53 protein-coding genes and 1 pseudogene (1 of these 54 cut by a window edge) are annotated in these 56,638 nt (G+C 68.7%); 20 read left to right on the top strand and 34 right to left on the bottom strand.

The annotated features are described in order from the left end of the window. Together ACIHFD_RS34125 and ACIHFD_RS34120 are read right to left on the bottom strand one after the other, a co-directional pair. Positions 1–325: the 5' end (the start) of a TIGR04282 family arsenosugar biosynthesis glycosyltransferase gene (locus ACIHFD_RS34125; RefSeq protein WP_355199716.1), read on the bottom strand. 326 nt of this gene lie to the left of the window's left edge; the window shows 325 of its 651 coding nt (coding positions 1–325); its start codon is at positions 323–325; its stop codon lies beyond the left edge, outside the window. 1 nt (position 326) lies between these two features. Next, on the bottom strand, positions 327–986 hold the full coding sequence (locus tag ACIHFD_RS34120; protein ID WP_397370424.1) for a glycosyltransferase family 2 protein: 660 nt from the start codon (positions 984–986) through the stop codon (positions 327–329). 355 nt (positions 987–1,341) lie between these two features. Here ACIHFD_RS34120 and ACIHFD_RS34115 point away from each other — a divergent pair, with 355 nt between their 5' ends. Together ACIHFD_RS34115 and ACIHFD_RS34110 are read left to right on the top strand one after the other, a co-directional pair. Beyond that, positions 1,342–1,980 (top strand): methyltransferase domain-containing protein, encoded by a 639-nt coding sequence (locus tag ACIHFD_RS34115; RefSeq protein ID WP_397370423.1) that lies wholly within the window; start codon positions 1,342–1,344, stop codon positions 1,978–1,980. Positions 1,981–2,687: 707 nt separating this feature from the next. Next, positions 2,688–3,158 carry a signal peptidase II gene (locus ACIHFD_RS34110; RefSeq protein ID WP_397370422.1) on the top strand — a complete coding sequence of 157 codons (471 nt, stop codon included), beginning with the start codon at positions 2,688–2,690 and terminating at the stop codon, positions 3,156–3,158. Positions 3,159–3,306: 148 nt separating this feature from the next. Here the strand turns inward: ACIHFD_RS34110 and ACIHFD_RS34105 are convergent, their stop codons facing one another. Together ACIHFD_RS34105 and ACIHFD_RS34100 are read right to left on the bottom strand one after the other, a co-directional pair. Next, on the bottom strand, positions 3,307–3,519 hold the full coding sequence (locus ACIHFD_RS34105; RefSeq protein WP_397370420.1) for a hypothetical protein: 213 nt from the start codon (positions 3,517–3,519) through the stop codon (positions 3,307–3,309). Between the two features lie 383 nt (positions 3,520–3,902). Continuing rightward, complete coding sequence (locus ACIHFD_RS34100; protein WP_397370419.1) at positions 3,903–5,033, bottom strand: mandelate racemase/muconate lactonizing enzyme family protein; 1,131 nt, start codon at positions 5,031–5,033, stop codon at positions 3,903–3,905. A 123-nt stretch (positions 5,034–5,156) separates the two neighbouring features. On the opposite strand from ACIHFD_RS34100, the gene ACIHFD_RS34095 reads away from it, so the two are divergent. The 7 genes from ACIHFD_RS34095 to ACIHFD_RS34065 all read left to right on the top strand — a co-directional run bounded on the left by ACIHFD_RS34095 (position 5,157) and on the right by ACIHFD_RS34065 (position 13,420). Next, positions 5,157–6,173, top strand: coding sequence for a LacI family DNA-binding transcriptional regulator (locus ACIHFD_RS34095; RefSeq protein ID WP_355199722.1), 1,017 nt, complete (start codon positions 5,157–5,159; stop codon positions 6,171–6,173). A 99-nt stretch (positions 6,174–6,272) separates the two neighbouring features. After that, on the top strand, positions 6,273–7,940 hold the full coding sequence (locus ACIHFD_RS34090) for a hypothetical protein (RefSeq protein WP_397370417.1): 1,668 nt from the start codon (positions 6,273–6,275) through the stop codon (positions 7,938–7,940). Next, positions 7,937–9,220 (top strand): ABC transporter substrate-binding protein, encoded by a 1,284-nt coding sequence (locus ACIHFD_RS34085; RefSeq protein ID WP_397370416.1) that lies wholly within the window; start codon positions 7,937–7,939, stop codon positions 9,218–9,220. The genes ACIHFD_RS34090 and ACIHFD_RS34085 overlap by 4 nt, the downstream gene beginning before the upstream one ends. Positions 9,221–9,460: 240 nt before the next feature. Continuing rightward, a complete protein-coding gene (locus ACIHFD_RS34080) occupies positions 9,461–10,429 on the top strand; it encodes a carbohydrate ABC transporter permease (RefSeq protein ID WP_397370415.1) in 969 nt (322 codons plus the stop codon). A 31-nt stretch (positions 10,430–10,460) separates the two neighbouring features. Next, on the top strand, positions 10,461–11,282 hold the full coding sequence (locus tag ACIHFD_RS34075) for a carbohydrate ABC transporter permease (protein ID WP_397370414.1): 822 nt from the start codon (positions 10,461–10,463) through the stop codon (positions 11,280–11,282). After that, positions 11,279–11,956 carry a PIG-L deacetylase family protein gene (locus ACIHFD_RS34070; RefSeq protein WP_397370413.1) on the top strand — a complete coding sequence of 226 codons (678 nt, stop codon included), beginning with the start codon at positions 11,279–11,281 and terminating at the stop codon, positions 11,954–11,956. Before ACIHFD_RS34075 ends, ACIHFD_RS34070 begins: the two co-directional genes overlap by 4 nt. A 126-nt stretch (positions 11,957–12,082) precedes the next feature. Next, positions 12,083–13,420 (top strand): serine/threonine-protein kinase, encoded by a 1,338-nt coding sequence (locus ACIHFD_RS34065; RefSeq protein ID WP_397370412.1) that lies wholly within the window; start codon positions 12,083–12,085, stop codon positions 13,418–13,420. 27 nt (positions 13,421–13,447) lie between these two features. Here ACIHFD_RS34065 and ACIHFD_RS34060 read toward each other — a convergent pair whose 3' ends face one another. Together ACIHFD_RS34060 and ACIHFD_RS34055 are read right to left on the bottom strand one after the other, a co-directional pair. After that, the gene (locus tag ACIHFD_RS34060) at positions 13,448–13,765 is read right to left on the bottom strand and encodes a hypothetical protein (protein WP_397370411.1); all 318 of its coding nucleotides are present in this window, start codon (positions 13,763–13,765) and stop codon (positions 13,448–13,450) included. Further along, positions 13,762–14,103: a hypothetical protein gene (locus tag ACIHFD_RS34055; protein WP_397370410.1), complete on the bottom strand. Its 342-nt coding sequence runs from the start codon at positions 14,101–14,103 to the stop codon at positions 13,762–13,764. Before ACIHFD_RS34055 ends, ACIHFD_RS34060 begins: the two co-directional genes overlap by 4 nt. Positions 14,104–14,278: 175 nt before the next feature. Here ACIHFD_RS34055 and ACIHFD_RS34050 point away from each other — a divergent pair, with 175 nt between their 5' ends. Genes ACIHFD_RS34050 through ACIHFD_RS34040 form a run of 3 tightly spaced genes read left to right on the top strand, consistent with a single transcriptional unit; the run spans position 14,279 to position 16,343 of the window. Continuing rightward, complete coding sequence (locus ACIHFD_RS34050; RefSeq protein WP_397370409.1) at positions 14,279–14,977, top strand: NAD-dependent epimerase/dehydratase family protein; 699 nt, start codon at positions 14,279–14,281, stop codon at positions 14,975–14,977. Further along, entirely contained in the window at positions 14,974–15,489 is a 516-nt protein-coding gene (locus ACIHFD_RS34045) for a GNAT family N-acetyltransferase (RefSeq protein ID WP_397370408.1), read from the top strand. The genes ACIHFD_RS34050 and ACIHFD_RS34045 overlap by 4 nt, the downstream gene beginning before the upstream one ends. Continuing rightward, positions 15,486–16,343 carry an alpha-N-acetylglucosaminidase TIM-barrel domain-containing protein gene (locus tag ACIHFD_RS34040; RefSeq protein WP_397370407.1) on the top strand — a complete coding sequence of 286 codons (858 nt, stop codon included), beginning with the start codon at positions 15,486–15,488 and terminating at the stop codon, positions 16,341–16,343. Before ACIHFD_RS34045 ends, ACIHFD_RS34040 begins: the two co-directional genes overlap by 4 nt. Before the next feature lie 254 nt (positions 16,344–16,597). Here ACIHFD_RS34040 and ACIHFD_RS34035 read toward each other — a convergent pair whose 3' ends face one another. Continuing rightward, positions 16,598–17,611, bottom strand: a complete 1,014-nt coding sequence (locus tag ACIHFD_RS34035) for a MerR family transcriptional regulator (RefSeq protein WP_397370406.1) — start codon at positions 17,609–17,611, stop codon at positions 16,598–16,600. 458 nt (positions 17,612–18,069) lie between these two features. Between ACIHFD_RS34035 and ACIHFD_RS34030 the strand changes: the two genes are divergently transcribed. Then, complete coding sequence (locus ACIHFD_RS34030) at positions 18,070–19,563, top strand: alpha/beta hydrolase (RefSeq protein WP_397370405.1); 1,494 nt, start codon at positions 18,070–18,072, stop codon at positions 19,561–19,563. On the opposite strand, the gene ACIHFD_RS34025 is transcribed toward ACIHFD_RS34030, so the two are convergent. From ACIHFD_RS34025 to ACIHFD_RS33960, 14 genes and pseudogenes are all read right to left on the bottom strand, one after another. Beyond that, positions 19,521–20,048, bottom strand: a complete 528-nt coding sequence (locus ACIHFD_RS34025) for a hypothetical protein (RefSeq protein ID WP_397370404.1) — start codon at positions 20,046–20,048, stop codon at positions 19,521–19,523. The genes ACIHFD_RS34030 and ACIHFD_RS34025 overlap by 43 nt on opposite strands. A gap of 321 nt (positions 20,049–20,369) precedes the next feature. Then, positions 20,370–21,197 (bottom strand): PhzF family phenazine biosynthesis protein, encoded by an 828-nt coding sequence (locus ACIHFD_RS34020; protein WP_397370541.1) that lies wholly within the window; start codon positions 21,195–21,197, stop codon positions 20,370–20,372. Positions 21,198–21,301: 104 nt separating this feature from the next. Beyond that, a pseudogene (locus tag ACIHFD_RS34015) lies at positions 21,302–21,512 on the bottom strand (transposase family protein); the annotation flags it as partial. Between the two features lie 123 nt (positions 21,513–21,635). After that, positions 21,636–22,865: a hypothetical protein gene (locus tag ACIHFD_RS34010; protein WP_397370403.1), complete on the bottom strand. Its 1,230-nt coding sequence runs from the start codon at positions 22,863–22,865 to the stop codon at positions 21,636–21,638. Beyond that, positions 22,862–23,707, bottom strand: a complete 846-nt coding sequence (locus tag ACIHFD_RS34005; protein WP_397370402.1) for an acetylxylan esterase — start codon at positions 23,705–23,707, stop codon at positions 22,862–22,864. The genes ACIHFD_RS34010 and ACIHFD_RS34005 overlap by 4 nt, the downstream gene beginning before the upstream one ends. 4 nt (positions 23,708–23,711) lie before the next feature. Then, a complete protein-coding gene (locus ACIHFD_RS34000) occupies positions 23,712–24,638 on the bottom strand; it encodes an acetylxylan esterase (protein WP_397370401.1) in 927 nt (308 codons plus the stop codon). A gap of 27 nt (positions 24,639–24,665) precedes the next feature. After that, the gene (locus ACIHFD_RS33995; RefSeq protein ID WP_397370400.1) at positions 24,666–25,757 is read right to left on the bottom strand and encodes an ABC transporter ATP-binding protein; all 1,092 of its coding nucleotides are present in this window, start codon (positions 25,755–25,757) and stop codon (positions 24,666–24,668) included. A gap of 3 nt (positions 25,758–25,760) precedes the next feature. Continuing rightward, entirely contained in the window at positions 25,761–26,654 is an 894-nt protein-coding gene (locus ACIHFD_RS33990) for a carbohydrate ABC transporter permease (RefSeq protein ID WP_350736138.1), read from the bottom strand. Next, positions 26,651–27,556 (bottom strand): carbohydrate ABC transporter permease, encoded by a 906-nt coding sequence (locus ACIHFD_RS33985; RefSeq protein ID WP_397370540.1) that lies wholly within the window; start codon positions 27,554–27,556, stop codon positions 26,651–26,653. Before ACIHFD_RS33985 ends, ACIHFD_RS33990 begins: the two co-directional genes overlap by 4 nt. Positions 27,557–27,558: 2 nt before the next feature. Then, positions 27,559–28,887 carry an extracellular solute-binding protein gene (locus tag ACIHFD_RS33980; protein WP_397370398.1) on the bottom strand — a complete coding sequence of 443 codons (1,329 nt, stop codon included), beginning with the start codon at positions 28,885–28,887 and terminating at the stop codon, positions 27,559–27,561. A 10-nt stretch (positions 28,888–28,897) separates the two neighbouring features. Then, positions 28,898–30,202 carry a hypothetical protein gene (locus ACIHFD_RS33975; RefSeq protein ID WP_397370397.1) on the bottom strand — a complete coding sequence of 435 codons (1,305 nt, stop codon included), beginning with the start codon at positions 30,200–30,202 and terminating at the stop codon, positions 28,898–28,900. Positions 30,203–30,498: 296 nt separating this feature from the next. Next, positions 30,499–30,840, bottom strand: a complete 342-nt coding sequence (locus tag ACIHFD_RS33970) for a hypothetical protein (RefSeq protein ID WP_397370396.1) — start codon at positions 30,838–30,840, stop codon at positions 30,499–30,501. Positions 30,841–31,186: 346 nt separating this feature from the next. After that, positions 31,187–31,876, bottom strand: a complete 690-nt coding sequence (locus ACIHFD_RS33965) for an alpha/beta fold hydrolase (RefSeq protein ID WP_397370395.1) — start codon at positions 31,874–31,876, stop codon at positions 31,187–31,189. Positions 31,877–32,089: 213 nt separating this feature from the next. Continuing rightward, on the bottom strand, positions 32,090–32,713 hold the full coding sequence (locus tag ACIHFD_RS33960) for a LysE family translocator (RefSeq protein WP_397370394.1): 624 nt from the start codon (positions 32,711–32,713) through the stop codon (positions 32,090–32,092). Between the two features lie 110 nt (positions 32,714–32,823). Between ACIHFD_RS33960 and ACIHFD_RS33955 the strand changes: the two genes are divergently transcribed. Further along, positions 32,824–33,798 carry a LysR family transcriptional regulator gene (locus ACIHFD_RS33955; protein WP_397370393.1) on the top strand — a complete coding sequence of 325 codons (975 nt, stop codon included), beginning with the start codon at positions 32,824–32,826 and terminating at the stop codon, positions 33,796–33,798. An 88-nt stretch (positions 33,799–33,886) separates the two neighbouring features. On the opposite strand, the gene ACIHFD_RS33950 is transcribed toward ACIHFD_RS33955, so the two are convergent. The 3 genes from ACIHFD_RS33950 to ACIHFD_RS33940 all read right to left on the bottom strand — a co-directional run bounded on the left by ACIHFD_RS33950 (position 33,887) and on the right by ACIHFD_RS33940 (position 36,408). Further along, positions 33,887–34,882, bottom strand: a complete 996-nt coding sequence (locus tag ACIHFD_RS33950) for an RNA polymerase subunit sigma-70 (RefSeq protein WP_397370392.1) — start codon at positions 34,880–34,882, stop codon at positions 33,887–33,889. 125 nt (positions 34,883–35,007) lie between these two features. After that, positions 35,008–35,349, bottom strand: coding sequence for an EthD family reductase (locus tag ACIHFD_RS33945; protein ID WP_397370391.1), 342 nt, complete (start codon positions 35,347–35,349; stop codon positions 35,008–35,010). Positions 35,350–35,415: 66 nt separating this feature from the next. Next, complete coding sequence (locus ACIHFD_RS33940; RefSeq protein ID WP_397370390.1) at positions 35,416–36,408, bottom strand: NADPH:quinone oxidoreductase family protein; 993 nt, start codon at positions 36,406–36,408, stop codon at positions 35,416–35,418. 216 nt (positions 36,409–36,624) lie between these two features. Between ACIHFD_RS33940 and ACIHFD_RS33935 the strand changes: the two genes are divergently transcribed. Beyond that, complete coding sequence (locus ACIHFD_RS33935; RefSeq protein WP_397370389.1) at positions 36,625–39,021, top strand: hypothetical protein; 2,397 nt, start codon at positions 36,625–36,627, stop codon at positions 39,019–39,021. Positions 39,022–39,643: 622 nt separating this feature from the next. Here ACIHFD_RS33935 and ACIHFD_RS33930 read toward each other — a convergent pair. Continuing rightward, a complete protein-coding gene (locus ACIHFD_RS33930) occupies positions 39,644–40,621 on the bottom strand; it encodes a LysR family transcriptional regulator (protein ID WP_397370388.1) in 978 nt (325 codons plus the stop codon). An 84-nt stretch (positions 40,622–40,705) separates the two neighbouring features. On the opposite strand from ACIHFD_RS33930, the gene ACIHFD_RS33925 reads away from it, so the two are divergent. Beyond that, a complete protein-coding gene (locus tag ACIHFD_RS33925; RefSeq protein ID WP_397370387.1) occupies positions 40,706–44,032 on the top strand; it encodes a S8 family peptidase in 3,327 nt (1,108 codons plus the stop codon). Positions 44,033–44,074: 42 nt separating this feature from the next. On the opposite strand, the gene ACIHFD_RS33920 is transcribed toward ACIHFD_RS33925, so the two are convergent. The 5 genes from ACIHFD_RS33920 to ACIHFD_RS33900 form a co-directional block, all read right to left on the bottom strand. Next, complete coding sequence (locus ACIHFD_RS33920; RefSeq protein ID WP_397370386.1) at positions 44,075–45,097, bottom strand: hypothetical protein; 1,023 nt, start codon at positions 45,095–45,097, stop codon at positions 44,075–44,077. Then, complete coding sequence (locus ACIHFD_RS33915) at positions 45,094–45,585, bottom strand: hypothetical protein (protein ID WP_397370385.1); 492 nt, start codon at positions 45,583–45,585, stop codon at positions 45,094–45,096. The genes ACIHFD_RS33920 and ACIHFD_RS33915 overlap by 4 nt, the downstream gene beginning before the upstream one ends. A 3-nt stretch (positions 45,586–45,588) precedes the next feature. Further along, a complete protein-coding gene (locus ACIHFD_RS33910; protein ID WP_397370384.1) occupies positions 45,589–46,812 on the bottom strand; it encodes a macrolide family glycosyltransferase in 1,224 nt (407 codons plus the stop codon). Continuing rightward, positions 46,809–47,777 carry a patatin-like phospholipase family protein gene (locus tag ACIHFD_RS33905; RefSeq protein ID WP_397370383.1) on the bottom strand — a complete coding sequence of 323 codons (969 nt, stop codon included), beginning with the start codon at positions 47,775–47,777 and terminating at the stop codon, positions 46,809–46,811. Before ACIHFD_RS33905 ends, ACIHFD_RS33910 begins: the two co-directional genes overlap by 4 nt. A 236-nt stretch (positions 47,778–48,013) precedes the next feature. After that, positions 48,014–48,862, bottom strand: a complete 849-nt coding sequence (locus tag ACIHFD_RS33900; protein WP_397370382.1) for an oxidoreductase — start codon at positions 48,860–48,862, stop codon at positions 48,014–48,016. A gap of 263 nt (positions 48,863–49,125) precedes the next feature. Between ACIHFD_RS33900 and ACIHFD_RS33895 the strand changes: the two genes are divergently transcribed. Beyond that, positions 49,126–49,728 (top strand): hypothetical protein, encoded by a 603-nt coding sequence (locus tag ACIHFD_RS33895; protein WP_397370381.1) that lies wholly within the window; start codon positions 49,126–49,128, stop codon positions 49,726–49,728. A 214-nt stretch (positions 49,729–49,942) separates the two neighbouring features. Here the strand turns inward: ACIHFD_RS33895 and ACIHFD_RS33890 are convergent, their stop codons facing one another. After that, positions 49,943–50,662: a TetR/AcrR family transcriptional regulator gene (locus tag ACIHFD_RS33890; protein WP_397370380.1), complete on the bottom strand. Its 720-nt coding sequence runs from the start codon at positions 50,660–50,662 to the stop codon at positions 49,943–49,945. Positions 50,663–50,755: 93 nt separating this feature from the next. Then, positions 50,756–51,976: an FAD-dependent monooxygenase gene (locus ACIHFD_RS33885; RefSeq protein ID WP_397370379.1), complete on the bottom strand. Its 1,221-nt coding sequence runs from the start codon at positions 51,974–51,976 to the stop codon at positions 50,756–50,758. Positions 51,977–52,174: 198 nt separating this feature from the next. Here ACIHFD_RS33885 and ACIHFD_RS33880 point away from each other — a divergent pair, with 198 nt between their 5' ends. Next, positions 52,175–52,624, top strand: coding sequence for an alpha/beta fold hydrolase (locus ACIHFD_RS33880; protein ID WP_397370378.1), 450 nt, complete (start codon positions 52,175–52,177; stop codon positions 52,622–52,624). 667 nt (positions 52,625–53,291) lie between these two features. Here the strand turns inward: ACIHFD_RS33880 and ACIHFD_RS33875 are convergent. Then, entirely contained in the window at positions 53,292–53,942 is a 651-nt protein-coding gene (locus tag ACIHFD_RS33875; RefSeq protein WP_397370376.1) for a DUF3159 domain-containing protein, read from the bottom strand. Then, entirely contained in the window at positions 53,939–55,129 is a 1,191-nt protein-coding gene (locus ACIHFD_RS33870; RefSeq protein ID WP_397370375.1) for an FAD-dependent oxidoreductase, read from the bottom strand. The genes ACIHFD_RS33875 and ACIHFD_RS33870 overlap by 4 nt, the downstream gene beginning before the upstream one ends. A gap of 102 nt (positions 55,130–55,231) precedes the next feature. Here ACIHFD_RS33870 and ACIHFD_RS33865 point away from each other — a divergent pair, with 102 nt between their 5' ends. Continuing rightward, complete coding sequence (locus ACIHFD_RS33865; protein WP_397370374.1) at positions 55,232–55,867, top strand: TetR family transcriptional regulator; 636 nt, start codon at positions 55,232–55,234, stop codon at positions 55,865–55,867. Between the two features lie 174 nt (positions 55,868–56,041). Continuing rightward, complete coding sequence (locus tag ACIHFD_RS33860) at positions 56,042–56,371, top strand: transposase (RefSeq protein WP_397370373.1); 330 nt, start codon at positions 56,042–56,044, stop codon at positions 56,369–56,371. The last annotated feature ends 267 nt before the right edge of the window (positions 56,372–56,638 follow it).

Raw genomic sequence — 56,638 nt, 5'->3', positions numbered from 1 at the left:
TGCCGATGAGCACGATCGGGGCGGGCGACAGCCGGTGGGCGTCGTCGAAGGCGGCGGCGAGCCGTTCGTCCAGGCCGTCGCCGCGCTGCGGAACGACCGTGAACCCGGCGGGCAGCCACGCCCCGGGAGCCCCGTCGAGAGCGATCACGCGGCGGGCCACCGGAACCCGGGCGACCGTCCGCAACGTGTCCTCCAGCGCGGCGCCGGCCAATGCCGCGGCCTCGCGCGGAGTGCAGGGCGGGGTCAGGCGGGTCTTCACCTTCCCCGGTACGGGCTCCTTGGCGATCACGAGAAGTTGCGCGCCGTCGATATGGTGCGAACTCACGTCATACCGCCCTGTCGGCCATGACCCGGCGCATGTCACCGATTGTCCGGAGCGTGCCGCGTACCGTACCTGTTACCTTCGACCTCCCCGTACGGGCCAGATAGTCCACCTCGACCTCGGCGATCCGCCAGCCGGCCGCACCGGCGCGCAGCACCATCTCCAGGGGGTAGCCGAACCGCCGGTCCGCCAGCTCCAAGGCCAGCAGGGCGGCACGTCCGCACGCCCGCATCGGCCCCAGGTCGTGCAGGTCGGCACCGGTACGGCGGCGCAGCTCGCGAGCCAGCACGGCGTTGCCGAGCCGGGCGTGCACCGGCCAGGAGGCGCCCGGTCCAAGGACGCGGCGACCGAGGACCAGATCGGCCTCACCCGCCCGGACCGGCCCCGCGACGCGCGGCAACTGCCCGGGATCGAGGGACGCGTCAGCGTCCATGAAGCACACCACGTCCGCCGTCGCGGCCGTCAGCCCCGCGTGGCACGCGGCCCCGAATCCGGGCTGGGGCTCAGCCACCACCATCGCGCCGAACTCCGCCGCGACCCTCGCGGATCCGTCGGTCGACCCGTTGTCGACCACGATCGGGCGGAAGCCGGGCGGCATCCGCCCGAGCACCCAGGGCAGGGCCGCCTCCTCATTCAGGCAGGGCAGAACCACGTCGATCTCCATGGGCCGACGCTAACGCGGCAACAGCGCCCCTTCTCTTACGAAAGGATGACGTCGTTCCGAGAAATGACCAGTTCGAGTCCGCGGAAATACGGCTTCATGGCCGAACCCGTGGTTTGGGCCACTGGCCCCCGCGTCCCCGGCAGAGCATGCGACTTGCCCTGCTCTGCCGTATTTTGACACTCCGTCGAGGGCGTGATGGACGCGGTTTTGCCAGGCGGTCGCGGCTCCCCGTCCTTAACAGCTTCGTAAGGATCGTCGCCGACCTGCCGGGGTAATGTTCCTGCATGATCACAAGTAGTCGCGTGAATATTCCGGCAGTCCTCTTTCCCAGCTTCCACCACAATGGAAGAGTCGCGTGATCGGCGCTTTCAAAGAAGAAGGTCTCAAAGGCAGAAACGTATACGTTGAATATGCCGACGGCCGAATGCGGTCGCTCTCCACCGAGCGCTGGCTCCGGTACAACGAGGGCGACGAACACATTCTGGCCCGATGCTGCGGGCCCACTCTCGATGTCGGTTCGGGACCCGGAAGACTGACCGTGGCGCTTACCCGGATGGGGGTTCCCGCCCTGGGCATCGACATCACCCCCCTGGCCGTGGAGCTGACCCGCCGCGCTGGCGGGCTGGCGCTGCGCAGGTGTGTCTTCGAACCCCTTCCAGGAACCGGGCGGTGGGCCGAGGCACTCCTGGCCGACGGCAACATCGGCATCGGCGGCGACCCCGCAGCCCTCCTCCGGCGCCTGCGCGAACTGGTCAGGTCAGGAGGAACGGTGATCGCCGAACTCTCGCCGCCGGGTGTACAGAGCGGGGTCCACACCGTACGGCTGCGCCAGTCCGGGCGTACGGGCGACTGGTTCACCTGGGCGACCGTCTCGATCGACGATATCGCCCCTCTTGCCGGGCGATCCGGGTTCCCACCGACGAGCACTGGAACGCGGCGGGGCGATGGTTCGCATCCCTCTCATGACTCACCCGGCCGCGACTATAACCCGTAGGTTCGATCTGACGGGAAACTCGAGCCTCATCGCGCGCGGTACGGCGCAGCATCCACCATCACTTCCCGACACGACGGCGGGGAGAATGCCGCCCACGCGATAGAAAACAGCGCCCCGCGACGCTGAGCCACATCAATCGAACCAACTCATAATCAGACGGGACGCCTGACATTCTCAACTACGTACGGGAAAGGCTGCCGGCTCAGCACACATCGCGGATCGTGTTCGAGCACGTATATTTCGTCCCCCAAACAAAGGTGCCGCCGGCGGGCAGCTCGTGTCGCTCTCATGTGAACTGGGCACGTGCCGACTCCACCGCCCGCTCGGCCCAGGTCGAAAAACACCCACCGGGCCAGGGTGCGGTGGGACTCGCCGACGTTCAGCTGCGCGCCGATCATCCTGCCGTAGCACAGTCCCAGGCTGTTGAAGGCGCCCCAGCCGTTGGTGGCGCGCGTCCCGGTGGTCAGCCCACCTTCCAGATCGCTGTTTATATGGACCCTGTCCTGGGTTGTCGCCTGCTCACGCCGACCGATCGCCATCACTTCGGTGCCGTTCGGTCTCATTCGACCCGAGGCATGCCTCACCGCTCATGAAGCATTCGCATGGGTGCCTCATAGGGCGCCCTAGTAGTCTCAGGAAATATCGGTTGAACAGCACGGAGGCCATGAATGATGCGGTTAGAGCGGGGTTCGAGTCGGCTGTACGGCATGATGCTCATGCTGGCCGCAGTGGTCCTTGTCGTGGACCAGCTCACCAAGCTCTGGGCGGTCTCCACGCTGTCCGACAGCGAGCGCGTCGCAGTGATCCCCCCTCTGATTCACTTCCGGCTGCTTTACAACCCCGGCGCCGCGTTCTCCGTAGGCACCGGCGCGACGTGGGTGTTCGCCCTGGCAGCGGCAGCCGCAGTGGTCGGCATTCTCTACACCGCGCGTCGGCTGGCCTCCCCCGGCTGGGCGCTCGTGCTGGGCATGCTGCTCGGCGGGGCGGTGTCTCACCTGGGCGATCGGCTCTTCCGCGAGCCCGGCTTCGCCCGCGGGCACGTCGTGGACTTCATCGACTACGGCCCGTTCGTGGGTAACGTCGCCGACATCGCACTCACCTGCGGGTGCGTTGCGATGGTACTGATCAGCCTGCGTGGTGTGCCGCTCGCCAGGGTGCCGGGCGAAGAGTCCGCCTAGCTTCTGGCCCAGGGCCATCGGCAGTCAAGTTGAACGAGACAGGACAGGTGCCCGCCTGCCAGGCTGGGGCGATCGCCGCGCAACGCCCCCTTCGTCGGCGCTGCGCACCGAGCACGCGGTGGGTTGTGTGATGGATGTGAGGGGCCGCTCAGTCCGTCGACGTGCGCGAGCCCGGCGTGTGCCCGGTGAACGAGGCGAAGATCGAGACGAGCCCGATGAGCCCCGCGACGGAGCCGCCGATCAACGCCTTCACCTTGGCGTCACTGCCCACGTCGATCACCACGGGAGGCGGTGCGAAGGCGGAGGGCCGCTGCTGGTTGTCGGGGGTGTTGAACTGCGGCTGTTGAGGGCCGTACATCATGAAACGGCAGGTTAGCCGCGATCGCCGGAGATGCAACCATCTGTCCGGCCGGGCAACCAGGAGCAGATCAAGGCCTCGCCCAGCTCGCCCGATGGATGCGGGCACGACAGCTCGTCGAGCAGCACTGGCGGCGGCCCCGTCGCGAGCTTGCGCCGCGACGAACTCCTCGGCCCTTCTCCCCGGTGGACGACAGTCAGCCAACGACGGTGCGGGGCTCCTGGCGCGGGCACAGGAGGCGGCCGGCATCCAGCCGGTGAGCGAACCGCCGGAGTGGCCGGAAAGCGCCCGTGAGGGCGTCCGCGCCCGCTGGATCCAGCGCGTCACGCTGGTCGGGCAGGCCTCCACGGCCCGGACTCCGTTCTCCGCCGAACATACGGCTGACCTCACCAGTTCGTGAAGGCGCCGTCGAGCCTGTTCACTCGGGGGGTGCGTCCGGTGGCCGGCGCCTGCCCCGCCAGCAGCGTCGGATCGACGTCCAGGCCCAGTCCGGGCCGCTCGTCGGCGACGAGCACGCCGTCCACGGGTACGGGGGCGAAGCCGAAACCGGCCGGAACCGGCCCCGGCGGCATCTCCTGCACGCCGAAGTTCGGGCAGGTCAGGTTGAAGTGCAGGGCAGCGGCCGAGGAGACGGGCCCCAGCGGGTTGTGCGTGGCGATCTTGATGTGGTGCGTCTCGGCCAGCCCGGCGATCTTGCGTGCTTCCGTGATGCCGCCGACGATGCCCAGGTCGAGGCGGGCGTAGTCGATGAGCTCGTCCTCGATCAGCGCGCGGAACTCCCACTTGGAGCTGAGCTGCTCGCCAGCCGCGAGCGGCACTCCGGTGCGCAGCCGCAGCATGCGATAGGCGTCCAGGTTCTCGCAGCGCAGCGGATCTTCCACGAAGTACGGCCGGGCCGGCTCGATCTCCCGGCACAGGTTGACCGCCTCGGGCAGGTCGAGCCGGGTGTGGGCGTCGATGATGAGCTCGATGTCGTCGCCGACCGCCTGCCGTACGGCATGGAACTGGGCGATCGCCACCCGCATGGCCTCGCGCGGCTCCAGGACATCGCCCGAGGTCGGCACCACCAGCCGCAGGTAGCGCCAGCCCTCCTCGACCAGCCGGTGGCAGCTGTCGATCACCGCCTGCGTGTCGAACCCCTCCGGGTGCACATGGGTGTAACACGTCACGTGATCGCGCACCCGTCCGCCGATGAGCCGGTAGAGCGGAGCGTCGTGCGCCTTGCCCAGCAGGTCCCACAGCGCGATGTCGATCGCGGAGATCACGCACGTGGTCGACCGGTCAGCCGGGAAGAAGTCGCCGCGCGCCATCGTCTGCCACAGGTGCTCGATGCGGTCGGCGTCCTGGCCCACCAGCACCTCGCGCATGCGGTCGAGTACGGCCCCGCTGACCTCGGGAGAGACGCGCACTCCCACCTCGCCCACGCCGGAGATGCCCGCATCGGTGTCCACCACGACGAGGAGCATGTTCTGCCCGCGGTCGGGGACGGCGTACAGCGCAACGTCAACGATCTTCAAAAGGCCTCCTCCGGTTGAGGTGATTCTGTCGTGTTGCAGCAACTTTGCCAAGAGTTTCCGAGATGTATTGACTTGTCACCGTGGCGGGTGCAGTCTCTAGCGCAAAACGTTGTGGGAGGCAGCATGGCGGTGACCCTCGCGGACGTGGCGGCAGAGGCCGGCGTGTCCAAGGCGACCGTGTCGCGTGTGTTCGGCACCCCGGACCGGGTCAACGCGGTGACGCGGGCCCGTGTCCTCGAGGTGGCCGAGCGCCTCGGCTATGCGCCGGATCCGACGCCGCGCTCCAGCAGGACCGGCTCGATCGGCCTGATCGTGCCCGACATCGTCAACCCGTTCTTCCCGCCCATGATCAAGGCGGTGCAGCGACGGGCGAGATCTCGCAACTACGGCGTCTACCTGGCCGACAGCGACGCGCACCCCGGCGAGGAAGCCGAGGCCGTGGCGATGATGTCCAAACAGGTAGACGGGCTCATCTTCTGGTCATCGCGGCTGCCGGCCGAGACGCTGGCCGACGTGGCCACCCGCGTGCCGACCGTGCTGGTCAACCGGGGCGCGCCCGGCGTGCCGACGGTCGTCGCCTCGAGCGAGGACGGCATGCGGCAGGCCGTCGAGCACCTGTACGCCCTCGGGCACACCAGGTGCGCCTACGTCAACGCGCCACGTACGGTCTGGTCGAACCAGCACCGTCGCGCCGCGGTGCAGCGGGCCTGCAAGGCGCTCAGCATGGAGCTGGTCGAGCTGGGCCCGTTCGCGCAGTCCATCGAGGGCGGCGTGCAGGCCGCCGACATGGTCGTCGCGCACGGCGTCACCGCGGCCATCGCCAACAACGACATGACCGCGGTCGGGCTGCTGCTCCAGCTCGCCAACCGCGGGCTTTCCGTGCCCGGCGACATCAGCGTGGTCGGCGTGGACGACACCTACCTGGCCATGGTGGCCAGGCCGGCGCTGACCACCGTACGGATACCGGTCGAGGAGATCGGGTCGATCGCGGTCGACCTGCTCATCGGCATGCTCCACTCCGGCGACCAGGGCGAGGGCGGCCCTGTCGAGGTGGACACCCAGCTCATGGTCCGTGACTCGACGGGCCCCGCCACGGAAAGGATCACCTGGCCGACCAGGCCACTGCCCACCCTGGAGTAACCACCACCCAGATCTCCGGCATCCGCTCGTCTGCGACCTGCGGCCATGCCGGCGTGCAGAAAAACGCTCGGGGGCCTTGTAAGAGGAAGGAGCTGGCAGGTGCGAAAGAGAGCACTTCTGCCGATCGCGCTCACCGCAGCCGCCGTGCTTGGACAAGCCGTACCGGCCCAGGCAGTGGATTCACCGTACCGGAACAGAACCGGGGTCGGCGTGCCCGTGCCGGCCCGTGACCAGGCAGTTTCGCCGCAGCGGATGCGGGAGCTGGCCGTCGCTTTCGTCCAGCCCTCGGCGGACAACCTGGATGCCTCGCTCGACAAGATGGCCGAGGCCGGGGTGCGCCGGGCCCAGATCGTCGCGTCGTGGACCGGGATTTGCCAGAAGCGCGATGAATGCGACTGGTCGAAGCTGGACGCGTACTTCGCCAAGGCGGCCAAACGCGGCATCTCCACCGCTGTACACATCAACTCCACGCCCGACTGGGTGCACCCGGACCTGGTGGACACGGCGGAGAACTACGGAGAGCGGATCTGGTACCCGCCGACCAGGACGCCGGAGGAGTTAGCCGAGTTCGAGAAGTTCGTGACCACGCTGGCGAGTCGTTATCGCGGCAAGGTCGAGAGCTACGAGATCTGGAACGAGGAGAACTGGCGGGACTTCTACAAGCCCGTCGAGAACCCGGCGGACTACGCCAAGCTGCTGCGTTCCGGTTATCTGTCGGTCAAGGCCGCTGACCCGCGAGCCAAGGTGGTCTTCGGCGGGACCACGCGGACGGATCCCGGGTTCGTGCGCGAGGTGTACGCCGCGGTCCGGAAATATCCGGACGCGGTGAAGAGCCGCCACTTCTTCGACCTCATGGGCGCGCACCCGTACACCGACGACCGTCACCCCGACGACCACGACCCGGGCAAGGTGCGCGAGAACGCCGCCGGGGGCGAGTTCGACGACAACTTCCTCGGCATCGACCGGCTGTATTCGGAGATGGTACGGCAGGGCGACGCCGACAAGCAGATCTACCTGGGCGAGTTCTCCTACTCCTCGGTGCGGACGTGGATGGGCCTGGTGCCGGACGATCGGCGCGCGTTCTACCTGCGCCGGGTGATGGAGCTGGCGGCCCAGCGTCCCTACGTTTCGGGCCTGTCATGGTTCGTGTGGTCCGAGACGCGCCCGGAGGACGAATGGCGCGGCTGGACACTCCTGGAATATCCCGACAAACACACCCGCACCTACCTCGAGCTGGCCGAGCTCACCGGCGCCTCACTCACGGAGCGCGCACCGCGGCTGATGCTCGGCGACGGGACGGCTTCCGTGGACCGGCTTCCCTCGAATGTCGAGCGGGTCGAGCTCTACCTCGAAGGCGTCCGAGTCGCCTCCGGCACCTCTTTCCCACTGACCTTCACCCCGCCCGCGCGGGGGACGACCCAGCTCGCACAGGCCGTCCTCTACACCGGCGACGGGCGCACGATCCAGACCACGACCGCCTGGCTCAGCGCCGGCAGGCCGGCCGTCCAGGTTTCCCACCCCAAGGTCAAGGCCACGCGCAACGTGGACGTGACCGCCGGGCTCAAGGTCACGGGCCCGGTCCTGCTCCGCGTGATCGACACCTCAGGTGACGTGGTCATGACCATGCCGCTCGGCGTGGGCACCGGCAGGCAGACCCGTTTCGACGCCCTGGTCGCGCTCGACGACCCCGGCACCTACCAGCTCTCCGTTCACGATCCACGCGGCCGTCGGCTGGCCGATCCCGCCCTCCTGGAGGTAGTGCAATGAAACTCCGTTGCGCGGCGGTCCTTGCTGCCGCAACGATCATCGTAAGCGCCTGTGGTTCCGCTGATCCTTCACAGGCGGCCAAGCCTGCCGCCGACGAGGGCCGCGGCCCGATCACCTTCGCCAACGGCAAGGACTCCAGCGGCGTGCTGCAGGGTCTGATCGACAAGTGGAACGCCTCGCACCCCACCGAGAAGGCCAGGCTCGTCGAGCTTCCTCCGCAGGCCGACCAGCAGCGCCAGCAGCTCATCCAGAACGCCCAGACCAAGTCGGACGCCTTCACCGTCGTCTCCCTCGACGTCGTGTGGACCGCGGAGTTCGCCGCCAACGGCTGGGTCGACGAGCTGCCTCTCGGGGAGTTCCCGACCGACAAGATCATCCCGTCGCTGGTGGAAGGCGGCAAGTACTTCGGCAAGCTGTTCACAGCCCCGTGGGGCGGCGGCACCGGCCTGCTCTACTCGCGTACCGACCTGCTGAAGAAGGCGGGGCTCGAGCAGCCCAAGACCTGGGCCGAGCTCATGGCCGCCTGCGACAAGGTGCTGAAGATGCCCGAGGCCAAGGGCATGGACTGCTACGGCGGCCAGTTCAACAAGTACGAAGGGCTGACCGTCAACATCTCCGAGGCCGTCAACTCGGCAGGCGGCTCGGTCGTCGGCGCCGACGGCAAGCCGACCCTGACCACCCCGCAGGCCAAGCAGGGCCTGGACTTCCTCGTCGAGGGCTTCACGAAGGGCTACATGCCCAAGGAGTCCATCACCTGGGACGAGGAGGCGGGCCGCCGCGCCTTCCAGGCGGGCAAGCTGCTGTTCCACCGCAACTGGTCCTACCAGTACACGCTGGCCAACAAGGAGGACGGCTCCAGCAAGGTCGCCGGCAAGTTCGACGTCTCCCCCATCCCCGGACTCAACGGGCTCGGCAAGGGCACGATCGGCGCCAACAACCTGGCCATCAGCAAGTTCGCCAAGAACACGAAGTCCGCGCTGGACTTCATCAAGTTCATGACGAGCGAGGAGACCGCCAGACATCTGATGCTCGAGTCGTCGCAGTCGCCCGCTTACGCGGCGATGTACGACGACCCGGCACTGGTGGAGAAGTTCGGGTTCCTGCCGATGCTCAAGGAGGGGCTGCTCAACGCGGCGCCGCGACCGGCGGTCGTCCGGCACGGCGACGCCACGGCGGCCATCCAGGAGGAGATCACCGCCGCCCTCAGCGGCCAGAAGCCCTCCGACCAGGCGCTGACCGCCCTCCAGGACAGACTCGCCAAGATCATCGCTAACCAGTAGCGGCTCCGGCGGGGCCGGGTTCACCTGCCCGGCTCCGCCGGCGGCTCGCTCCCCACTCCCACCAAGCCGGAACGCGGACGGCTCCCCCGCTCGCGTCGTTCAAGGCTCTCCCGGGGTCGAACCCCCGCCGACACCTCGATCGACGCGACCCGCCCTACCCGATTGAGCAGATACGCCGGGACCCAGAACCGGAAAGTCTCCGAAGTTCCTCAGGCTTCGCCGCACGTGAAGGGACGAAACGTGACGATCAGCATTGCCGCCCCCGTCAAGCGGGCGGCGCGGCTCCGCCCCCGAGGCGGTGACTCATGGACGGCCGCGCTCATGCTCGGGCCGACGCTGCTCACGCTCGCCCTGGTCGCCGGGTATCCCGTGGTCGCGGCGCTGCGGCTGTCCTTCATCGAGGTCGCCAACCGCGTCAACCAGCAGACCGGCATGATCGAGGCGACCGAGTCGTTCGGGCTTGGCAACTATGCCGGTCTGTTCACGGGGGCGTCCGGCGAGGCGTTCCGCAACGCGTTCTGGAACACCACGTTGTTCACCATTGTCGGGGTGGCCGCCGAGGTCGTGCTGGGTGTGGCCATGGCGCTGGTGATGCAGCGGGCGTTCCGCGGGCGGGCGTTGGTGCGGGCGAGCGTGCTGGTGCCGTGGGCGATTCCGACAGCCATTTCGGGACTTCTGTGGAAATGGATCTTTGAAACGGACGGCGTGGCCAACGCGGTGCTCAACACGGACATCGTGTGGACCGCCGACCACGCCACCGTCTGGGGCTTCATGTCGGCGCCGTTCACCGCGGTGCTCATCGCCGACATCTGGAAGACCGCGCCGTTCATCGGTCTGCTCGTGCTGGCCGGGCTGCAGATCATCCCCAAGGACGTCTACGAGGCCGCGCGCGTCGACGGCGCCTCGGCCATGCGAACATTCTGGCAGATCAGCCTGCCGCTGGTGCGGCCGGCGCTGGTGGTCGCCGTGCTGTTCCGCATCCTGGACGCGCTCAAGATGTTCGACCTGCCGTTCGTGCTCGTCGGCGCACACAAGCACTCAGTCGAAACCCTGTCCACACTGGCGCAGTACGAGCTTTCGAACGTACGGTACGGCCCGGCCGCCGCCTACTCCAGCGTGCTCTTCATATACGTCGCGGTGATCGCCTTCATTTTCGTCAAGGTGCTCGGCGCCGACCTCATCGGGCGCGGCCTCAAGGGCCGCGGGTAATGGCCGTTCCAAGCTCGCTGAAGGGACCCGCATGATGTCCGGGCGCACGATCTACAACATCGGCATCGGGCTGATCGTCGTTTACTGCCTGGCACCGTTCTATTGGATGATCGCCACCGCGCTGCGCCGGCCGGCCGACTCCTTCGACCTGTCCCCCATTCCTTTTCCTTTGTCGTTCGACAATTTCACGGCCGCGTTCTCCGTGCAGAACGGCTTCGGCCGGGCGCTGGTCAACAGCCTCGTGGTGGCAGGAGCAACGACACTGCTCACGCTGATGATCGGCATCACCGCCGCCTACGCGATCGCGCGACTGGAATTCCCCTTCAAGAACGTCATCCTGGCCGTCATCATCGCCACCTCGATGTTCCCCGGTATCTCGCTGCTGATCCCGCTGCTGAAACTCTTCGTCGGCCTGGAGTGGATCAACACCTACCAGGCGTTGATCGTCCCGAGCATCAGCTTCGCGCTGCCGCTGACCGTGTTCAACCTGACCGCGTTCTTCAAGCAGATGCCGCACGAGCTGGAAGGCGCCGCCCAGGTGGACGGCTGCAGCCGCTGGCAGGCATTCCGCAAGGTGATTCTGCCGCTCGCCATGCCAGGCGTGTTCACCAATGCGATCATCACGTTCGTCGCGGCGTGGAACGAATTCATCATCGCGCTGTCGGTGACCAACGAGAAGGACATGCGCACCGCCCCCGTCATCACCGCGCTGTTCACCGGCCAGTACAAGTTCGACCAGCCGTTCGGCACCCAGATGGCCGCCGGCGTCGCCGTCACCGTTCCCCTCGTCATCGGCGCCCTCGTTTTCCAGCGTCGCATCGTCGAGGGCCTGACCGCAGGAGCACTCAAATGACCCGCGCACTCGCCGTATTCGCCCACCCGGACGACGTCGACTTCAACGCCGCAGGCACCGTCGCCCAATGGGTGGACTCCGGAACGGAGGTTTCCTACCTGGTCGTCACCCGCGGGGAGGCGGGCGACGGCGAACCACGCGAGCGCATCCAGCAATTGCGCATGGCAGAACAACGAGCGGCAGCCGAGGCGGTGGGCGCGCGGAAGGTGTACTTCCTTTCCGGGTACGCGGACGGCCGGGTCGAGGTCTCGCTCGACCTGCGGCGGGACATCGCCCGCGTCATCCGCCAGGTGCGGCCGCACCGCCTGCTGACCAGCTCGCCGACGCGAACCTGGGGCCTGCGCGACGCGGACCATCCCGACCACGCGGCCGTGGGCCAGGCGGCCTCTTGCGCGGTCTACCCCGATGCCATGAACCGCTACGTCCACCCCGACCTGTCGGACCTCGAGCCGTGGCAGGTGTCGGAGGTCTGGTTCAGCGAGAGCCCCACGCCGGACCTGTACGTCGACATCACCGACACCTTCGACCGCAAACTCGCGGCACTCGCCGCCCACAAGACCCAGCCGGGGACGGGCGAAGTCGAGAACCGCGAACGCTTCGCCGCCATCGCCGCCCGCGGCGGCCTCCCCGCGGGCCGTCTGGCGGAGGCCTTCACCGTCATCAAACGCCGCTAGTACGACTGTCTGCCGCACGCCGACACCGCAGGCCGGGCTGCTCCCGATCACGTTATGGGGTTACGGTGCTCCTGCCGGTGATCTACTCTGATCAACTGTCATACGGGGCAAGACGGGCGAGGTGGCATGACATCGGCGCAGCCTGGTTACATGGTCGGCGAGCGTTACCGGTTGATCGAGGTACTGGGGGCCGGCGGCTTCGGACGCGTCTGGCGTGCCCATGACGAGGTCCTGGACGCCGAAGTGGCGATCAAAGAGCTGCAGCTGCTGCCGGGGATGTCCGAGGCGGAGCAGGACAAGCGGCTGGAGCGCACCACGCGTGAGGCCCGCAACGCCGTCCGGTTGCGGGCGCACGAGAATGTCGTGGCCATCCACGACATCGTCTCGGACGGCCTGCCCTGGATCGTGATGGAGCTGATCGACGGCCAATCGCTGCACGAGCACCTCGAAACGCGCGGACCGCTGCCGGTGGATACGGCCGCACAGCTGGCCACGGCGCTGCTGAAGGCGCTCGGCGCGGCCCACCAGACGGGCATCGTGCACCGCGACATCAAGCCGGCCAACGTCATGCTCGCCGAGGACGGGAAGGTCCTGCTCACCGACTTCGGGATCGCCGTCCACACCACCGACACCACCCTGACGACCGCCGGAATGACCATCGGCTCGCCCGAGTACATGGCCCCCGAACGGTTGCGCGGGATCGACGGGCTCCCCGCCAGCGACCTGTTCTCCCTTGGCGTCACCCTCTACCAGGCCGTCGAGGGCGTCTCGCCGTTCCGCCGCAACACCCAACCGGCGGCACTGACCGCGGTCCTGCTGGAAGAGCCCCCGGCGCCGCGACGAGCAGGCCGGCTCGCGCCGCTCATCACGCGGCTGCTCGACAAGGACCCCGGCAACAGGCCGACCGTCGAGGGCGCGCTGGCCATGCTCGGCGAGCGGCAGCCGGGCCGGGACCACGGACGGGACGGCACCAGGATCCTGCCGCCCGGGCAGGTCCCCCAGCAGGGGTGGCAGCACAAAGGTGTCGCGGTGATGATGGCGATCATCTTCGCCCTCGCTCTCCTCGGCCTCACTCACCTCGGCATCACCTGGGACGAACTCGAGGATGAGTTCGACCGTGACGACATGATCCCCCTGGTGGTCGCCGTCCTCGCCGACATCGGTCTGGCCGGCTTACTGTGCGCGCAGATCGCCCGCTTCGTGCCGCCGATCGCCGGGAAGACCGTTGCCGTCGTCGTGGGTGTCGTCGGGTTCCTCGCCGGCAGCGGCGCCGCGTTTCTCGCCTTCGACGGCATGGGCCTGATTCTCCTGCGCCTCATCCCGTCTTTGGGCGACGATGAGGTCATAGTGATCGCGCCGCTCGTGATCACCGTCGTCATGCTCATCGCGGCGGGCTGGACCTGGGAGTCGAGGAAGCTCCGGCGCTCCAGGCCCGGCGGCAACAGCCCATCGGCGACACACTGACCGGCGACTTGGCCCGTGGCCTCCTGGTTACCTCTGCCAGACGCGGACGTAGTCGACGGCCTTCTGCGCCGAGACCGTGGCAGCCACCGGCTGGTAGCCGGAGCGGGAGTAGACGTACAGGTCCTCGATGAGGTTGGTGTTCTCCGAGGCGGTGCCCGCCACGCTGCAGAGCTGCCTGCCGTCGATGGAGAACTTCGTGCCCGACGCTGAGATGTCGGCGCCATAGGTGTGGAAGTCGAGGTCGACCTGGCAGCCGCCGACGGCGTTGGCGTGCGAGGTCAGGTAGAGCCTGCGCGGGTTGTCGCTGTGCTGCTCGTAGACGTCGCTCTCCTGCCACGAGTTCACGCCGTCGGCCTGCCAGGTCCAGAACGCGGCCAGAAGCCGCGCTTGTCGGCGACGGAGTTGCCGCCCGCGTCGACGACGTCGAAGTCGGCGTCGCCGGCGTCGCGGATGACGAAGACCAGCTCGTCCAAGTTCTTCGCCGAGTCGGCCACGAGCTTGGCGCCGAAGGGGATGGTCTGGTCGGCGGTCGGGGACTGGATGTCACGGCCTAATGCCTGAAGGGTCACCGCGTTCGTCACCGTGTAGTCGACCACGCCCGCGGGTGTCGCGGCCGCGGTCGCCTGGATGGCGAGCACCACGATTGCCGCGGGCGCGATGGCTGCTCGCAAGATCTGGCGCATGTACGGCCCTCCTTGTGAGGCGGATGATGTTGCCGCCCACATTGATCCGGGCTGCACCAAGCGTCAAGACATTTCCGGAAACTTCATGAAACTGGATGGAAACTCCTCTGCAACCGTTGCCGTATGAATCGGGCTATGCCAGCATGTGGGACGACCTTTCAGGAGGTAGAGGACGATGCGGGTACTTGTCACAGGTGCCAGTGGTTTGGTGGCCGGCCAGGTCATCCCCGCCCTGGAAAAGCGCCACGAGCTGCGTCTCACCGATCTCGCGGACGGCGATCTGGCCGACGCGGACTTCGCCCGCCAGGTGGCCGACGGCGTCGACGCGATCCTGCATCTGGCCGCCAACCCCAACCCCGACGCGTCCTGGGACGACCTCGCTGGGCCCAACGTGCGCGCCGTGACCAACGTCCTGGACGCGGCCGGTGCCAGGCGGGTGGTGCTGGCGAGCTCCGTCCACGTGATGGGGCAGTACCGGGCCGGCCTCGTCGAGCCCGACCGGCCGCCCAGCCCGTGCTGCAGGTACGGCGCGGCCAAGGCCTTCGCCGAGGCCGCGGGGCGCATGCACAGCCATCGGTACGGCGGAGCCGTCATCTGCCTGCGTCTCGGTGCGACCGTCCCCAAGCCGCCGGCCAAGCAAGCGCTGCCCGCCTGGCTCGCCCCCGACGACCTGCACCGGCTCGTGCTCCTGGCCCTGGAGGCCCCCGTCCGCTTCGAGGTCTGCCACGGCGTCTCGGCCAACACCAGCAGCGTCTGGTCGACGCGCAACAACCTCGGCTACACGCCGGCCTGCGACTCCGAGCCTTACCGCGACCAGACCCCCGACGTGGACGGATGGGGTCCGTGCCCCAGCTACGAGGAGGCCACCCGTTGATCGCTACCTTCGTCGCCGAGACCCACCTCACCGAGGAGCAGGACGCCGCGTTGCGGCCGCTGCTCGCCGCCGCGTTCCCCGACAGGGCCGGCCACTTCGCGCTCCAGTCCTGGTGGCTCGCCCGCCCGCAGTGGCGGCTGTGGTTGAGCGACGGCGATCGACCGATCGCCCATCTCGGTGTGGAACGCCGCCGCATCGGCGTCGGTGACCAGGATGTCTACGTCGCCGGGATCGGCCACGTCTGCACCGACCCGGCGATGCGCGGCAGAGGTCTCGGCGTCGCGCTGATGAACGAGCTGCGCGAGGTTCTCACCGAACGCTTCGGCTTCCTCACCTGCCTCCCACACGTGCAGGGCTTCTACGAGGCCGCCGGATGGGTCCAGGTGCACGCGCCGGTCGTGATGAGCAACGTCTACACGGGAGAGCGCATGACCTCCTCGATCCCCGCCATGGTGCTGGGCGAAGGTTTCCCCGAGGGCGGCCCGATCGACCTGCGCGGGCTGCCCTGGTGAGCGCCGTCGTGAGCGCCGTGGCGGGAGCCGTACGCCGCCTGCTTCCCGATCATCACGATCAGCTGACGCTCGTCGAGCAGCGGGGGGAGGGCGACCGGTTCCGCATCGAGGGTACGACCATCACCGGAACATCGGCGTCCGCCCTGCTCACAGGCGTGCACTGGTATCTGACGCGGGTCGCGGGCGTGAGCACCGGGTGGCCGGGAGACAGCCTGTCACGCCTTCCCGACAAGCTGCCCCAAGCGCCATATATCGTGAAAGAGGCGGTTGTTCAGCACCGGTTCGCGTTGAACGACACCGACGACGGCTATTCGGGGCCGTATCGGGACTGGGCCACCTGGGAGCGGCAGATCGACCTGATGGCCCTGCACGGCATCAACGAGGTGCTCGTCACGGTCGGCATGGAAGAGGTCTATCACCGGACATTCGCCGAATTCGGGTACACCGACGAGCAGCTCCGCGCCTGGATCCCCTCGCCGGGTCACCAGCCCTGGTGGCTGCTGCAGAACATGGCCGCCTTCACCGGGCCGGTCTCGGAGCAGCTCTTCGACCACCGGGTACGGCTGGCCCAGCAGATCGTCACCCGGCTGCGCGAGCTCGACCTCACCCCCGTCATGCCCGGATATTTCGGGACAGTGCCGCCCGGCTTCCCCGGGCGCGTGATCCCGCAGGGCGGCTGGGTCGGCTTCGAGCGTCCCGACTGGCTCGACCCGCGCGACCCGATGTTCGCCCAGGTCGCGGAGGCGTTCTATCGCCACCAGGCCGAGCTGTACGGCGAGACCTCCATGGTCAAGATGGATCTCCTGCACGAGGGCGGCACGCCCGGCGACGTCCCGGTCGCGGAAGCGGATTGAGTAGCGCCCCAGCACATGCTTGCGGCACGACAGGCTGTTCGGCATGCACGTGCAGCCCGCCTCCGAGGCAGACCCGCGAACACCACACCCGTAAGATCGGCGATCTTCAGCACGGCCCAGCCTGGCAGCTGATCACCCAGCGCCACCACCAACTACGGGCCAGAGCCGTTGCTGTTCTTACAGCCCCACCCCGCGGCCCGTTTCTGCCGTATTGGGGTGCCGTTGACCAACATGGCACCAGCCGCCATCGGTCGTTAGGGAGTCGGCGGGTCCACGGCGCGCATGGCGTCGGCGATCCAGGCATAGGGCATGGAGTCATGGTCCTCCTCGGTCGCAGTCCCGTTGATCAGCGCCACCAAGGACAGGTACCGGCCGTGAGCGTCGTCGTAGACAGGGCTCTCGGAGGTGGCTTCCTCTTCGGCGATCTGGCGCATGATGTCGGGTATCTGCCGGTATCCGTCGGCCAGCCGGTTTCGGACTTCGGGGGTGAGCGGCGTGCCGGACAGCGCGGTGGCCGCTTCCATGAAGCGTGTGACGGCCTGCTGAGCCCAGGGGGACCGGGGAGACTCTCCGGCACGGTACGCGGCGAGGAGTTCCTCTACGAGCCGGGCCCCACTCACGTGCATGAAGTCCTGAAACGGCTCGGTCGCCATGACTTGGGTCTCCGGTGTGGACCAGGTGTCTTGCAGGTAGGTGCGGACCGCGTCGCGGAACGCCGGGTTTGACACCAGGTCGGCCAGGTCGATCCACGCCTCGAGCTGGGCGGCCGTGGGGTCCGCAGGCAGGACCGGGCGCATCGTCCGCAACCGGTCGACGAAGCCCTCGGGGACGTCCAGGTCCTCGCCGACGTCGTTCCAGAAATCGTCGATGGTCTGTTCGCGTTCCTCGTCGGTCATCCAGACGAGCTTGTGCATCAGGTCGGCCTGAGCGGTGCCGCCCTGTTTGATCAGGGTCCTGAGCACCGCCCGCCTGGCCCGCAGGGTGCGCTCCTGGCGCTCGACGAACCCCAGGTGCGTGGTGAGCAGGTCGTGCAGGGTCGTGCCGCCTTCGAGCAGGCGGCGAATCTCCTCCAGATCGGTGTCCAGCTCGCGCAGGGTGCGGACGAGTTCCAACCGGGCGATAGCGTGGATGTCGTACATCCGGTGGCCGGCCTCGTTCAGGTCCGTGGGCTCGATCAGCCCGGTGTCGGCGTAGAACCGGACGGCGCTCACGCTCAGGCCGCTGCGGCGCGCGACGTCTCCGATGGGGTACAGCTCGTAGTCGTTCATGGGGCCACTGTGGTACCTCAAGCCGGTTGAGGCGCAAGCCGATTACCATCGATGCCCTGAGTGCCTAATCAGCTTCCCGCTTCTGGCATCTCGGCTCGCGCCGTTGGTTGTTCGACGGCAGGGCGGCCCGTCGCGAGTTCGGGAACCTACTTGTAGGACGCGACGGTGTTCTCCGGCCGGGTGAGCAGGTCCCGGGCTTGCCGGACCTGCTCAGAGGTCATGGCTGGCGGGGCTGCGCGCCGGGCCGCGCGTTCAACATCGAGAAGACCTGCGCCGGCCGGATCGCCTTGCACTTGTCGTAGTGCCTGCGCCACGGCGTGGACTGGTCGAGCCCGAGTCTGCCGCGGTTGATGGCGACGATGCGGTGGCCGGCGGACGAGCCGACGGTTATGGCGGGGTTATGTGGGTGATCGCATGATCTTGAAGTCACCTGCCCCGTCTCGACCGCGAAGGATCGTATGACGAATCACATCTTGCTCGCAGCCGTTTCCTCCCTGGTCATCAGCCTGCTTCCAGGAGGCGTCGCCAGTGCCGCCGCTTCCTCGCAGACGATCATCTGGGCACCGTGCCCCGAGGACACGACCGCCGAATGCGGCACGCTGAAGGTGCCCGTCGACTGGGACACCCCGGGCGGCGCCACTGTCGACATGGCGGTGGCCCGGCGCAAGGCCGCCATCCCGGACGCCCGGGTCGGCTCCTTGGTCGTCAACCCCGGCGGGCCGGGCGGCTCCGGTGTCGACTTCGTGGTGCACGGCAGCAGCTACTTCAGCGCCGAGCTTCGCGGCCGCTTCGACATTGTCGGGTTCGACCCGCGCGGGGTGGGACGCAGCCACCCGGTGATCTGCTCGGCGGCGCTGGTGCGTGAACGTCCACACCCGCCTATCAAGAACCAGACGGACATGGACGCCTGGGTGTCGTTCAACCAGCGACTGCGGGAGGACTGCCGGGCGCGCACCGGACCGCTGTACGACCGCGTGAGCTCGCTGGACGTCGCGCGTGATGTGGAGGCTCTTCGGGCGGCGCTGGGCGACGACAAGCTCACCTATTACGGCGTCTCGCACGGCACCCTGATCGGCCAGGCATACGCCGAGCGCTTCCCCGGCAAGGTCAGGGCGCTCGCGCTCGACTCGAACTTCGACCACAGCATGAACACCGCGAGCTACCTGAACACCACGGCCACCCAGACGGCAGGGGCGTTCGACCAGTTCGTCACCTGGTGTGAGGCAACGGCGTCGTGCGCGCTGAACGGCAAGGACATCCGGGCGTTCTGGAAGAGGCTTCTTGAGCGAGCCGACCGCGGGGAGCTTCACGAGCCGGGTACGCCAGACGTACCCATGGACGCCTTCACGCTGGTGGACACAGCGTTCGCCGGACTTTACAACCCCAACTGGGCGGAACTCGCCCAGATGCTGGCCGCCATCGACAGCGGCAGCCCGGCGATGAGCGCCGCGAAGGACGAGGAGGTGGAGGTCAGTACGCCGGTGTTCTGCCAGGATTTCCACCTGCCGGTCGCCGACTATACGGAGTACGCCTCGCTCCTGCGCCGGCAGGCGCCGCTGGCCAGGGATATGAGGTACAGCCCGCCCGCGCTGAGCCGGATCGCCGGTTGCCTGGGCCAGCCCACGCCCATTCCCAACCCGCAGCACCGCCTGCATGTGGACGCCACCCCGCCCATCCTGCTGGCCTCCTCGCTGAACGACCCCGCCACCGGCTACCTGTGGACGCTCAGCACGGCCAAGCAGATCGGTGCCGAGGCCCGCGTGCTCACGTACGAGGGCTCGGGGCACAGCGTGTACGGCCGGAGCGAGTGCACTATGGGCGCGATCGACCGCTACCTGATCTCGCAGTCGGTCCCGGCCAACGGGGTCCGCTGCCCGGAGGCGCGGCCCTCGATCATGCCCCGAATCCCCTACCGCCTTCTCGACGCGAGCACGCGCGCCGCCGGATGGTGAGCGGACGTGATCACTCGGCCTTGAGCCCGGCCATCGGCTGGTCGCCGCCGTAGGAGCGCAGGGCGAGCTTGTCGGGCTTGCCACCGGGTGTACGGGTCAACCATGAACACCGCGGCCTCCACGACGGCCGGGTGCTCGGTCAGCACGTGCTCGATCGGATGGGAGTACAGGCCAGTCGCCGGTTGGTCCTCGGCCCGGTCGAGCAGGTAGAGGTATCCGTCGAGGTCCAGGCGGCCGACGTCTCCGGTGCGCAGCCAGCCGTCACGCGGTATGACCACGCGATCCTCGTTGTCGAGACGCTCGCGCACCTGTTGCGCCGAGCGCGCCCACACTTCGCCGACGCCGTCGGTGGGCACCTCGCGGCCGTCGCCGTCACGGATGCTCAGCTCGACCCCGGGGGCGGCCGACCCTGTTCGAGGCCAGCCGTGCGGGTGGAACTCGAAGATTCCGGGTTGCGCCGCCCCAGATGTCCATCCAGCGGGCACGTCCGCTCACGGAGGCGGATTTGCGCCGGTTGCTCGCTCCGTCTCCCGCGCCGCGGGACTGAGTGCGCCGGCTCGACCTGCAGCACCGCCACTTCGGAGAGAAGATGCGATTGGGGCATGCCTTCGGCGACTGTGAGGACGACTGCTGGAACGAGCTCACCACTCGCGGTATCAAGACCGAGCGCCGAGCTCGACGCCGACAAGATCCGGTGCCCGGCGCGCGGTCCGGCAGCGTGTAGCGAGGGCGGCGGAAGCCGGTGCCGGTCCGACGCTCCGCCCACGCGTCCGCGTCGCCGGGCCCGTCGTCGGTCCGGACTGCTGTTACTGGATGGGCACCGCGGTGCCCGAGACCTTGACACGAGAGTCGTCGGAAATGGTCGTACACGTCAAAAGGCTGGGCCGTCCCATGTCGACGCCCTGGTGAATGGTGAGAATGGCATCATCTTTGAGGCGTCCCAGCGTACGTAGGTACCCGGTGAAGGCGGCGGCCGCAGCGCCGGTGGCCGGGTCCTCGACGACGCCGCCAGGAGGGAACGGGTTGCGGGCGTGGAAGACGGTGGGGGATTCGGGCCAGAAGAGGTGGACGGTGGTCCATCCCATGTCGGTCATGTGCTTGCCGAGGGCATCGAAGTCGTAGTCGAGATCAGCCAGGCGACGCCGGCTGGCCGCGGCCAGGACGAGATGGTGGTTGCCGGCGTAGGCGACGTGCGGCGGGTATTCGGGGTCCAGGTCGTCTGCCGGCCAGCCCAGCGCGTCCAGCGCGGCCCGTACCTCTTGCTCGGAGGCTTGGCGGGTGGAGGTGGGCGGACTGGTCAAGGTAGCGGTGAACCCACCGGTCGAATCTGCGGCGATTTCCACCGGGACGGGGCCTGCCTGGGTGGCGAGGTCCACGGTTCCTGGACCGATGTGTTCGCCGAGCGCGACCGAGGCGGCGATCGTCGCGTGGCCGCAGAAGGCGACCTCGGCCAGCGGGCTGAAGTACTGAATCCGGTACTGGCGCTCGTCCGTGGGGTGCAGAAAGGCCGTTTCGGAGTAGCCGAGTTCGGCGGCGATGGCGAGCATCTCCGCGTCTGACAACTCTCGGGCATCCCGGACCACTCCGGCGGGGTTACCGCCCGTGGGAGTGGTGGTGAAAGCGGCATACCTCATTACGTCGGTCATACGGTCATCATTACGTATGCGAGCCCGAATCGAATCGGCGGCTGCACCTCGGCGATGCACTGGTCGAGTCGATCAATGAACCCTTTTCATCCTCACGCGCCCTGCCCGAGGCGGTGGTTTTGAAAGACGGTAATGGCCTTGCACAGGTGGCCGGCTTTGGAAGGGCTACAACGTAGCTTACGGAGGATCTTCCAGCTCTTCAGCTGGGCGTTCGCACGTTCGCCGGGTCCGCGATGGCGAGCGTGAGCGATTGGCCCGCTTCTGCGACTCGGGCTTGTCCTTGCCCTTGTACGGGGTGACGACCGGGCCTTCGGCTCCCTGATGCGCACCCTCCTTGTCCGGCACCGGCGGCTCAACAAGAAGAAGTGAACAGAACCGCCGTCCGCGGGACGCCCTCCAGTTCCACAGGTTGGTCAGCGCTACCCGTCACGCGTTTCGTCCGGCTCTTTCGCCATCTCCAGAGCTCAGGTGCCGAACCAGTGCATCGAGAACCACCAGGTCCTCCCCCGGCTCGATCGTCTGCGGGTTCAGCGCGATCGCGTCGTCGGGTACGCCGGACACCCCGACCGCGATCCGCGGGTCCCCGTCCCACAAAGCCTGCACCAGCCCGTCCCGGGTCCAGCCGCTGGTTGTCAGCAATCGGACAACGGCTCGTCCGTGCGGCTGGCCCGCCTCACTCGGGTACCCGCGCTCGGCGACGACACCCGGCAGTTCGCGCAAGCCGGCAATCCACCGGTCGACCATCTGCTCATAGCCCGCGAGCTGTGCCTCCTCGTCCTGCTCCAGCGTCCACTCGACCGCGGCGTACAGCCCGAGCAGCTCCTCCTTCCCGACCTTCATCCCGCGCCCGATCTGCTGATTCGGCGACGCATGCGCCCGGCACCTGTCGACGATCCACCGCTTCCCCAGCACCAGCCCACTGGACTGCGGTCCGCGCAGCCCTTTCCCACCGCTGAAGATCACGGCATCTGCACCGAGCTCCGTGGTGAATCGCCACAGTGAGGAGACCGGTGGAATCTGGGCCGCCGCATCCACGATCACCGGCACAGCCGGTGGACCGGCGGGGCCAGGCGATCCGGTGAGGTCCGGGGTGCTGGCGAGGGTCAGGCCGCCCGGAGTGCCGGCGGGAGTCGAGCCGTCCGGGGTGTCGGCGGAGGTCGGGCCGGCAGAGGGAAGCTCCCGGGCGGCTCGGATCACGTCCTCGATAGGCAAGGCATCCGCTGCGTAGTGGGCGCCGGCGAACCACAGTACGCAGGCGGGGCGTCGTACCAGGGCGGCTCGGAGCTCCTCGATCGACGGGCCGACTTCTACGATGCGGGCGCCGGTCAGGCGGGCCGCGTAGTCGTAGCCGTTGCATTGGCCGGCGAACATGACGACCTCGGCATCGGCCGGGAACGCCTGCGCGGGCTCACCGACACACGACGCGACCGTGAGGGTGATCGCCGCCGCGGCACCGGACGTCACGCAGGCCGCCTCGTTGCGGGTGAGCGCGGCCAAGCGCTCACCGACGTGGTCGTGGAGTTCGGGCAGGTCGACGAAGTGGGCCGCCCCTTCCGTCATCGCCTTCAGCACCGAAGGCGGCATCAGCGAGCCGCCCAGTGCGGTGAGTGTCGCGGAGGCGTTGATGACGGGCCGGACCCCGAACGGATTGGTCATAGGAGGAACTTCGACATCGGTGGTACGCCGGAGAGTTCGGCCAGCCAGGCATCTAGGAAGTCGTTGTCGGTACCATCGAGGTGGGTCAGCTTGTAGACACTCGCGGCAGGAAGGGCCTCGATCAGTGCGGCACACCAGTCGGGATCGTCGACGGCAAGCAACGTCCGAGCGGTCACCGCGGACGCATGCCGGACCGGATCGAAGTAGGCAAGAGTGTTGTCGACGATCTGCGCCGACGAGCCGGCACGCAGGTGGTCGTTGAGCTCCTCGAGCGGATAGCGGCTCGACTTCAGCCGTGCCTCTGCCGCCCGGTAGAACAGCAACTCCGAGACCCGGACCGCGCTGAACCCGGACCGCCGCGCAGCCGTCAGCACCGCCAGGTCGTTCCCACGCACGGCCACCCGCGCCGGATCGACCTCGTCCAGGCTCATCAGGAACTCCGCGGCCCGCAGGCAGTCCGCCGCGATCCCGCGATAGATGTACGACGCCGGGTCGTCGATGCCCATCGTCAACAATCCCGGGTACGCCGCCGAGAACCCTTCGTCGGCCAGCCGCTGACCACGGTGCACCAGGCCGAACACGACGTACCGGCTCCGATCGTTCGGGTGCGGCGTCTCGTTGACGCTCCCGTAGCGCGGCGTCTGCAGGAGCGCGGGGAACGGCCCGTCACCGGCCGGGATGCTGAGATGACCGAAGACGCGGTACGGCCCGGTGCTGGTGAGCCGCACGGTGTAGCTGGTCGCCTCGTCCGTCGTCCGCGCCGGCACCAGGTCGAGCACGGGCCGAGCGGGGATCGCGGCCAGCTCTTCGTCGACGGCGGACCAGTAGCTGTCGAAGTTCATCGGTTCACGACCCCGGGGTGAGGTGTTCGGCAAGGAAGTCCTCCACGATCCGCATCACGCCCGGCAGCCCGGCGTGATGCGCGCAGTGCGGGTAGGTGTGCAAAGTGGTCTCACACGTCAGCACCCGCCGCAGCGCGAACCCGGTCTCCGGCGGGCACACGTCGTCCTCGAGCCCGAGGTACAGCAGCGTCGGCGCTCGCACCTTCGGTGCGAAGTTGAGCCCGTCGTAGTACGCGACCGTCTCCCGCACCCGGTCGACGTCCTTCGGGTGCACCCGCAAGTACTCGTTGATCTCCTCGTACGGATACGACCGGGTCAGTGTCGGCGCGGTCATGATCCCGCACAGGTACGGCGCTCCCGCCGCGACGCACCGGATCACGTCCGGCATGAGCGCGGCCGTCGAGATCCCGAGGCCACCGCCCTGACTCGACCCCTGCAGTCCGATCCGCAGATTGTCGACTTCCGGACGATCGAGCAGCACCTCGACCGCCCGCACCACGTCCAGATAGAACCCGCGATACCCGTACGTGTTGTGGTCGACGATGTTGTGCGTCAGCAAGCCCGGGTAGCCCGGGTTGAACACGTCGTTCGACCGCAGCTTTCCGCGCGGCGCCACCGCGAGCGCGGCGTACCCGAGCTCGGACCATTCCTTCGGGATCGTCGGCTCGGAGATGTAGCCGGGGATCGTCACCAACGCCGGATGCGGGGCCGGCCGATCGCGCGGGACGGTGTACCAGCCTGCGATCCGCAGGCCGCCATAGCTGGTGTAGCGCAGATCGTAGACGATCACCTTGTCCGTGGACAGCGACGGCATTTCGGTGAGGACCGGGTCCAGCGGGTACGACGCGCAGTCCGCAAGGCCGGCCGCCCAGAAGTCGTCGAAGTCGTCCGGCAGCTCGACCTCGATGATCGCGTTCTCGGGGTCTCTCAAAAGCGTTCTCCTCGATGGGGGCGGTGTCTAGACTCGCTGCGGCGCGTGCAGCGCGGTGCCGTCGGAGGCCTTGAACAGATGCAGGCGGTCCTGGTTGAAGCCGACGTACACCGTGCTGTCATGACCCAGCCGGAACGGCACCGGGACGCGGGCCTTCAGCAGCTCGCCGCCGATCCGGACCGTGACGAGCACATCCGGACCGAGCGGCTCGGACACGAACACCTTCCCGGGCTGGTAGCCCGCGACCGGAGTCGGCGACAACGTCACGTCCTCCGGCCGGACGCCCAGGACGACGGCCGGGTCGTCCGGCGAAACGTCGTACCGGCCCAGCTCCTGGCTCAACGCGCCGCTGCGGAAGGTCCGGACGCCGTCGACGTCGGCCAGCTCACCGGTGACGAAGTTCATCGGCGGCGAGCCCATGAACGCCGCGACGAAACGGTTCGCCGGGCGTTCGTAGATCTCCGCCGGCGTCGCGCACTGCTGGACGACGCCGTCGCGCATCACCGCGATCCGGTCCGACATCGTCATCGCCTCGACCTGGTCGTGGGTGACGTAGATGAACGTCCGCGCGACGTCCACGTGCAGCCGCTTGATCTCCGCGCGCATCAGCACCCGGAGCTGCGCGTCCAGGTTGGACAACGGCTCGTCGAGCAGATACGCACCGGCGTCCCGCACGATCGCGCGACCGAGCGCGACGCGTTGCCGTTGGCCACCGGACAGCTCGCGCGGCTTGCGATCCAGCAGGTCCTCGATGTCCAGCGTCCGGGCCGCCTGCAGCACCTGCTCGGCGATCGTCGCCTTGGGCACCCGCATCATCTTCAGCGCGAACCCGATGTTCTGCCGGACCGTCTTGTGCGGGTAGAGCGCGTAGCTCTGGAACACCATCGCGACGTCGCGCTTGTTGGCCGGCAGCCAGCTGACCGGCTTGCCGTCAAAGAAGATGTTGCCCTCGGAGGCCCGTTCCAGGCCGCAGATCATTCGCAGGGTTGTCGACTTTCCACAACCGGACGGGCCGACCAGGGTGAGGAACTCCCGATCCTCGATGGTCAGATTCAGGTCCTTCACCGCGATCTTGCCGCCGAACGACTTGGTGACGCCTTCGAGTCGAACCTCTGCCATCTGTCAGCCCTTCACGGATCCGGCGGCCATGCCCTGGACCAGCTTGCGCTGGAAGAGCAGGGCCAGTACCAGGGGTGGGACGACCGCGAGCACGCCGGCCGCGGCCATCACGGTGAACTGGGTGTTGAAGTCGGTGGCGAAGTTCGCCGCCACCACCGGGATCGTCTTCGCCGCCTTCGTGCTGGTCAGGAACAACGCGAACATGAACTCGTTCCACGCGGTCATGAACGCGAACACCGCGGCCGCGACCAGCCCCGGCGCCGCGACCGGCAGGAACACCGACCACATGGCCCGGAACCAGCCGCACCGATCCACCCGGGCCGCCTCCTCGAGCTCACGCGGCACCGAGCGGAAGAAGTCCTTCAGGATCCAGATCGTGATCGGCAGTGCGAACGTCGTGTACGAAAGGATCAGCGCCAGGTAGGTGTCCAGCAGCCCGAACGTCCGCATCAGCAGGTAGAACGGGATGATGATCGCGATCCCCGGCACCATCCGGGTGAGCAGGTAGAGCACCAGCAGCACCTGACTGCCGCGGAACTTCAGCCGCGAGAACGAGTACGCCGCGAACGTGGCCAGCACGAGATTCAGGATCGCCGTCGAGGTGGCGACGATCAGACTGTTCCGCAAGGAGTACGGCGTCTCGTCGATCGCCCGGCCGCCGACGAGTTGCTGGGCCTCACTCGGATGAAGGAAACCGAGATAGTTCTCCAATGTCGGGTTGACCGGAATCCAGTGCGGCGGAACGGAGATCGCATCCACCTCGTGCATGAAGCTCATCGCGACAATCCAGTAGAACGGCAACACCAGATACAGCGCGAACGCGACCGCCAGCACGTACAGGACGATCTTCTTCCAGGGGATCCGGTAGCGCAGGGGAACCTTCACCACGGTGCTCATACCTCGAAGTTCCCCTTTCGGTAGAGCAGGCCGATGTAGCCGACCGAGATCAAGAGGGTGATCGCGGTGATCACCCAGGCGTAGGCGCTGCCCAGGCCGAAGTCGGTGAAGGTCAGGACGGTCTGCACGTCGAGCAGGGCGATGGTGGTGGTGGCGTCACCCGGTCCGCCACCGGTCAGTACGTAGATGGTGTCGAAGGCGCGGAACGCGTTCATCGTCTCGAGAATCAGCACGATCAGCAGCGGGTGCAGCAACCACGGCAACGTCACCTGGACGAACCGCTGCACCGCACCCGCTCGGTCGACGGTGGCGGCGTCGTACAGCTCCGAGGGGATTGTTGACAGTCCGGCGAGCAGGATGATGACCGAGAACGGGAGCGTGTTCCACACCTGGGCCAGTGCGGTGAACAGGAACGCGCCGGTCCCGGACGTCAACCAGGCGTGATAGTCGTCGATCAGCCCGAGCTGCGTCAGCAGACCGTTCAGGGCTCCGGTCTTCGCGTCGAAGATGGTCCGCCACATCAGGCCGTTCACCACCCCCGGCATCGCCCAGGGCAGCAAAGCCAGGCTGAGCAACAGACCGCGGCCGCGGAACCGCTCGTTCAGCACCAGCGCCAGGATCAGCGCGAGTACGACGGTCAGCCCGAGCACCACGAGGACGAACAGGGCCGACACCTTCAGCGCGGACAGGAAGGCCTGATCGCTGAGCAGGGCCTCGTAGTTGTCGAAGCCGATGAACTGCTTCGCCCGCGGGCGCTTCAGGTTGTTCCGTTGCAGGCTGACCCAGAACGAGTACGCGATCGGGTAGGCGACCAGCAGAGCGATCACGATCATGGCCGGCGCGTTCAGCGCCCAGGCCTTGGCGTTGTCGCCCAGCGGCCGGCGTTCGGCGAGGCCGGCCATCCTCACTTGTACTTCTTCTTCAGCGTGTCAACGGTCTGCGCCAAGCTCGCCACCGCCGCGGCCGGCTGCGTCTGGTTGCTCAGCACGCCCTGCACGACCTTGTGCAGCTCGATTTCGAACTCGGTGTACCACGGCACGCCGAGCACGTTGCGCGGCTTGGCGATCTCGCCCAGGTGGGCGTAGATCGCCGGGTCGGCGAACTTCTTCAGCGATGCGGTGACCTCCGGGTCGGTCGCCATCGACTTGTAGGCGAACCCGAGGCCACGCTGCAGGAACCAGAACTTCGCGGTGTAAGGCTTCTTGTCCGCGTCGAGTCCACCCAGGTAGGTGAGCAGCTTGAACGCGTTGTCCTTCACCTCGGTGTCCTTGGCCAGCGCATAGAGCCGGGTGTTGCTGACCGTCCCGTGCACCTGACCATCGAGGCTCGGTATCAGCGCCATCCGGATCTTGCCCGCGGCCTTGGACTTGGTCGCGTCGTTGTAGTCGCGGCTCGCGTACCGCGCGCCGATCGTGTACGCGTACCGGCTCGCCTTCATCGCGTTGTCGATCGGGACCGCCAGCAGCTGCAGGCAAGCCGGGTCGATGACCTTCGACTTGTTCGCCGCCTGCTGCAGCCAGGCGAAGACGTCCTTCACCACGGTGTCGGTGGTGTTCATGATCGGCGCCTGCTGGTCGTCGAACATGTTGCCGCCGCTGCCGAAGACCAGCGCCCACACCCAGGACCACCAGGTGTCGGACAGTTGCGCCGGAACGCCGATGGGGTACTGCAGGAGGCCGGCGTTCTTGATCTTGATCGCCTGCGCTTCCAGTTCCTCCAAGCTGGCAGGGGGTTTCTTGATCCCGGCCTTGGCAAGGATGTCGGTGTTGTAGGTCAGGCAGTTGGAGTCCGTGTAGTACGGCAGGCCGTAGCGCTTGCCCTGGTACGTCATCGCGGCCGCGTTGCCCGGGTAGATCGCGTCGTACACCTCGTCGACGCCGGCCATGCCGTCGAGCGGCTGCAGGTAGTCCCCCTCGACCCAGGCCGCGAGGGAATCGTCGTACACGTAAAGGGCGTCGGGGCCGCCGCCGCCGGTGAACTCGGCGACTACCTTCTGCACGTACTGCGCACTCGTGATCGGGGTGTAGTTGACCTTGATGTTGCTGGTCTTGGTGAAGTTGTCGAGGTTCTGCTGGACGAGTGCGGCCTCGTAGTCCCAGCCCTCGAACTTCACGCTGCCGTCGCCGGAGCCTCCGGACTTGTCGTTGGAGCAGGCGGACAGCAGGGGCGATGCGGCGGGCAGGGCCAGGCCGAGGCCTGCGTACTTCAGGATCTGGCGGCGGTTGAACTCCATGACTGTCCCTTCAACGCGGGGGGCGCAGTAGTGCTTGGGCGATGCGTAGGCGGTACAGACGCGTCGGGCGTCCTTTCGGATGGTGCTGAGCAGTGCCTTCGACGCTCACCAGGCCCCCAGCGTCGAGTGTCCGGATCAGTCGGCGCCCGCTCTGATCCGTGATGCCGAGATGGTCGGCGAGCTCACCGGGCGAGATCGCGCGACCTTCCAGTTCGTGGTCCAGTGCCGCCAACCGGGAGACGGTCGCGGCACTGAGGCCGACGGACTTCGCGAGCTGTTCGATGTCGTCGCCGTGCTCGCGGTACGAGTAGCTGAGCGCCGCCCGGACCGGACCCATCGGGCCGATGATCACGCCGCTGTCCTCGATCAGGTAGCCGCATGGCCCGCTCTCCCGCTCGGCCCGGGCGGCCGCTTCTTCGGCCAGGGCCACACAGTTGCGGGCGGACGCTCCGACACCGAACCCGGCCGAGACCTGCGCACCGAGCGCCGCGGCCGCCTCGGCGAGCGCGGGCACGGCGACCCAGTTGCGGGTGATGCGCTCGAACAGGGACTTGTGGGCGAAGACGATGACACCGCGCCGGCCGCGGTCCTCGATCCACGCGCCGGCGAACTCGGGGGTGTTGAGCAACAGATTCATCAGGCCGATCCGGGCCCGTTCCTCGTCCTGCGAATGCGAGATCAGGAAGACTCCGGCGGCGAAGCGTTGTGCGCTGGCTCGCTCGGACTCGATCCGGAGCGCGAGCTCGTGCAGTTCGGTCCGGATCGTCGCCGGCACCGGCATGCCGCTCATGATCGGGATCTCGCCGGACAGTTGCTCGCGGACGTCGGCGCGGACGCTGATCACGTAGCTGCGGTCGCCGAACCGGTGGTAGGCGGAACGGTGGAACTCGACGATGTCCTCCACGGATTGGGTGGGGGCATACGGCAGGCAGTCGATGGCGTCGGCGTCGAGTTCGAGCGCGGTGGCGACCGCCTCGACCGCCTCGGCGGGAAAGGTGTCGATGCTGACCGGGGTGCGACCCCAGCCCCGATCCTGGGCGCGATAGAGCGCGAGGGTCAGGTCGAGCGCCGACGAGCGGATCACACCGACCGGGAGGCCGGGTGGGAGGAGTTCGCGGCTGGCCGTGTACGGGACCGGGCCGGCCAGGAAGCCGTCGAGCCGGGTCGTGCTCAGGAACTCGGCGACCTTGGCGCGGATCTCGTCCTCGTGGTCGTAGCTGACCCACTCCAGGTCGACCCCACCGAGCGTGTTCGCGGCTTCCCAGAACAACTCCCTGTGCGTCGAGTGGGTCACCACTCCGATCACAATCGCCACGACGCCCCTTTGCGAACTAGGTTCGAAAATGACTCGTAAGTCCGATGCCGACCAAACTCCCCCGTCCCGGGGTCCAGGTCAAGGGATCAGCCCAAAGAAATTCCCCGGTAACAAGCTGGCCGCCGAGGGCCAGCGGTGTACCGAAGGACGGGTGGTGGTCGGGTCAACGGGGACCGATGGGAGACTTCAGGCGGCGAGCGGGGTCCTGAGGATCTTGGTGGGTGGGTCGGTATGAGCTGGCCCGTCCGCTGGTCGCGGTGGTTCAGGCGAGTCCTCACTTGATGAGGCGGCGGAGGTCAAGGGCGGCGGCGCGGCGGTGGAGCCGGCGGTCGTCGGCTTGGGTGCGGGCGGACGGTCGCCACTCGGCTGGTCTTGGCGGTGGTGCAGCCGAGGACGGCGGGCTTGAGCGCGGGCGGTTTGCTCAGCAACCGGTGTCCGGCGTCGGTGAGGGTGGCGCGCAGTTCGGCGGCGTAGGCGGCATCGGCCAGAATCTGCAGCGGCCCGCGCTCGTGGTCGAGCAGGTCGGAGGCGACGGCGGCGTGGCGGGCCTCGGGATCGACGGCGGAGACGATCCGACCGGGTGGGGTGCAGCGGGCGATCCGCCACCGTCCACCGGTGCCATCGGAGCCGTCGGCCACTTCGACGTCCTGGCCGGCGATCAGGGCCGGCAGGCCGACCGCGTGCTCGGCCGGCTCGTCCAGGTCCTGGCCGGTCAGGCGGTCCAGCAGGGTGAGCGTCGGCGACCAGCCCGCTCACCAGGGTGGCCTTGGCCTCCTCATCGTCCCAGGCGGGCTTCGGCTTGCCAGGGTCGGCATAGTCGTGGGCATGCCAGTGCGCCGCGACGAGCGCGGCGGCCCCAGGTACCTGGCGGGCCACCCGGCGGATCGCGGCGATCAGCTGGGTGATGGTGCAGGGCTCGAATGTTCGAGCCCTGCACGTTCATACCAAGATCCCGCGCGATCAGGTTCGCTGCGGGCCATTCGCTCAGCTGCCGGCGGCCGCCTTCTTGATCAGCTCGGCGACGGCCTCCGGCCGGGAGATGTAGATGGCGTGGCTGCCGTCGACTTCGATCACCGTGGCACCCGCACGCTCGGCCATCGCCCGCTGAGCCGGCGGCGGGATCGTCTGGTCACCGGTGGCCACGAGGTACCAGCTGGGCTTGGAGCGCCAGGCAGGTTCGGTGACGGCGCCGCCGACCGCGCCGACGGCCCACGGCACCTGCGAGTCGGCCATGAACGCGGCCTGCTCCGCGGGCAGGTCACCCGCGAAGGCGCCGTGGAACTTGTCCCGATCGAGAACGAGGAACCCGTCGCCCAGGGGCACGATCGGCGGCGCCGGCGCGCCCGGCGGCGGGTCGGCGATGAGCGTCTGCACGGATTCCCCCTTGTCGGGCGCGAACGCGGCGACATAGACAAGTGCCGCAACTCGCGAGTGGGTGCCGGCCTCACTGATGACCGAGCCGCCGTAGGAATGCCCGACGAGCACGGTCGGGCCGTCCTGACGGTCCAAGATCTGCCGGACGGCCTCGGCGTCGCCCTCCAGCGTCAGCGTGGGGTTCTGGACAACGCTGACCCGGTAGCCGTCCCGCTTGAGCAGGTCGTACACCGCCTGCCAGCCCGATCCATCGACGAAAGCGCCGTGCACGAGCACGACGTTGACCGCGGTGGGCCTCATGACGCATCCTCCTTGCTTACCTGTGCGATGCAGACCTGGCTGGACTTCGACGTCAAGCGTCGGTCAGGTGCATCGCCTCGTCACTCACGCCCGAAGCGTATGAGTGCGTACTGCATAGGCACTGACCAGAAACTGACCCCAGCGCACGGCCCCTTTCCTTACACCCGCGTGGCCTCGGGCGGTGGGGCGCTGGAAGAAGTACCGGCCCGGCCCTCAGACACCTGCTACCACCGCGGCGCCCAGCCCCAGCAGGACGACGCCGGTGGTCACGCTGAGTCCCCGCAGGACGGTCGGCTGCGACACCAGGGCTCGCCCTCGGCTGACGGCCCAGGTGAACACCATGTACCAGGAGGCGCTGACGAGCGCCCACAGGGCTCCTAGTGCGACGGTTGACAGGAACACCGGGCCTTCCGCGGTCACGAACTGGGGCAGCACCGAGACGGCGAACACGCCCGCCTTGGGGTTGCCGAGGTTGGTGATCAGGCCGGTGAGATATCCGCCCGCGAAGCCGGTGCTGCGCCCGCCCTCGCGGGGCGGGCGGGTGGAGACGGTGGTGAGCGCGGTCCGTAGCGTCTTCACCCCGAGGATCATCAGCACGATGCCGCCTGCGATCCGGAGCACCGCGTACGCGGTGGGGCTGGCCAGCAGGACGGCGGACAGCCCGGCCGCGGCCGCCGTGGACCACAGCAGGAAGCCGCTGGCATTGCCCGCGAGCGTGCCTCGGAGCGTACGTTGGCCGCCTTCCAGAACCTGCCGGATCATCAGGGCTTGACTCGCGCCTGGCAGCATCGCCAGCAGCAAGGTGGTGGCGATGAAGACGGGCACATGCGTGGGCATGGGAAAAGAACCCCTTCCGGGGATTGCGACCGATGGGTGTACCACCAGGCTTCCTGTCTCACGCCCCTAAGAGAAGTTAAAAGAGAAGGGTGCAGCGTTAGGATTAGTGAATGCTGGTGGATCCGGGACAGCTGCGGCTTCTCGCGTTGATCGAGCGGCACGGCTCCCTGACGGCGGCGGCTCACGCACTCCGACTCACGCCCGCGGCGGTCACCCAGCAGGTGGCCAAGGCCGAGCGCGACTGGCAGGTGCCCCTGGTCATCCGTGGTCCTCGCGGAGCAACGCTCACCACGGCCGGTGCGCTGCTCGCCTCCCACGGTCGAACTGTGGAGGAGGCATCGGACAGGGCCGAGGCGGAACTGGCCGCGCTGCTCGGCCACCTCTCGCTCCGTCTGCGGATCGGGACGTTCCAGGCGGCTGCCCTGCACCTGCTGCCACCCGCCCTGACGGCCCTGCGGCACCGCCATCCGGACGCCGACGTCTCGGTCGTAGACGTGGTGTCCGGACGCGGAGCGGACGAGATCAGCGCGGGGCGCCTGGACCTCGCCATCGTCGCGTCCTGGGGCACACCGCTCGCTCCGCCCCCACACCTACGGGCACACTCGCTCCTGTTGGACCCGATGGTCGTGGTTCTTCCCGATGACCACCCACTGGCCACCGGGCAGCCCGCGGACACCGAACTTCACCTGGAACAACTGCGCGACGAATCGTGGGTTTCCATCCTGGCCGGCCATGCCGCCCGCGAACAGTTCCACGACGCTGCCCGCGAGGCCGGCTTCACTCCCACCGTGCGGTTCGAGACCGAGTCCTACGACGTCGCCCAGGCCCTCGTCGGCACAGGCATCGCAGTGGCCCTGGTCTCGCGCCTGGCCCTGACCCATGCGCCTGGCACCACCCATCGCGAACTGGCCCACCCCAGGCCCAACCGCCGGCTCTACGCCGTGACCAAAACCGACGCCGGCCTCACACCACTCGCAGACATGCTCATCGACCTCCTACGTGATGTCGCCCGCGACATCACCGCCACCTGGGAGGCTCCCCTGCAAGAAAGGCAACGCTCATCGAACTCACCGCACGGAGCCTGAAAAGCCCCCGGTTGTGAATCGGAGCGGCCGGCCCCGCTCCGACCGACCATCGACGCCGGCAGCCGGCTCGGCTGTACCCGTTGGCGGGTCAGTGCGCGAGCACGTCCGGGAAGCCGAACGTCGCGGCCAGCGCGGGGTCGTGGAACTTGATCACGCGGGAGATGCCGGTGGCGGTGGGGGCCAGCACCACGACGCCGTCGGCTCGGAGAACGCCGTCCGCATCCCGGTGGTACACGATGGCGGCGGGTTGGCCGTTGGCGGTGGTCGCGCTCATCCGCCAGCCGCCCGGTGTGCCCAGCACGTACGCGTCGAGCATGTGGATGCACCTCGCCCGGCCCGCCTGCCATTCGCGGAATGGCGTCGCCTCCAGCGTGGCGTCCGTGCGCAGCACCTGTTCCAGCAGGCCGGCATCGGAGCGCTCGAAGGCCGCGATGTAGCCGTCGAGCAGCGCGCGTGCCCGTGGGTCGGTCGGTTCGAGCAGTTCCGCGGGCTCCGGCTTCAATTCGTCCAGCCGGGCACGGGCGCGCTGCAGCCCGCTCTTGACCGCCGCCGTGGTGGTGTCGAGGATCTCCGCGGTCTCGGCCGCCGAGAACGCCAGCACCTCGCGCAGGATGAGGATCGCACGTTGGCGGGCGGGCAGGTACTGCAGGCTCACGATGAGCGCCAGCCGCAGCGACTCGCGTTCGACCACCACCGCAGCCGGATCGTCGGCGGGCGGGGCGATCCATGCGTCCGGCAGCGGTTCCAGCCACGAGACCTCGCCCGGCGCGATGGGACTCGGCGGGCGATCGGGTCCGTCGTACGAGCCTGTCAGGCCTGAGGGCAGCACCCGGATCGGGCGCGGCTTCAACGCTGTCAGGCAGACGTTGGTGGCGATCTTGTAGAGCCAGGACCGAATCGACGCCCGGCCCTCGAATCCGGAGTAGGACCGCCACGCCCGCAGATAGCTCTCCTGCACCAAGTCCTCGGCGTCGTGTGCCGAGCCGACCATGCGGTAGCAGTGCGCCAACAGCTCCCGGCGGAACCGCTCGGTCTCGGTGGTGAACCGGTCTCGATTCGGTGCCACCCGCAGATGCGATGTCACGCCGCGAGCCTAGTGCTGCCACACATCCGAGCGTGGTCCACGTGGCGATGCCTCCGACGACGCCAGGCCCCGCCTCGGCCACCATCGACGACGCGGGTACTCTCCCGGAAAGGCGGCATCTGCGATCAGACCTCGTCGAGCTGCAGGATCATGCCGCGGAAGGTCGCGTGTGGGGCCAGGTTCGCCACGGCATCCTCGGCGGTGCGCCGGCCGATCTCGGACCCGAGCGCGGCTTCCAGCGCAGCCATGTCGTCCCAGTCCAGCATCACGACCATGTAGCACGGCTCTCCGATCACGGCTGCCGGCTCATGACTGCGCGTGTAACGGCGCAGGCCCGGATACTGTTTCGCCAAGGGGATGTGGACATCGGTGTAGTGACGTTCGAATGCTTCGACGTCGGATGGGGTGTCGTACATCACGACGAATCGCGCCAGCTGCTTGGCGGCCGGGTCCACGGTTGCAGTCATCTGTTCAACTCCTGTCATGGGAACCTCCGGTGTGCGGCGTCACCGGCTCAGTACAAAGGGGCTTTCTCAGGGCAACAGGGCCAGTTTGCCGACGGTGGCCCTGGCTTCCAGTTCCGTCAGCGCCTTCGGGCCGTCGGCCAGTTCGTACACGGTGGGCAGGCTGGGGGCGAGCACGCCGGCCGCGATCAGCGCGGACAGCTCACCCATGAGCTCACCGAAGATCTGCGGCGCGGCCTGGATCAGCACGCCGATATTGAGGCCGATGACGTGGACCTGGTGCTTGTACACCAGCTCCCAGTTGGTGATCGGGGCTTCGCCGCCTGCCGCGCCGTAGACGACGACCCGGCCGGTGACCCGCTTGGCCGCGGCCAGGCTGGCGGCGAAGGTGACGCCGTCGGCCGACTCCAGGACCACATCGACGCCGGAACCGCCGGTCAGCTCCGTCACCTCGGCGGCGAGGTCGCCGCCGAGAGAGTCCAGAACGTGGTCGGCTCCCAGTGCCAGCACCGTCTCGTGCTTGCCCGGCGAGGCGGTGGCGATGACCGTCGCACCGTAGTGCTTGGCCATTCTCACCGCGGCCTGGCCGGTCCCGCCCGCCGCGGCGTGGATCAGCACAACGTGCCCGGCAGCGATGCCGCCCAGAGGCTTGAGCGCGGCCAGCGCGGTGGGCCAGTTCACGACCAGGCCCAGCGCCTGCTGCTCCGTCCAGCCCGAAGGCACCGGCACCGCCGCAGCCGCGGGCAGGACCATGTACTCCGCGAAAGCGCCGTCTCCGACGCCGACGACACGGGCCCCCGGTTGCGGGCCGGTCACCGCCTCACCCACCGCGACGACCTCACCTGCGGCCTCGAAACCCGCCAGGTACGGTGGCCGCGGGCCGTCCAGGAACGTGCCGTGGGCCTTCGAGATGTCGGCGAAGTTGACCCCGGCGGCGGTGACGCGGATCAGGACCTCGCCCTGGCCGGGGCTCGGCACCGGCGCGTCGGTGATCAGACGCATGTCCTGCGGGCCGTTGAGGGACGTCTGCTGCAGCGCGCGCATGGTCGCGGGAATGCTCATTGGCGATCAGGCCTTCTGTCTCGGCGTACATGAGAGAGACCGACCGGCCCGTTGCGCGGGCCGCGCCTCTCACCATGTAGACCCCGGCCACCACAAAAAGGAATCGACCTCTTCGTCTGCCGGTGCGTGGCCGCGAACCTGCGCCGCGCTCCCTTTCACCATGGCTGAGGGTAAACCGCTGGTCCGGCCGACGCGTGATCATTAACATCGTCGGGCGTGGCACCAGAGATTCTCCCGGGCGGGACGGCGGCCGCCGACGGGGACAAGGCTGAGGCCTCCGAGCACGGTCGTATCGCCGACGAGATGCTGGACCGGTGGGGTGGGCTGGCCTCCGGGCTGCCGCTGCTGGGCGCCGCCTCGGACGAGGAGGACGAGTACGGTTTGCGGCATCTGGTTCGGCATCTGGCCGCGGCGGGTCGTGACGAGGACGTGCACCGCCTGCTGGCCTGCGAGCGTCCCGCTCCGGGACGGGCCGGCGCGGTGAACACGTGGTTCGACGCCCGCGACCGCATCGGCCAGGCCGAGGACTACCTCGCCGACCTGGAGCTCGCGCGGCGGCTGGCCCGCAAAGCCACCGACGTCGCCATCGCCGCCGGTCGGACGGCCCCCTCGCTCGGGTTGGAGATGCGTTACGCATTGATGGCGGTCTGCGCGCGGTTCACGGGGACCCGAACCTACGACGTGCTGCCCCCGATGCTGGTCGAAGCCGGGATCTGGGACGTCACGCGGGCGCTGACCGCCGCGCGGCGCGAAGACGGTCACGAGCGGCGCGCCGGGTACCTGTCCGCGCTGCTGCCTCACCTGCCGGCCAAGGAGCGGCAGCGGGTGCTGCACGAACTGCTCCACCCGGGATTCCCGAACGTGCTCCGCGAGGTGTGGCCGCAACTGAAGGCGGATGAGTTCGCCCACGTACTGACCGTCCTGGAGAACGACGACCCGTGGTACGTGAGTCATCAGCTGGAGGAGCTCACCCCGCACCTGCCGCCCGAGCTGCTGGGACGGGCGGTCGCGCTGGCCGTGGCGCTGCCCCTGGACCATCGCCGTGACCAGGCCCTGGCGGCGCTGGCTCCGCACCTTCCGCCCGCGCTGGCGCGTGCGGCCCTGCCCGCCGCGATGGAGCTGGCGGACGGACGCGACCGGGCCCGCGTGCTGTCCGAGCTGATCCCGCGGCTCCCGGACCAGGACCGGCCGGAGACGCTGACCGCGCTGCGCGCCGCCGTCGCCGCGATCGATCCTCAGGCCGAGGTGAGGCTGTGGCGCCGGGGCGAACTGCTGGCCCTGCTGCCCGCGGCGAAACGCCCGGCGGCGCTGGCCGACCTCCCGACCGACTCGTGGGACCGCGCCGAGCTCCTGATGCACGCGGCCGAGCGCGTACCCGTGCGGGAACGCGCCCCACTGTCGGCCGCCGCGCTGACGGCGGCGCGCGACATCGCCGATCCGCTGGTCCGAGCCCGCGTCCTGATCCAGCTCGCCGAACTGCTTCCCCTCGAAGAGCAGGCCGCCGCGCTCGCCGAGGCACACACGGCGTCGCGCGAGATCACCGAACCGCCCTACGGCGCGTGGGTGCTCACCGAAATGCTCGAACCGCTGCCTGCCCACCAACGGCACGCCGTGCTGGCCGAGGCGCTGACGATCACACGGTCGCTGCCCGCCTACGACGTCGACGACGGCCGAAGAGACTGGGACGACCGCGCGCGGCTTCTCATGGAGATCTCCACCTGGCTGTCCCCCGACGAGGCCGAGGAGGTGCTCGCCGAGGCTCTCGACCTGATTCGCGCGGTCGACGACGAGGACCAGAGATTCCACGGCCTCCTCGCCATCGCCGAACTCCTGACCGGACGACGGCGCCACGCTGCCATGGCCGAGGCGCTGGACATCCGGCTCGGGGACGTCGGTTACGAGAACTACTTCCACGGTCAGCTTGCGCGAATGGCACCACTCCTGCCTGAGGACCTCATGGTCAGAGCACTGAACGAGCTCCATGGACTGAACCGCCCGGGATACCTGGGCCGCACCCTGCTCGGTGTCGCCGAGCACCTGTCAGGCCTCGCGGTCGACCGCGGTCTGGACATCGCCCGCAAGCTCACCGAACGCCCCCATTACCAGGCTGCCGCGCTCGCTGCCCTCGCCGACCGGCTGCCCTCCGCCGAACGCCGCGCGGTCCTGCGCGAGGCCGAGGCCATGGCCCGCAAGAATCGGCAGGGCATGATCCACGTCGCGCGCCGCGTCCCGATCGGACGCCGTGCCGCGCTGCTCGCCGAGGAATTGTCTTTCCGCCAACGCGGCTTCCGGGCCGACCAAGACGAGGCGCTGGCCTCCCTCCCCGATGAGGCGGCCCGTCCGGTCCCGTTCGCTTATGTCCCGGTGCCGGTTCTGGACCGCAGATGGGACGAGGACGGGCAGATCCTGCTGCGCCGGGCTCAGCGCGCATGGCGGCGCGGCGCGGGCCGCACCGTGGTGATCGGGATCGTCCGTACGGCGCTCGAGAAGTACGGCCACCAGGATCCCCCGGGCTCGGCCGCCCTGACGAGCGCCGCCCGGGACCTCGGCGGCCCCCTGGCCGAATGCGAGTATCGAAGAGCCGTGCACGACATCTATCGCTGGTGGTCTTAGGGTCCGTGGCGGCTTCAGCGAGAACCAGCCCCCGCGCCACGGACAGTCTCGAGGCGACCGTAACTTGGAGCGACGCCCCAGGCGTTGATGCAGGGGCCGTCACTTACCGTTGGACGGGAGTTGCCAAGGCCATTGGCGCTCGCCGTCGGGGTGGACGAGCTTCCCGGAAGCGAATACCGCATACTGCGCCCTCCATCCGTAACGGTAGTCCGGGTCATCGGCAAACGGCAGCGCCAGGGACCTGACCTGCAGGCACGGCCATGCTTCGACGCTGATGTCGTGGTAGCCGCCCCATGCGTCGAGCTGGTGTGCACGGCCGTGCCACTTCGTGATCGTCCCATGGTCTTGTGGTGAGTCGGGCTAACCTGACCGCCGCGCAACGGGCGGTGCCGGAGCCGTTGCCGCCGGTGTGCGGACTGTTCCGCCGCCGGCAGCGGGGCGCGCAAGAACGTCTGCCAGGAGGTGTCGACGCTTCGGCCGGACGATCTGACGCCGCAGCACCGCTACCTCATGCCGTCCGCGTGCCCAAGCTGGTCTGCGGGGCGCGCGTGGAGATGCGGGAGGAGCATCGGCGGCGTCTGATTCACCCTGTTCAAACGGCCTGGCCACCGGTCGGTACTTGCTAGGCGAAGGGCTCCACTTCGCCCTCCGACCAGGACCGGCGGCGGCTGCGCTGCCACGCCTGGTAGACCGGCATCGCCTCCGCCTGCTCCCGGTACGCCGCGGCGAGCACGTCACGGATACCCGGTACGTGCTCGGCGACCGGCGAGCCCGCCGACCACAGGAGCCGCTCCCGTACCCACATCGGGTCGCCGGCCAGTGGCCTGACCACCACGTTCTCGCGCTCGGCCGTGATCGCCCTGCACAGGGACACTCCGTGCCCCTGGCTGATCAGGGAGAACACCAGGCTGGCGTCGGTGCGCTGGATGCGCCGCGGCACGAACCCCGCGCGGCGGCAGGTGTCCCGGAACATCGCCCGCATCCTGACGTCCTTGCCGACACCCGGCAGCCAGCGCTCGCCGGCCAGCGCGGCCAGCGGCACCTCGGGTTCGGCCGCGAGCGGGTGGTCCTTCGACAGGACGACGAAGACGGGCTCGACGCCCAGTACCGCTTCGCTCAGCCCTTCGGGCACCGGCAGCTCGTAGCCCGGATAGTCGACGCTCAGCCCGATCTCCAGCCGGGATTCGGCGAGCAGTTCGACCAGTTCCTCGTCCGCGTCGCTCACGTGCAGGGACACCTCGGCCTCCGGCAGCAACCGGCGGCTGACCGTCATCAGGCCGGCGGCCATCGGCCCGGCCGTGGCGCCGAGCCTGAGCGTGGCCAGGTCGCCGTCGGCGTCACGGCGTTGCACGTCGCGCACCAGATCGTCGTGCAACGCGATGATGCCCTGCGCATGGGACAGGACCATGACACCCAACGCCGTGGGCTTGGCGCCGGTTCCGTCGCGGGCGAAGAGCCTCCCGCCGAGCGCGCGCTCGATCCGCTGCAACTGCGCGGTGACGGCCGGCTGGCTGTGGCCGAGCACGGCCGAGGCCCGGCTGATGCTGCCGCACTCGGCGATCGCCGCGACAACCCGGAGGTGGCGGATCTCCAACTGCATAACGCGATGTTATGCCCGATTAGGAGTACCTACGCTCGATGTCCTGATCACAAAATCTTTCCTGCACCATCAGGAAGGAATTTGATGTCCAGGACGTCTCTGCGCCGGCGCCTGCCCGGTCTCTTGCTCACCACCGCCCTGTTAACCGCGAGTCTGACCTCCACCGCGAGCGCGGAGCCCACGCCGAGCGCCGATCCGGCACCCTCCCGGTGGACCTCCGGCACCCAGTCCACGGCGCCCCGCGGCTCGTGGGTCACCCTGCTGACGGGCGACCGCGTCTATGTCGAGGGGAACCGGGTCTCGATCGACCCCGCTCCCGGCCGCGAGAAGGTCGGTTTCAGCCAGTACGAACGCGACGGGCACCAGTTCGTCGTGCCGAACGACGCCCAGAAGCTGGTGTCGGCCGCCCGGCTCGACCGGCGGCTGTTCGACGTGACCGGGCTCGTCCAGGCCGGATACGACGACGCGCACGTCAACGACGTGCCCACCATCGTGTCGTACGAGGCCAAGGCCGCTGCCCGGGTCAGGTCGGCCGGGAAGGTCACCCGCTCGCTGCCCAGCATCGGCGCCGCCGCGGTGAAGGTCGGCAAAGCGAGAGCGCACGAGTTCTGGACCGAGGTGACCACCGGCCCGGCGACCCAGCGCACCGCGGCGGCCGGCATCGGGCGGATCTGGCTCGACGGCAAGCGCGAGGTCTCGCTGGACCAGAGCGTGAAGCAGATCGGCGCGCCGACCGCCTGGGCGGCCGGATACGACGGCAGCGGGATTACCGTCGCCGTCCTGGACACCGGGATCGACAACTCCCACCCGGACCTGGCCGGGAAGATCGTCGAGGAGAAGAACTTCACCGACGCCGCCGACACCGTGGACACCGTCGGTCACGGCACGCACGTCGCCTCCACCATCGCCGGCAGCGGTTCGGCATCGGGCGGAAAGTACCGTGGCGTGGCGCCCGGGGCGAACCTGCTGATCGGCAAGGTGTGCAGCACCCGCAACTGCACCGAGTCGGCGATCCTGGCCGGGATGGAGTGGGCCGCCGAGCGGGCGAAAGTGGTCAACATGAGCCTCGGCGGCACCGACTTCCCGGGCGTCGACGTCCTGGAGGAGGCGGTGAACCGCCTGACCGCGACCACCGGCACGCTGTTCGTCGTGGCCGCGGGCAACGAGGGCCGGAACGGCGGTGTGTCCTCGCCGGCCACCGCGGACGCCGCGCTCGCCGTGGGCGCGGTCGACAAACAGGATGCCCTGGCGTCATTCTCCAACCGCGGGCCGCGCGTCGACGGCGCGATCAAGCCGGACATCACCGGGCCGGGCGTGGGCATCGTCGCGGCGCTGGCGAAGGGATCCGACTATCCGGAGTACTCACCCGGGTACACCCAGCTGAACGGGACGTCGATGGCCACGCCGCACGTCGCGGGAGCCGCGGCGCTGCTGGCGCAGCAGCACCCGAAGTGGACCGGCCCCGACCTCAAAGCCGCGCTGGTCGCCACGGCCAAGCCGAACCCGGGCCTGAACGCCTTCCAGCAGGGCGCCGGCAGGGTCGACGTCGGCCGCGCCGTCCAGCAGGCCATCCTGCCCGACGTCACCGGCCTCGCGTTCGGGTCGCAACCGTGGCCGGCCGAAGACGACGTTCCCGTGACGAAGACGATCACCTACCGGAACGACGGCGCAGCGCCCGTCACCCTCGACCTCACGACCACGGCGACCGGCCCGGACGGGGTCGTCGCGCCCGACGGGCTGTTCACGGCCAGTCCGGCGCGGGCCGTCGTGCCGGCCGGTGGGACCGCGGCGGTCACGCTGACCGCCGACACCCGGGTGCCGTCGGCGACAGGCACCTTCACCGGAATGCTGCTGGCCTCGAACGCCGACGGCGTGTCGGTGCGGACCCCACTGACGATCACGAAGGGACACGAGACCCGCACCGTCACCTTCAAGCTCACCGACCGCGCGGGCACGCCGGCGAGCGACTACGACCTGTCGGTGGTCGGTCTCGATCTGGACGTCTTCCAGGTTCCCTACGACGCGTCGGGCACCGTGAAGGCCAAGCTCCGGCCCGGCCGCTACCACGTTCAGGCCACGGTGATCACACCCGACGGGACCTCGACGCTGCTGGTGCAGCCGAACCTCACCGTCGGGCACACCGACGACGGAGTCCTCACGCTCGACGCGCGCCAGGGCACACCGGTGTCGGTGACCGTACCGAAGTCCTCGGCGCGGACCCGGCTGGCCGCGGCCGGTTTCTTCCGCGGCCTGCCGCGCGGATACGGCCTGGCGGCGCGGATCGTCGGCGCCGACTTCGGCAAGCTGTTCACCGCGGACCTGGGTGAGGAGGTGACGGCCGATCAGGGCACGCTGGTGTCGGAGGTGCGCAGCTTCTGGGCCGAGCCGGGCGCCGACGGCACTTTCTACGGCTCGCCGTACGAGTACGACCTCGTGCAGTTCGTCCGCGGGCGGTTCCTCACCGGCTACCGCCACACCGTGCGCCCCAGTGAGCTGGCGACCGTGGTCAACCGCAACCACGGCGTGACCCCGGACAAGCAGCAGGGCTACATGCACAACTTCGGTTTCCCGCCCGAGGGCGGCAGCGCGATGTCGGGACCGATCAGGTATGACGTGCCCAGCACCCGGACCATCTACTACAGCGCGAAGGGCGTGGTCTGGGACAACCGGTGGGAGACGAGCGGAGCGCGCCAGACGCAGTTCTGGTACGACGACACCACCTGGCAGCCGGGCGGGAAATTCGTGGTCGACTGGCAACGCGGACCTGCCGGGCCGAAGTTCAACCCGCGCACGTACGTCGCCCGGGCGGGCAACACGATCATGTTGAACATCCCGCCGTTCGGCGACGACTCCGGGCACACCGGCTACTCGCTGCTCGACGGCGGCCGGGTCGGGTTCTACCGCGACGGCGTCCAGCTGGCCGAGATACCGAAGTACTTCTACGACGCCAGCGGGCCGGTGCCGTCGGCCGAGAGCACCTATCGGCTGGAGTACGACGTCGACCGTACCACCGGCTTCAACGCCTCCACCAAGATCAGCGGTGCGTGGACGTTCAGGTCCGGTGAGGTGAGCACGGACAAGTGGACGTACCTGCCCCTGTCGTCGTTCTCCTTCACGCCGCAGGTCGACCTGGCCAACAGCGCACCGGCCGGCCGGCCGTTCATGCTGCCGGTGAGCCTGAAGGCTCAGCCGGGCTCGGCCGCCTCGCGGACGCGGCGGGTCAGTGTCGAGGTCTCCTACGACGAGGGCGCGACGTGGCGGAAGGCGGTCCTGATCCCGACCGGAACGGACACGTGGCTGGCCACGCTGATCCACCCGGACAAGGGGTCGGTGTCCGTGCGCGCGCACGCGGAGCGGGCCGACGGCGGCACCGTCGACTACACCGTCATCCGCGCCTACAACCTGCGATGACGCCCGGCGGGCCTCGGGCACGTCGCCCGGGGCCCGCCGTTGTCACGCGCTGTCTGTCTCGGACGTCTCGGCCGAGTGGGTCGCCGATGAAACCGCCCATCCTGCACTGTGGGCCCTGGTCGGCCCTTCAGGCCACAGATCATCCGTCGCAGCAGGCGCGCCGCAGCGGGCACGGATGAGTTCGATCACAGTGCCGACGGTGCAGTCGAGGAAGCTGCGGCCATCGGGCAGCCGCGCCTCCGGACTGATGTAGCTGCGCCGCCCCATGTGGGTGGCCGGGTCAAGCCCGTGTACGGTGATCTTTCCGGCGCGGCCGGCCCGGTTCCATCCACTGCGGCGGAACAGCCGCCAACGCTGAGGGAAGATCCAGGCGCTGACCCGCTCAATCCAGTCGCTCGCGCTGGTGAGCTGATGCAGGTGATCGGCGTGAGTGAGATCGTTGGCGCCGTTGTGGAACCCACCGATGGTGATCAGCAGGAGCGGTGCCCGCAGCCGGGTGTGCAGTTCTTCAACCGCGCCGGTGGCGACCTGGGCGCCACCGCTGTAACTGAGCAGCACCACAGGTATGCCGCTGTCGGGCTGGTACCCCGCCCGGCGCAGCTGGTTGACGATCTGGGTGCCCACGGCGCGGTTGTACAGGGGACGGTACCTGTGGTCGGCGGCCACGAAGATCTGCATGACGTTGTGCAGGAACAGCAGGAGCCCGATGCGGTGACGGAGCCACGCCCACACCGGCCGGTCGGCGAGCGGGTCGGCCAGCGGAGAGTAGGGCTGCACCTGACCCAGCACCCGCAGCTCCGGCGCACCGGCGATCAGGGCTTGGACGAGCTGGCCCCCGTCGCGGGTGTCGCGGAAGCGACGTTTCCCGATGCCGTCCAGATAGACCAGGTAGGCGTCCGGAGGACGATCGGGATCCGCGCCTCGGGCATAGGGTATGCCCTCCGGTAGCTCGGTGGCAGGAGTACGCCAGCCGACGGTGTAGGCCGTGACCTCGTAGCGGGCGAGCAGAGCTTCGGCGAGCAGGACCGGACCAAGCAGCAGGACGAGAAGCGGGATCTCGATCATGTGACCAGCTTCTGCGGCCCGGTAGTGTTGATCTTCACGACCAGGCGCCGTACCGCATCGATGGCGGCGGCCAGCCCGACTCCGGCGACGGCCACGCAACCCGCGGCAGCCCACCAGCCCAGCCCCGTCGCGGCGGCGAGCGGGGCGACGAGGCCGGCCCCGACTCCCCCGACGAGCAGCAGGTGCAGCAGGGGCCCGAGCAGCGGGAACGCAAGGACGGCGGCGAGAAGTAGCGGAGCGACCAGGCCGGGTGTCCAGGTCAACGCGGCAACGACCGACAACGGAGCGGACAGCACCAGCTCGGCAAGGGTCCATGCGGTCAGCGGCCACAGAGCGAACGCAGCGCCCTCGACCAGGGCACCGGTCAGCATGAGCAGGATCGCGTGGGGCCGCGACACGCCGGGCCGGCGAGCCACCAGGGGCAGGAACCGCCCGACGGCCTCGGACAGGCCGGCGAACAGCAGCAGGACGACAACGACGGGTGACATCGCTCAGCGCTCCCGTGTCGAATCCGCCGGGTCCGGCCGGCTGCCACGGCCGGCCCGGTGCAGGTAGCGCTCGAGTTCGTCGGCGGCGCGCAGACAGCCGCCGGCCGCGCGCTGCTCGACCTGCAAGCGGGCCGCCGCGGCCCGGAAGCGTGGCTCGTCGAGCAGGCGTCGGGCGAGGGCGTTCACGAGTCCCGCCGCGGCGTCCTGGGGACGGATCGACAGCCCGGCGCCGAGCTCGACCACCTGCCGGGCCACGAGCGGCTGATCTGCGCCCTGCGGGACCACCAGCATCGGAACCCCGGCGTACAGGGCCTCGTTGACGCTGTTCATCCCTCCGTGAGTGACGAACAGCGCAGCACGGGCCAGCACCTCGAGTTGCGGTACGAAGCGGCGAGCATGCACGTTGTCCGGCAGCGGATCCAGCGCGGCTGGATCCGTCTCTCCGGTGGAGATGATCACGGTGCCGCCCAGTGGTGCCAGCGCGGTGGCGAAGTTACGCAGCAACCGCGGGGCGGCTTTCAGCACCGTGCCCACCGAGGCGTACAGCACCGGAGCTTGCAGGCTGTCGGCCGGGAACGACGGGTCGGGTGGACGGACGCCGATGCTCGGGCCGACGAACTGGTACGACCGGTCGAAGGCGTCGACGCCGGGCTGGAACGCGCGCGAGGTGAAGACCAGGTTGAGCGGCTGCTGTACGTTCGCCAGGTCCAGCAGCGGCAACCCACGGGTGTCGTAGCGGCGGTACAACTCCCACCGCGACCGCAGGTAGCCCCGGACATTGCGGGGCCGGGCCGCCGCCGCGGCCAGCAGCTCCCACGAGGCGGCGGTGGGGCTGGGCGCATACCTGTTGAACGCGAACGTGGTGAACAACGCTGCCGCCGGCACCCCGAGTTCGCGGGCGGCGACTGCGCCCCAGGGGCAGGCGGCGCCGTGGACGATCAGGTCAGGCCGGATGCGACGCAGATCGGAAAGCACAGGCGGCAGCAGACCGACGGCAGTGCGCGCAAGCCCGTCCAGCATCGTGAGCGGTATCGGCGGATCGGGGAGCGGTTGGTCACCCCCGGGGTAGAGGCACACGGCCGCACCGGTGGCCTCGATCTCCTTCGAGAACGCGGGCGAGGTGTGATACGTGACGAAGTGGCCACGGCGGACAAGCTCGGCTACGACCGGCAGCGTCGGATTGACGTGCCCGTGCATGGCGATGTTGAGGAACGCGATGGTACTCACCGGCCGCCCCCCGCTGCGGAGGCGGTCCGTGCCTGGCCCAGGCCGGCCGATGCCGCAGGAGACCCGTCAACCCGATACAGGCCGGGCCCACTGATGCGCAGCCCGTCGAGAAAGCGGCCCGCTTCGAGGCAAGCAGTCTCGATCAGCCGGTGGGATTGGCCGAAGTCCCACGGGGCGGGCCAGGCCTCGATGCCGGTCGGCAGCACGACGGTCGGAATCTGTTCGGACACGTCGTGCAGGTCGCGCTCGATCTGATGGTGCCACAGCAGCTGCCCTGCCCGGGCGGCGACCGCGCCGGCCCGCAGGGGAGGGACGATCGGGCGCAGCGGACAGCTCGCCGGCCCGGTCGACAGCACCAGCACGCTGGCCGCCCCTGCTTGCAGAGCAGCCCGTACCGGGACGTAGGCGATCACCCCGCCGTCGACAAGCGTCCGGCCTTCCCGCTCCACCGGGGGCAGGACCCCCGGAACGGCCGCGCTGGCCAGCAGCGCGGACTCGAGATCTCCATGGTCGAGCAGCACCTGGTCGCCGGTGGCCAGGTCCGTTGCCACCGCGGCGAAGGGGATCTCCAGCTGTTCGATCCGCGACGGCAGCTCCGCCCGAGCGATCAGTCTGCGCAGGCCGCGGTCCGCGCAGATGCTGGCCCGCGAGGACAGATAGCCGAACGGAAACACCTGACGGCGACGCGCCTGGGTCCACACGCGATCCAGCCAAGGTGCGGCCTTGCCGGGGTGTGCGGCCGCGATGGCTCCGTTGAGGGCTCCCACCGAGGTTCCGATGATCAGTTCCGGGACGAATCCTCGCTGCTCCAATGCCCATCCGACGCCGACCTGCGCAGCCCCGAGCACTCCCCCGCCCCCGACCACCACCGCCACGGGACGGGGAAGGGCGCGCAAACCCACCGGCTGCGGGCCCGCGTCCGGGCGGCTCGATGACGAGGAGCGCGTCCTCTCGTCGTCCGTCATGGCTTGACGCTGCGCAGCGCCGTGACCACCCGGCGAGTCGCCCTCGCTGACGCCATGGAGAGCCGAGGAGGCCAATCTCCGGCGATATGTAACCCTCATGCTCCGCCCTCTCTCACCACGGCGCTCGATTCCTCAACCAAGACCGGTCGGCCACCAGATCGGTGACTACGTCGGCCAACTTGTTCGTCTAAGTCGTCGCCGCGAAGGGGGGGAGCGAACGATGCGGCCCGTTGCGATCAGGTCAGGTCGGCGAGGTCCTCCTCGGTGAGGATGATCGACCGGGCGGCCAGGTTCTCCTCCAGATGGGCCACGGAACCGGTGCCCGGGATGGCCAGGACGATCGGGGACAGGGCCAGCAGCCAGGCCAGGGCGATCTGCTGGACGGTGGCGCGGTGCCGCTCGGCGACCTTGACCAGGGCGGGGTCGTTGAAGTCGGCCCTGCCGCCGCCGAGGGGGAAGAAGGGGACGAAGGCGATGCCGGCCTGCGTGCAGGCGTCCAGGACGGCCGTCTCGTCACGGTTGGCGATATGGAAGTCGTTCTGGACGGCCGTGACAGGAGCGATCGTGCGGGCCTCGGCGAGATGGCCGGCATCGACGTTGCTGATGCCCAGGTGGCGGATCAGGCCCTGCTCGCGGAGCGCGGCGAGCGCCTCGAAGCGTTCGGCGAGCGACTCGCCGTGGGGCGGCCCCACCGTGCCGATGCGCAGATAGACCAGGTCGAGGCGATCCAGGCCCAGGCTCTGGAGGTTGGCTTCGACCTGGGGCCGAAGGTCGGCGGCGGTGCCCTGGCCGGGACCGTCGGGACCGAAGACCGGGCCGACCTTGGTGGCGATGACCAGATCGTCCGGGTACGGAGACAGAGCCTCGCGGATCAGGGTGTTGGCGCGTACCGAGCCGTCCTGGGTGCGGTAGAAGTCGGCGGTGTCGATGTGGTTGACGCCGAGTTCAACGGCTCGGCGCAGGACGGCGCGACCGGACTCGGGGTCGCGGGCGGGTCCGCCCAAGCCGCTCTGGGGTAGGCGCATGGCGCCGAAACCGAGCCGGTCGATCGTACGGTCGCCGCCGAGGCGGAACTGGTTGGTCATGTCTCTTCTCATGGTGTGTGGTGCCTGGAGAAACAGGGCCGCCACTTCGGTCGGCACCGAAGCGGGGCACCCTCGTGGCACGGGCCGGGACATCCGTGCAGCCATTACCGTATCATTTGCGATAGTATCAATCAATACTACTTTGCGCGCCCAAGAGACGGTGGACGGCGGCAACTCCGCCCGCGTCGGCTCGCCAACGCCACTGGCCGTTCGTTGTCGATCAAGCCCCGGGTCTTGGGTGCGGCGCGCCGTACACTGCCGGGATGAGTGCCAAGCGCCTGGCCGCGTTATGCGCGGCTGCCGTCCTGGGCGCGGGGTGCGCCGACGCGCCGCCGCGAGGTGCGGCCGCGCCGACCGCCACCTCCCCCAGCCTCACCGCGGCAACCCCCAAACCCTCTCCGGTTCGTACGGCCCGAGGCCGGGGCTGGCGGCTCGAGCACGTCGGCGACCAACGCGGAACCCGGCTGAACGCGGTCGCAGCCAGCGGTCCGCGCGACGTGTGGGCGCTCGGCACCCGCGAGGAGTTCGACTACGAGGACGGCAGCAGCAGTACCACGATCACCATGCACTGGGACGGCAAGGCCTGGTCGTGGGTGTCGGGCTCGGCCGACGCCGGCGCGTCCGGCTCCGACGGCGCAAACGGGATCATCCTGGTCGACTCGGAGGCCGCCGAGAGCGGCTTGAGCGGGACCATCCGGGTCGCGCCCGACGGCAGCCGGACCGAGCTACCGCCGATGGCGGGGACGAACCGTAGGCGCGAGGTCGGCGTCTCCGCGGTGAGCGCGGTGCCCGGAACGAGGACGATCTACGCAGTCGGCCTCGCCTATGGCAAGAACTTCGGCCCCATGATCGCCCACTACCGCTGAGTTCCACCCGCGTGACGTTCTGCCAATCCACTACCCATGACCTCGGTCCGGTGGCGCCCCACCAACGCGGCTGGCCGTTCCGTTGTCGATCAAGCCCCAGCTCGCGCCGGATCCAGTGAGACAGGACACGACTGGCCATGTCGGACGGCACGCGGCCCGGCCTACGCTGCGTCGGCTGATCCGCAGCTGAACGGCACGGCCTTGAGGACGCGGGTCATCTGGTTCCGGCGGCGCCCGCCGCAACGAGTCCCAGGAGGTTGTCGTGAATCTCGGCGAACCGGGCCCGCACCGCTTCCGCGGCCTTGGCGACATCGCGCGCGGCGGGGTCGCGACGCCGTTCGAGCAGCAGGTGGACGGTGTCGGCGAGTGCGGTTTCGGGATCGTCGATGCTGAGCGGGCCTGCGACATCGGGGTCGTTCATGACGGTGCTGAACCCGACCAGCACGGCGTGCAGGGCGTACATCTGCCCGGACAGCGGGAGATCGTCGCGCACGATCCCGTGGTCGCGCAGGATCGTCACGACCGCGTTGCCCAACGCGCTCGGGGTGGCCTCGACGAAGCGCTCCCGGTCGGCGGGGCGGTGGAGCAGCTGCCGCAGGGCGCTGTCGTTGCTCATGAGCCACCGCAGCCACGGGTTGCCCAGGGTCGTGCGGATGAGCAGCGGAGCGAGACGGCGGGGCAGGACGGACTGCGGGTCCCGGGCGATCTGGTTGTTGATGGTCTCGAGCCAGGCCAGTACCTCGCGCGCGACCAGCCCCACGAGCAGGTCTTCCTTGGTCTCCCAGTACAGGTAGACCGTGCCCTTGCCCACGCCCGCGGCCGCGGCGATCTCGGCGATGGTCACCTTGCGGACGCCGTGTTCGAGGACCAGCTCGCGCGCGCTGTCGAGGATTCTGGCCGCCTTGACGGAGTCGTGTTCGATCAGCCGGCTCACCGTCGTGGTTCCTCCCCTTCGCTCTTCGGCGGCATGATGTTACCGGGGTTCACGGAGGTGAACCCAACCGTGCGGCGGGCCCCGAGGCCCAGGTCATCTCAGGCCGATGTCGACCGTCTTCATCCTGGAAGCCTTGCTGCGGTGCTCGGCCTCCGAGAGGAGCGTTCTGCCGAGCGTCGTCCCCACGACGTGGTCGAAGACGAACCGGATCCCGTACTCGGTGCGGTCGGCCGGGACAAAAAGCTTGCGCATGGCCATGCCGGAGCCCTGGTGGAACTCGATGAAGGGGCGGAGTTTCGCCTCCCAGGCCCGCAGCGCCCGCGGCACGTCTCCGGGATACCGCTCCAGCATCGTACCCAGCATGTCGGCCCCGGCCAGGCCGCTGGAGGCCCCCATCCCGGAGTAGAGGGTCAGGCACCACGCCGAGTCGCCGACGAGCACCACCCTGCCCTGGTGCCACGTGTCGAGCCGCACCTGCTCGGCGGTGTCGAACAGGTGGTCCGGCGCCTGCTCGAACTGGTCGAGCAGCCAGCCGAGCGTCGCACCCGTGGGTTCCGGTCCGAACACCGCCCGCAGCGAGTCGATGGCGGGCCGGGTGAACTCGCCGTCCACATCGTCGGTCCGGTAGTTGAACAGCACCGTCGGTGGCCGGTCGGCGAAGGCGAACACCCATGCCGACCGGCCCAGCTCGGACATGATGATTCCGTCCGTGCCCCGGAAACCGGGGACCGAGCCCGGCAGGGCGCACGCCGCGAGCATGTAGCCGAGACGGTAAATGCGGCCTTCATCGGGCCCGAACGCCAGCCGGCGCACGGTCGAGCGCAGGCCGTCGGCCCCGACCACGAGGTCGAACCGTTCGGTGGTCACCGTCCCCGCGGCCCGATCCTCGATGTCGACCTGCACGCTTTCCGCGTCCTGGCGTAGCGCGACCGGAAGGGACGAGTACCGGATCTCCACGTCCTCGGGCAGGGCGTCGAACGCGGCCTGCTCGACGTCGCCGCGCACGACCGGGCGTGACTCGCCGGCCACGGCCTCGGCGAAGCCCATGCCGCGCCGCCGCCGGCCCGCGCGATCGACGTTGTAGTAGGCGATGTCCGTCGAGAAGCGGTTCGGCACCTCGATGCCCAGGCGCTCTGCCGCGGTGATCCCGGTGCCGAAGAGGGTGAGGAAGTACCCGCCGCGGCGGCGGTCGGCTGCTTTCTCCAGGACGACAACGTCCCAGCCCGCCTTGTGCAGCCGCAGCGCGGAGGAGGTTCCGCTGACGCCGAGTCCGACTACAAGAGCCCGCTGTCGAGGGGTGGTGTTCGTCTTCATGGCCGAGACTATACTCGCTGACCAAATTGGTCATCTGGTCAGTCTGGCCAACGTGAACGGAGTTCCCGCCATGCCAACCGTTTTCGTCCACGGCTCCCCTGAGACGCCGGAGGTCTGGGAGCCGCTGCTCGTCGAGCTCGACCGTATCGCTCGCCCCGGCCCGATCCGCCTGTCCCCCGCCCGGTTACCCTCAACGCGGTGACGGCCCGCCCGGACCTCGTGCGCAGCTGGGTCAGCGATGTGCCGGAGAACACGGAACCGGACCCCGCCGTCCCGCTCGGCCCGGACCTCGCGATGCGGGTCGCGATGCTCGTGACGTTCGGCATGAGTGAGCCGGTGGCGATGCGGGTCACGGCAGGCCAGGATGAGGCGATGGGGCGGGCCGCACACGCGCTCTACCGATCAGCCGCCCAACCGGTGATGGCCGAGCTGGGCCGCAACCTCGAACGCGCGGCGCAGCGGCCGGGCCTCGCCCTGCTCGCCACCGAGGACCTCCTGGTCGGGACCGACGAACAGCGCTGCCGCACGGCCCGGCTGGCCGGCGCCAGGACTGCAACACTCGACGGGCTCGGCCACTGGTGGATGGCTCAGGACCCCGGCCGTGGTGCCCAGGTACTCACCGATTTCTGGGACTCGTTGGAACGCTGACGAGCCAAGCGACGGAAGAACCCTGCGACATGGAAGGCCTCGCTGTGAACGGACGGCGGATTGTCGCCCACCAGAATGTCTGCCGAATTGATCAGGACGCGGAGAATCCCGCCTCTCGGTTCGAGAGGCGGGTCAACCGTCATGCATGAATGGGATGAGATTGTTTGGTGGGGTCATACTCTCGGCGGGCTGCGCCTCCATGCAGTTCAAGCGGCATGTGGCTACTCGTGAGGAACTCCGCCGAGCCGGTCTCGTCGGCGTATGTTCAGGTCAGTGACTCGCTCTGGATCCCTGATTGATCGGGGATGGTGCGCAGCGGGATCGCCTGGGCCAAGACTTGATGGTGCTCGCGAGGAGAGAGAAGCGCCATCCTGTTGGCCGCTCATTCGACGGACCGAGGTGTGTCAGAGAAGATGCACCGGAACGGGCCGGAAATACCCATCAGCCGTGGGTGGGATTATGGGGGATCTTGGCGTAGTTCTCGCCGGGCTGCAACCCGAGCCTCGTGTGCGGCCGTCATCCCGGTGCGGCGGGCGCCCGGATCGCTTCACCGTGGGCCGTGGTGTTCGTCGTCGGGGGTGACGTAGCCGATGCCCCCGTGCAGCCGGACGGTGTTGTAGAAGGTGCGGCGTGCCGGAACATCCAACGGCCGAACCGGTTGCGGCTGTTAACCGCGGATCGGCATGGGACCTGCGGGTTCAGCCCCCGTGGGGTCCGCTTCGGCGCGCAGGATCCGCCAGCTCACATAGGCGCAGGCGGCGGTTGCGGGCATGGTCAGCAGTGTGCTGGCGATCCCGAGCGCGATCACGTTCCCGGCCAGGTACAGAGGCACCATCAACGTCGCGCCGAGGGCGAATTTCGCCACGAAGACGGCTGTGCACTTCTGGTAGCGGCGCCGCCTCGCACGATCGCGCCGCCAGGTGACCCGTTCACGGCGCGCTTGCCCCACCACCAACCCGATCAACGGCCACCCCACCACCATGGACACCAGGAACACGACCGAGCCGACCACGCTGGTCAGCACACCGACAAGGTAGAAGTTGACCCCGTCCCCGGTACTCCCGGCCAAGAACGCGGACACGCCCACCGTGAGCAGCCCGCCGGCTGCCTGCCAGTACTTTCGGTCGGTCAACACCCGGGCCACCGCGAAGACGAACACACCGCCGACTGCGATGAGGGCGGAGATCACCACTCGGCCGGTCATCAGATAGGCAACCGTGAACAGCGCTCGGGATGCGATGGATTCCGCGAGCGTGCGCCAGCCGCCCACTACGGCGAACAAGGACAGCGACTTCTGCGTCAGCATGTTGAAGTTCATGTGCCGACCACCGCACCATTGGATCCGCCGGGGGTGGGAACCATACGGGGGGTGCCTGCGGTGGCGTCGGGGGCGGGGAAGCTGTCGCGGCGCATCGCGTCCTCGTAAGCACCGATGGCAGCGCGCAGACTCTGCTGCCCACGGGAGGCCTGAACCAGGCCATCGCAGAGGCGGTGCGCATCCTGCATCGCCAAGTTGCCGCCGAAACCCGGTGCCACATGGATCGCATCGCCGATGACCGTCACCGGAGCAGCCGGCCATGCCGGCATCGGCGGGATCAGCCCGCCCCGCAGCGCGACCGTGAGGTTCGGCCATGCGTTGTCGACGACCATCCGCAACGTCGGGTGAAAACCGGCGGACACCTCCTGGGCTCGGCGCCACACCGTGGCCGGTGATTCGGCCGAACCGAGCAGTTCCTGCGTGACGGGCAGCGCCCACATCATGTAGTCCTCGGCATCGGCGACGACGCGGGAGCGCAGAGCAGGCAGCCACTCCTGACTCGCGGCGACCGGCGGCCGGCTGAACCGCAGCACGCCCATCGCCATCATCGTGCCGTGCGCCTGTGCGTTGGCGGGGCTGTGGCCGATCAGTTCGGGTAGCCCGGTACCGGCCATGGCCCGCAGTGATGTCGCGCCCATCAGCATGCGTTTCCCCGTGTCGACCACCCGCACGTGAGGCAGGTACTGGCGGCGAACGGCCGAACCGATGCCGTCCGCACCGATCAGCACGTCCGCGGTGTCCGTGCTGCCATCGGCGAACCATGATCGGACGGTCCCGTCGGGCCGCTGTTCGAACCGCGTGAACTCCGCCCCGAACTGCACCGTGTCCTCCAGTCCGGTCAGCAGCACCGCCCGCAACAGCGGCCGGTGTACCTGCCGACCGGGCCGCACGCCCGCTGTGCCGTCCAGCGGTTGGCTCCGCCCGACCACCAGCCTTCCCTCTGCTTCGGACAGGAGCAGCCTCTGTTCGCGCGGTCCGCCCATGGTGGCCTCCGCCATCGCCACGTGCGGCGGCGGCAAGCACGCCCGCAGCGCAGCCGTTCCGCGGTCATCAAAATGCAGGCTGATGCCCTGCGGGCGCCCCTGCTCAGCTTCCCGCTCGTATACCACGACGTCGATTCCCGCCCGTCGCAACCCGTGGGCCAGCGTCAACCCGCCAAGCCCCGCACCTACCACGACCACCTTCACCCTGCCGACCTTTCTTCACCGGTTGATGAAGTTCAAGGTAACACGTACCGGAGCAATAACTTCACCAATCGATGAGGAAAGAACCGATAGACTCGCCCTGCCATGACAGAACACAGCCCCTCTGCTCGCCCCGGACGCTGGCGATCCGGCGCGGAAAGCAGGCAACGGATCCTGGAAGCCGCCCGCGCACTGTTCCGCGAGCACGGCTACGGCGGCACGACCGTGCGCGCTGTCGCCACCCAGGCGGAGGTCGATCCGGCCATGGTGTTCTACTTCTTCAAAACCAAGCAGGGCCTGTTCGCCGCGGCCACGGAGATGCCCCCCCATCTGCCGTCAGCCATCGAATCGATCTTCACCGGCGGCCTCGACGGCATCGGCGAACGCATCATCCGGACGCTCTTGGAGAACCTGGACAAACCCGGCCGCACGCCGCTCATGATGCTGACCCGGTCAGCCCCCACTCACGAGGCATCCGAGGCACTACTCCGCGAATTCATCGACCGGGAAATCACCAGTCGGCTTGCGGCGATGCTCGACACGCCCGACGCCGCGCTACGGGCCGGCATGGTGAACGTCCAGATCCTGGGCCTCGCAGTAGCGCGTTACATCGTACGACTCGAGCCGATCGCCTCCGCGTCCACCGATGAACTGGTGGCCCGCCTCGGCCCGGTCGTGCAGCAGTGCCTCACCGGACAGGGGGCTACTGCCACTACCAACACGCCGGGCAGTGGAAGGTGATCGACCGTGCCAACGCGGCGGCGGGGAAGATCCTTTCCTGCTGATGCTCGGGGATCACGCCCATCTGGCCCTGAAAGATCCTGTCTCATCCCGAAAGGCGGCGCTTCGCCCGCATTTGATCGACGGCCGGACGGCCGTCTGGCCAGCCGCTTCACCCGGCAGTACCCCGAAAACATGCCGCAATCGCGACCGTATCCCAGCGACCCGTCCAACACCCGATGGGCCCTCGTCGAGCCAGTCCTGACCGCCTGGCGTGCCGAACGCCGAGCAGGCGCCCTCGACATCGGCCGGCCACCCGAGCACGACCTGCGCACCATCCTGAACGCCATCCTCTACGTCATCCGCACCAGCCATCCCCTGGCTCTTCACCTCCGCCTTCCGGGAGTTCTTCACAGCCGAAGGGTTGCGGGTCATCACCACCCTGCCGCGGACTCCGAGGATGAACGCCATGTGCGAGCGGGCCATCGGCACCCCTACGCCGCGAACTCCTGGACCGGATCCTGATCCTCGGCGAACCTTTGCGCTCCAGGAGTATCTGATCCATGACAACAGGCATCGGCCGCACCAGTCGCGGCACCAACGTCCCCCGGACTCCATGATGCGGCCCTTCCGCAACGTCACCGACCTCAACGACCCGCGGTCCATCCGCCGATTAACCGCAGCTCAGGCCCCGTAACTGGGTGTGTCCAGTCAGTGGTGTATCTCGATCTTGTTTGATTAGCGGGTGGTCGGGGTCAGACGGCCTTCGAAGGTGATGGCGAAGGCGTTCAG

It is taken from the genome of Nonomuraea sp. NPDC051941 (genome assembly GCF_044593615.1).
Note: the sequence above shows the minus strand (reverse complement) of the source record. Positions and strands in the feature narration are given on the sequence as shown.

Bases quoted from the DNA above. Each gene is read 5' to 3' on its own strand.
- ACIHFD_RS34120 (WP_397370424.1), bottom strand. From the start codon at position 986: ATGGAGATCGACGTGGTTCTGCCCTGCCTGAATGAGGAGGCGGCCCTG.
- ACIHFD_RS34110 (WP_397370422.1), top strand. From the start codon at position 2,688: ATGATGCTCATGCTGGCCGCAGTGGTCCTTGTCGTGGACCAGCTCACC.
- ACIHFD_RS34105 (WP_397370420.1), bottom strand. From the start codon at position 3,519: ATGATGTACGGCCCTCAACAGCCGCAGTTCAACACCCCCGACAACCAG.
- ACIHFD_RS34095 (WP_355199722.1), top strand. From the start codon at position 5,157: ATGGCGGTGACCCTCGCGGACGTGGCGGCAGAGGCCGGCGTGTCCAAG.
- ACIHFD_RS34085 (WP_397370416.1), top strand. From the start codon at position 7,937: ATGAAACTCCGTTGCGCGGCGGTCCTTGCTGCCGCAACGATCATCGTA.
- ACIHFD_RS34075 (WP_397370414.1), top strand. From the start codon at position 10,461: ATGATGTCCGGGCGCACGATCTACAACATCGGCATCGGGCTGATCGTC.
- ACIHFD_RS34070 (WP_397370413.1), top strand. From the start codon at position 11,279: ATGACCCGCGCACTCGCCGTATTCGCCCACCCGGACGACGTCGACTTC.
- ACIHFD_RS34065 (WP_397370412.1), top strand. From the start codon at position 12,083: ATGACATCGGCGCAGCCTGGTTACATGGTCGGCGAGCGTTACCGGTTG.
- ACIHFD_RS34055 (WP_397370410.1), bottom strand. From the start codon at position 14,103: ATGCGCCAGATCTTGCGAGCAGCCATCGCGCCCGCGGCAATCGTGGTG.
- ACIHFD_RS34050 (WP_397370409.1), top strand. From the start codon at position 14,279: ATGCGGGTACTTGTCACAGGTGCCAGTGGTTTGGTGGCCGGCCAGGTC.
- ACIHFD_RS34035 (WP_397370406.1), bottom strand. From the start codon at position 17,611: ATGAACGACTACGAGCTGTACCCCATCGGAGACGTCGCGCGCCGCAGC.
- ACIHFD_RS34030 (WP_397370405.1), top strand. From the start codon at position 18,070: ATGACGAATCACATCTTGCTCGCAGCCGTTTCCTCCCTGGTCATCAGC.
- ACIHFD_RS34020 (WP_397370541.1), bottom strand. From the start codon at position 21,197: ATGAGGTATGCCGCTTTCACCACCACTCCCACGGGCGGTAACCCCGCC.
- ACIHFD_RS34010 (WP_397370403.1), bottom strand. From the start codon at position 22,865: ATGACCAATCCGTTCGGGGTCCGGCCCGTCATCAACGCCTCCGCGACA.
- ACIHFD_RS34005 (WP_397370402.1), bottom strand. From the start codon at position 23,707: ATGAACTTCGACAGCTACTGGTCCGCCGTCGACGAAGAGCTGGCCGCG.
- ACIHFD_RS33995 (WP_397370400.1), bottom strand. From the start codon at position 25,757: ATGGCAGAGGTTCGACTCGAAGGCGTCACCAAGTCGTTCGGCGGCAAG.
- ACIHFD_RS33990 (WP_350736138.1), bottom strand. From the start codon at position 26,654: ATGAGCACCGTGGTGAAGGTTCCCCTGCGCTACCGGATCCCCTGGAAG.
- ACIHFD_RS33985 (WP_397370540.1), bottom strand. From the start codon at position 27,556: ATGGCCGGCCTCGCCGAACGCCGGCCGCTGGGCGACAACGCCAAGGCC.
- ACIHFD_RS33980 (WP_397370398.1), bottom strand. From the start codon at position 28,887: ATGGAGTTCAACCGCCGCCAGATCCTGAAGTACGCAGGCCTCGGCCTG.
- ACIHFD_RS33965 (WP_397370395.1), bottom strand. From the start codon at position 31,876: ATGAGGCCCACCGCGGTCAACGTCGTGCTCGTGCACGGCGCTTTCGTC.
- ACIHFD_RS33960 (WP_397370394.1), bottom strand. From the start codon at position 32,713: ATGCCCACGCATGTGCCCGTCTTCATCGCCACCACCTTGCTGCTGGCG.
- ACIHFD_RS33955 (WP_397370393.1), top strand. From the start codon at position 32,824: ATGCTGGTGGATCCGGGACAGCTGCGGCTTCTCGCGTTGATCGAGCGG.
- ACIHFD_RS33945 (WP_397370391.1), bottom strand. From the start codon at position 35,349: ATGACTGCAACCGTGGACCCGGCCGCCAAGCAGCTGGCGCGATTCGTC.
- ACIHFD_RS33940 (WP_397370390.1), bottom strand. From the start codon at position 36,408: ATGAGCATTCCCGCGACCATGCGCGCGCTGCAGCAGACGTCCCTCAAC.
- ACIHFD_RS33930 (WP_397370388.1), bottom strand. From the start codon at position 40,621: ATGCAGTTGGAGATCCGCCACCTCCGGGTTGTCGCGGCGATCGCCGAG.
- ACIHFD_RS33925 (WP_397370387.1), top strand. From the start codon at position 40,706: ATGTCCAGGACGTCTCTGCGCCGGCGCCTGCCCGGTCTCTTGCTCACC.
- ACIHFD_RS33920 (WP_397370386.1), bottom strand. From the start codon at position 45,097: ATGATCGAGATCCCGCTTCTCGTCCTGCTGCTTGGTCCGGTCCTGCTC.
- ACIHFD_RS33915 (WP_397370385.1), bottom strand. From the start codon at position 45,585: ATGTCACCCGTCGTTGTCGTCCTGCTGCTGTTCGCCGGCCTGTCCGAG.
- ACIHFD_RS33905 (WP_397370383.1), bottom strand. From the start codon at position 47,777: ATGACGGACGACGAGAGGACGCGCTCCTCGTCATCGAGCCGCCCGGAC.
- ACIHFD_RS33900 (WP_397370382.1), bottom strand. From the start codon at position 48,862: ATGACCAACCAGTTCCGCCTCGGCGGCGACCGTACGATCGACCGGCTC.
- ACIHFD_RS33895 (WP_397370381.1), top strand. From the start codon at position 49,126: ATGAGTGCCAAGCGCCTGGCCGCGTTATGCGCGGCTGCCGTCCTGGGC.
- ACIHFD_RS33885 (WP_397370379.1), bottom strand. From the start codon at position 51,976: ATGAAGACGAACACCACCCCTCGACAGCGGGCTCTTGTAGTCGGACTC.
- ACIHFD_RS33875 (WP_397370376.1), bottom strand. From the start codon at position 53,942: ATGAACTTCAACATGCTGACGCAGAAGTCGCTGTCCTTGTTCGCCGTA.
- ACIHFD_RS33865 (WP_397370374.1), top strand. From the start codon at position 55,232: ATGACAGAACACAGCCCCTCTGCTCGCCCCGGACGCTGGCGATCCGGC.
- ACIHFD_RS33860 (WP_397370373.1), top strand. From the start codon at position 56,042: ATGCCGCAATCGCGACCGTATCCCAGCGACCCGTCCAACACCCGATGG.